This window comes from Ruegeria sp. CF5 (assembly GCF_056537325.1).
In genome coordinates this window covers 57672-112265 of record NZ_JBQFRI010000005.1, presented here as the reverse complement: position 1 = coordinate 112265, position 54594 = coordinate 57672, and the positions used below count along the sequence as shown (strand labels likewise).

Sequence of the window (54594 nt, the reverse complement as noted above, 5' to 3'; positions counted from 1 at the left end):
GTTCTCACGTATGGTCAGGCTTGCGCGGGCCTCGACGCTGAGCGCCGCATAGCTGGAAAGATACGGGGAAATGTCACCGCCCACCATCGAACTGGGCGAATATTCCTGTACCAGTTCCTCTTGGGAAAATCCGCGATAGAGCACGCCTCAGCTCTCCTGATTGTACATTAGTTCGGTTCGCATGTCGTATAAGTCGTGAAAGAATTTCAGCTCCAACGCCTTTTTCAGGAACGCCACACCGCTGGACCCGCCGGTACCGGGCTGCATTCCGATGACGCGTTCCACCGCGGTGGCATGATCGAAACGCCACCGCTGAAACAGCGATTCCACATCCATCAGTTTCTCGGCCAGCGCATACAAATCCCAGTACTTGTCGGTGTTGCGGAATACTTCGACCCAGATCTTCACGATGCGCGGGTCGCCAGAATAGGGCTGCGCATAATCGCGATCCAAAAGGTCCGCCGGAACATCGAACCCTTGGCGGGACAGCATGTGCAACACTTCGTCATACAGGGACGGTTTTGTCAGCGCCGCGTTCAGCATCTCCATGACCTCTGCGTCATGTTCGTGCACTTTCAGCGTCGAGATGTCCTTGTTGCCCAGAATGAACTCGATCTGCCGGTAGCCGTAGCTTTGAAACCCCGACGAGTTTCCCAATGCCGAGCGGAACGTCAGGTAATCGGCGGGGGTCATCGTCAGCAGCGTTTCCCACGCTGTAATCAGCTGCCGCTGGATTGCCTTGATCCGGTCGAGGTTCTTCATCGCCGGGCCAAAATCGTCCTGCTGCAGAAAATGACGCACCTCGACCAATTGGTGGTGCATCAGTTTCAGCCACAGCTCACTGACCTGATGGATGATGATGAACAGCATCTCATCCGGCTGGGCCGGGTCTTGAAATGTCTTTTGCAGGTTCAGAAGTGTTTTGAGCTGCAGGAAATCGCCATAGCTCTTGCGGTGCGTATCCGCGAAATCTGTGACCAACGTGTCCTCGATTCCGCGCTTGAGAAGTTTTTCTTTCTTGTCCTGATCCGCCATTTTCGTTCTCCGGTTCGCGGGTCTGTGCCAGCGATTCTTTGCCTCGGGGCTTAAAGTTTCGCGGTGGCTTCGATTTCGACTAGCGCCTCATCCTCGACCAGACCCGCAACGACAACCATGGTCATCGCAGGAAAGTGCCGGCCCATTACTTTGCGGTAAACCTCGCCCACCTCGCGTTGCCGGGCCAGATATTCACGCTTGTCGGTCACGTACCAGGTCAGGCGCGTGATGTTCTCTACCGAGCCACCGGCAGCCCGGACAACCTCAACGATATTTGACAGCGCCTGTTCCATCTGACCGATGAAATCATGGGTTTCGAACTTCTGTTCTGCAGTCCATCCGATCTGACCGCCCACATACAGTGTGCCGTCCTCGCTGAGGATACCGTTGGCATAGCCTTTGGCGGGCACCCAGCCTTCGGGGTGGATCACCTTGTTGCTCATTGCGGGTCTCCGATCATCTTAGATATTTTTTTGTGCACGTCTTTGGGCCAGGCCTCGGACGCGAATTTCCTGATATGCACCAGTGTTGCCCGTGCGCTCAGCCGCTTTTCGCCATCACAGGTTGCAACGATGACGAACTCGAAACTACTGCGCCCGATCCGGGTGGGTGTCAGTGTAAAGTCCAACCAATCCCCGTGGCGGCTGATCGCGTGAAAGGCGGTGTTGATCTGAACCGTCGGTGCGCCGGCTTCGGATTTGTGAAAATCTTCGAACGGATAGTGCAGGGCGTCAAAGAAAAACGCTTCGACACAATCGTTGATCATCTCGAAGTAGCGCGGGTAGAAAACGATGCCTGCGGGATCGCAGTGCTTGAACAGAACTTTCTGACGCCAGTGATAGGCCATCTCAAACCCCCAGATACCGGTCGGTTACATCAGCCGTCAGTGCGGACATCGCGCCGTGCCAGACGGTCTCGCCACGTTGCAATACCACGGCTTCATCTGCGACTTCGGCCAATTCCCGCAGTGATTTGTCCACGACCAGAATGGCCAGACCGGTTTCCCGTTTCAGCGTTGCAATGGCTGCCCAAATCTCCTGCCGTACGATCGGGGCCAGTCCTTCGGTGGCTTCGTCAAGGATCAACAGGCGTGGGTTGGTCATCAGGGCACGCCCGATCGCCAGCATCTGCTGTTCCCCACCGGACAGTGATGCCGCAGATTGCGTGCGACGTTCTTCAAGCCGCGGGAACAGTTGCGCGATGCGTTTCAGGTCCCAATGACCCGGGCGTGCGGCAGCTGTCAGATTTTCCTCGACGCTGAGGTTTGGGAAACACCGGCGGCCTTCCGGCACAAGCCCCAGCCCCAGACGGGCTGCTTTGTGGCTGGGCAGGCGGCGCAGGTCCTGACCGTCGAACATCAGTTCACCGCCTGCCGTGGGCAACATTCGCAGGATTGTTTTGATCGTCGTCGTCTTTCCCATCCCATTGCGCCCCATCAGGGCGACAACTGCGCCTTCGTCCACGCGCAGGCTGACCTTGAACAGGGCCTGTGACGCGCCATAGAAGGCCGAGATATTGGTCAGGTTCAGCAGGCTCATGCGTCTTCCCCCAGATAGGCGCGGCGAACTTCGGGGTGGTTTCTGATTTCGTCCACCGTTCCCGTCGCTATAACCTTGCCATAGACCAGAACGCTGATCCGGTCGGCCAACGCAAAGACCGCATCCATGTCATGCTCAACCAGCAGGATCGGGGCCTCATGCCGCAACTCATCCAGAAAGGTAGTCAACCGCTTCGACCCGCTGGCGCCCAGTCCGGCCATCGGTTCATCCATCACGAATGCGCGTGGGTTCAGCGTCAGCGCCACGGCGACCTCCAGCTGACGGCGCTGCCCGTGTGACAGGTCCGAGGTGCGGATGGCCGCATGTTCCAGCAACCCCACCCGCTCGAGCGCTGCCTCGGCCACATGCCGCAGGGTCTGATCACCCAGAACCGACCGGAAAAAACGAAACGGGCGGCCACTGGCCCCCAGCGCGCCCAGCATGGCGTTCTGAAGCACCGTGTCCTCCATCGCCAGCGCCGATATCTGAAAGGTGCGGCCCAGCCCCATCTGCGCGCGTTTCACCGTACCAAGTCCAGTTACGTCCTGCCCGATGAAGTGAACCGTGCCACTATCCGGCTGCAATCCACCTGCGATCTGCTGGATCAGCGTCGACTTACCCGCGCCATTCGGCCCGATCAGGGCATGGATTTCCCCCGGATGCAGATCCAGACTGACGTCGTTTGATGCCTTAAGCGCGCCAAAGCTTTTCGAGATATTCCGAACTGCAAGGACAGGATCAGCCATGCTTGACCTCCTGACCAGCAAGCGTGCCGATGATGCCACCGCGTGCAAACAGGACTACGGCCAGCAGCAGAAGGCCCAGATAGATGTGCCAGAACTCGGACAGATCGCCCAGAACATGCTCAAGCGCAATGAACAAGGCTGCGCCGGCAACAGGACCGAACAGCCGTGCCGTACCCCCCAGAATGATAAAGATCATGATCTCACCCGAGGTTTGCCAACTGAACATCGTTGGGCTGACAAAGCGGTTCAGATCGGCGAACAGTGCACCCGCAAGGCCGGTCATCATGCCCGAAATGACAAAGGCCGTCAGGCGCAGGCGATATGGGGTGATGCCAATGGTTTCGACCCGTTCGGGGGTCTGCCGCGCTGCGTTCAGGGCCAGACCGAAAGGCGATCTGGCCAACCGGGATGAGAACAGCAGCGCGAGCATCAGGATCACATAGGCGATCAGGAAAAACTGGATCGGGTCCAAAGTGTTAAGCCCGGGAAAGCTGTTGCGCACATAGATCGACAGCCCGTCCTCACCCCCATATGCGGGCCAGCTGATGGCGAAGTAATAAAGCATCTGTCCAAAGGCGAGGGTGATCATGATGAAATAAACGCCCGAGGTGCGCAGCGACAGCGCACCGATCACAAGTGCGGCCAGTGCCGACGCAATGATGGCCGTCAGCCAGATCACCGGCATGGATTTTGTGCCTTCGATCAGAAACGGCGATTCCATCAGGGGCGCATAGCTTTGCGCGTGACTGGCCAGAATGCCCATCGCATAACCGCCGATGCCAAAAAACGCAGCATGACCAAGGCTGACAAGCCCGCCAAGACCAAGCGCAATGTTCAGGCCGACACCGGCCAGCGCCAGAATTGCCACGCGTGTAGCCAGCGTGATCATGAACGGTTCATCCGTGAAATAGGCCCACAACGGAAACAGCAACAGCCCGAGGCCCAGAGCGGTGTTGAATACTCTCTCGCGGCTCATGCGCGTGCTCCGTATAGGCCAGTGGGTTTCACGATCAGTACCGCAGCCATGAGGATATAGATCAGCATGGAGGCCAGCGCCGAACCGACCGCCGTGGCCGAGGCAGGATCCATGAACAGTTTGAAGGTTTCCGGCAGCAGAACGCCGCCCAGCGTGTCCGTCAGCCCGACAAGTATCGATCCGACCAGCGCGCCCTTGATCGATCCGATGCCGCCGATCACGATCACGACAAAGGCAAGGATCAGCACCGGTTCCCCCATCCCGACCTGCACCGACTGAATGGCGCCGACCAGGGCACCGGCCAGCCCGGCAAGTGCTGCGCCCAGAGCGAATACGATCGTGTAAAGCCGGTTGATGTCGATCCCAAGGGCCGCGATCATTTCCCGGTCACTTTCGCCCGCCCGTATCTGCACGCCCAGTCGGGTTCGGGAAATCAGCAGGAACAGCCCCAACGCGATCAACAATCCGACGGCAATGATGGTCAGACGATAGATCGGATATTCGATGCCGCCGGGCAGGGTGACGGGACCGGAAAGCGCAGGCGGAATGTTCAAATACAGCGGGAACGACCCGAACACCCATCGCGTGCCTTCGGAAAAGATCAGGATCAGCGCAAATGTCGCCAGCACCTGATCCAGATGATCGCGCTTATAAAGGCGCCGGATCACCAGAACCTCAACCAGTGCCCCGGCCGCTGCGGCTGCGGCAAGGCTGGCCGCCAGTGCCAGAACGAAACTGCCGGTTGCGGCCGCGGTTGCGGCGGCGGCAAACGCGCCAATCATGAACAATGAGCCATGCGCGAGGTTGATCAACCCCATGACGCCGAACACAAGCGTCAATCCGGCAGCCGTCAGAAACAGCATGACCCCGAATTGCAGACCGTTCAGGATCTGTTCGATCAATAGAATGAAGGACATTTCTCTACCCTGAAGGATGGCGCAGGATCAGCCCCTGCGCCACCGGGTTCTTACATGCTGCACTCGCCCGCATAGGCGTCGGCGTGATCTTCCAATGCGACACCAAGGATCTTGTTGGTGAACACATCGCCTTCCTGCACCACTTCACGGACATAAATGTCCTGAATGGGGTGATGGTTCGGACCGAACTTGAAATCGCCACGGACCGAGTCGAACTCGGCCGCTTCCAGCGCTGCGCGGAATGCGTCCTGATCTTTGACGTCGGCCTTGGCCATTGCGGACAGGATCAAGTTCGCGGTGTCAAAGCCCTGGCTTGCATAAAGCGACGGCAGGCGACCATATTCGGCCTGAAACGCCTCGACAAAGGCCTTGTTTGCGGCATTGTCGATATCCTTGTTCCACTGGCTGGTGTTCTTCACGCCCATCGCAGCGGCACCGACGGCCTGCAGAATACCCTGATCAAAGGAAAACGCGGGTCCGACCACTGGCAGGTCAACGCCGCTATCAGCATATTGCTTGAGGAAGGAAATCCCCATACCGCCGGGCAGGAAAAAGAACACGCTATCCGCATCCGATGCACGGATCTGCGCGATCTCGCTGGCATAATCCTTCTGGCCCAGCTTGGTGTAAATCTCTCCGGCCAGATCGCCCTGATACATCCGCTTGAACCCGGCAAGCGCATCCTGTCCGGCTGGGTAGTTGGGGGCCAGGATGAAACTGTTCTTCAGTTCGGCGGAATTGGCATAGGCGCCCGCCGCCTCATGCAGGTTGTCATTCTGCCATGCCACGTTGAAATAGTTCGGATGGCATCCCTTTCCTGCCAGCGCCGACGGGCCAGCGTTGGGCGACAGATAGAATTTGCCCTGCGCCGTGGCCGAAGGCACCACGGCCATCGCCAGATTGGACCAGATGATGCCGGTCAGGATATCCACCTTGTCGGACTGGATCATCTGATCGGCCAGTTGCACGGCGATGTCCGGTTTGCGCTGATCGTCTTCGATGACCACTTCGATATCCGGGTTGCCCGCCTGTTTCACGGCCAGCATGAACCCGTCGCGCACGTCGATGCCCAGACCGGCGCCGCCGCCGGAAAGGGTGGTGATCATTCCGACCTTGACCGGTTCGGCCAGTGCCATACCGGCGGTCATCAGGGCGGTCGTTGCCGCCAGCAGCAAGGATTTGGTTTTCATCATTGTCTTCCCCTGTTGAAGGTCAAATGCGAAGGTTTTGCGCAGCACTCTTCTGAGTGCCGTCCGGGATATCCCGCCGATCCCTTCAAATCGGACAGGTTGATTTCAAAGCACGCGAAGGTGCCTGCATCCGGCAAGCTAAAGGGTTTCTCGCAGGGTGCAACCGTTTGGATCATCTCGCATTCTCGCGCAGCTGGAACCGCTGGATCTTGCCCGTAGCCGTCTTGGGCAACGTATCCGTAAAGACGACACTTCGCGGATACTTGTACGGTGCGATGGTTGCCTTGACGTGATCCTGCAGGGTTTTGATCGTATCTGCATCCGGGTTATGGCCCTCGGTCAAAACCACGTGGGCCTCAACGATATTGCTGCGCGCCTCATCCGGCTTGGCCACCACAGCGCATTCCGCAACTGCGGGATGCGACAGCAGCGCCGCTTCGACTTCGGGGCCCGAGATGTTGTAGCCCGAGCTTTGGATCATGTCGTCGTTACGGGCGGCAAAGTGCAGGTATCCGTCGGGATCCATAGTGAAGCTGTCGCCGGTGATGTTCCAGCCGTTCAGAACATAATCCCTCTGGCGTTCGTCGTTCAGGTACCTGCATCCTGTAGGGCCGCGAACTGCCAGGCGGCCAACTGATCCTCTTGGTACTTCCTCTCCATCGTCACCGATGACTTTCGCCTGATACCCTGTGACGGGCCTGCCGGTGCAGGCCGGGCGGTGGTCGGAAAAGCGGTTGGTGACAAAGATATGCAGCAGTTCTGTCGCGCCTATCCCGTCCAGCATCGGTTTGCCGGTCTTGGCCATCCAGTCGTCATAGATCGGGGCGGGCAGGGTCTCACCTGCTGAAACGGCGGCGCGCAAACTGGACAGATCGGCACCTTCCTCCATCGCGGCCAGCATGGTGCGATACGCGGTGGGCGCAGTAAAACACACCGTGGCCTTATAACTCTGAATGATTTCGATCAGGTTCGGCGGTGAAGCGTTTTCAAGCAAGGCGGCGGCTGCGCCGAACCGCAATGGAAAAATGGCCAGCCCGCCAAGACCAAAGGTGAAGGCCAGCGGGGGCGAGCCCACGAATACGTCCTCGGGGGTCACCTTCAGCACCTCTTTGGCATATCCGTCCGCGATGATCAGAAGGTCGCGGTGAAAATGCATGGTCGCCTTTGGCGATCCAGTGGTGCCCGAGGTGAAACCCAGCAGCGCCACGTCGTCCTGACTGGTTTCCACTGCGTCGAACTGCACGGGTTTTTCCAACGCGAGCCGGTCAAGTTCGGCATCGTGGTTGGCCGTGCCGTCGAACCCGACCACGGTTTTCAGGTATCCGGAGGCTTTGGCGCAGGCGACCAGTTCATCCTTGAGGCGCGTATCACACAGCGCATGACTGATTTCTGCCTTGTCCACGATGGCAGTTAATTCGCCCGCGCGCAGCATCGGCATCGTGTTGACCACCACCGCGCCGGCCTTGGTCGCGGCCAGCCAGCAGGCCACCATCGCCGGGTTGTTGGCCGAACGAATCAGGACGCGATTACCGGGTTTGACGCCAAGGTTTTCGACCAGAACATGCGCGATCCGGTTGCTCCAATCCGCCAGCTCCTTGTATGTGCGTCGCCGCCCGTTGCCGATCAGCGCGGTGTGATCGCCAAAGCCCTTCTCGACCATCCTGTCGGTCAGTTCGACCGCCGCGTTCAGTTTGTCGGGATAGTCGAACCCATCCAGCAATAGGTCGGGCCATTGATCCGCAGGTGGCAGGTTGTCTCGTGCGAATGTGTCGGTATGGGCCGAAGGTCCGAGCATGTCATCCTCCCTGATGTGCTCCAAGCGTCTGCCGTGCAATCACAACGCGCTGAACGTCCGAGGCGCCTTCGTAAATGCGCAGCGCACGAATTTCCCGATACAGTTTCTCGACGGTTTCACCGGACTTCACGCCTTCGCCGCCGAACAGCTGTACCGCCTTGTCGATGATCTGCTGGGCGTGGTCCGTGGCAAACAGCTTTGCCATCGCCGCTTCGCGCGTCACGCGAGGTGCACCTGAATCTTTGGCCCAAGCCGCGCGATAAACCAGCAGCGCAGCCGCATCCACGTCCAGCGCCATGTCCGCGATATGTCCCTGCACCATTTGCAGATCGAACAGCGGCGCTCCACCGATCTGGCGAGTGGTCACCCGGCTCAGCGCCTCATCCAATGCCCGGCGCGCAAATCCCAGCGCAGCGGCGGCCACTGTGGAACGGAACACATCCAGCACCGACATGGCGATTTTGAAACCTGCGCCCGGCGCACCGATCATCGCGGTTGCGGGTATCCTGCAATCGGTAAACCGCAATGTTGCAAGCGGGTGCGGTGCGATCGTGTCCAGCCGTTCGACAACCTCGAAACCAGGCAAACCAGCAGGAACGACAAATGCGGAAAGACCTTTTGCCCCCGGTGCCTCGCCGGTACGGCCGAACAGCGTATAGACATCTGCAATTCCGCCATTCGAAATCCAGGTCTTTTCACCGTTGAGTACAAAATCGTTGCCGTCCCGTGTCGCTGTCATCGACGAATTCGCCACGTCGGACCCCGATTGAGGTTCGGTCAGTGCAAAGGCCGAAATCGCCTGCCCCGAACGGGTCAGCGGCAGCCATTCGGATTTCTGCGCGTCTGACCCGAAGAGCGAGATCGCCCCGGTGCCCAAACCCTGCATGGCAAAGGCAAAATCCGCCAGCCCGTCATATCGCGCAAGCGTTTCGCGGATCAGACACAGGCTGCGCACATCCAGCGGGCCGCCATCAGGCGTCACCGCCGTATGCGTCAGCCAGCCATCGCGCCCAAGCGACGCGACCAGATCGCGGCACGCCTGATCCGTATCCGAATGATCGATCCCGCCCAGTTCAGCATCGGCCCACTGATCCAGCATGTCCGCCAGTTCGCGATGTCTGTCGTCAAAGAAGGGCCAACTCAGAAAGGACCGGTCGGGCATGGCTCAATCCCCCTCGAAAACCGGCTTCTCGCGAGCCACAAAGGCGTTAAACGCACGCTCGAAATCGCCGGTTTGCATGCAGATCGCCTGTGCCTGCGCTTCGGCCTCGATGGCCTGCTCGATCGACATGGACCATTCCTGCGCCAGCATGGTCTTGGTCATCATGTGTCCGAAGTTCGGACCTTCGACCAGCCGCGCTGCCAATGCGCGGGCCTCACCCTCCAGATCGCTCGCGGGCACAAGGCGGTTGAAGAATCCCCAGCGCTCACCTTCTTCGGCGCTCATCGAACGACCAGTATATAGCAGCTCAGCCGCGCGGCCCTGTCCGATGATCCGGGGTAGGATGGCGCAGGCCCCCATATCGCAACCGGCAAGGCCGACCCGCGTGAACAGAAAGGCCGTTTTGGCCTCAGGCGTTGCGATCCTCAGATCGCTGGCCATTGCGATGATCGCGCCCGCGCCGACACAGATGCCATCCACCGCCGCAATGATGGGTTTGCCGCAATTCACCATCGCCTTGACCAGATCTCCGGTCATGCGGGTAAAGGCCAGCAACTCTTTCATATTCATCCGCGTCAGCGGCCCGATGATGTCGTGAACATCGCCGCCGGAACTGAAATTGCCCCCGTTCGAAGTGAAAATCACCGCCTTCACATCGTCCGAATACACCAGATCGCGGAACCAGTCGCGCAACTCAGCGTAGCTGTCGAATGTCAGCGGGTTCTTCCGTTCGGGTCGGTTCAGCGAGATTGTCGCGATACCGTCCTCGATATGGCACAGAAAATGAGTGGTATCGCTGCGCATATCGGTCATGTGTCCTGCTCCGCTGCCATCAATAGGTCCTCCAGCCGCGCGCCCATCGCGCTGGCCTCGTCCGCGCTCAGCGCGCCCAGCATGTCATCGATCCAGCCCTCATGCGCTGCCGCCTGTGTAGCGAACTCGGCCTCTCCCTTGCGGGTCAGTCGCACCAGTGACGCCCGCCGGTCCCCCTCGACCGCGACACGCATGACCAGCCCTTCCTCGACCAGTCGATCTACGATCCCAGTCACGTTGCCGTTCGATACCCGCAACACGCCTGACAACTGGCTCATCTTAAGGCCGTCTTTGTGCCGCGACAGGGCAGCCATCACATCGAACCGTGGCAGGGTCGAGCTGAACTCGTCCCGCAATCTGGCACGCAACTGTGCCTCGATCCCGCGCGAGGTTTTCAGCAGTCGCAGCCACAGGCGCAGACGCTCCTTACTGGGGGATTCAGTGGGAATGGGGTCGGGCCGGGTCATATCTCGCCTCCGGACAGGGTAAGTGTGTGGCCATTGACACTGCGTGCCGCGTCCGAACACAGCCACAGCGCTGAGGCCGCCACTTCGTCAGTTTCAATGAACCGGTTTTGCGGGTTACCCTGTTTCAAGGCCCCTTCGGCTTGCTCGCGGGTCGCCCTGGTTTTGGCCATGATCGTTTCAACGGACCGTTCCAACAGCGGCGTCGCAACAAACCCCGGACAGATCGCGTTCACGGTAATGCCCGTCTGCGCCAGTTCCACCGCCAGCGACCGCACCAGCCCGACAACGCCATGTTTAGCTGCGCAATAGCCGGACACATAGGGATAGCCCTTCAGACCGGCGGTCGAGGCAATGGCGATCATCCGACCCTTGCCCGCATCACGCATGTCACCCAGAACGGCCTGAAAGCAATGAAACACACCGCTCAGATTGACCGCCAGCGCATCCGAGAAATCCCCGGGCGACATCGCTGCAAAAGGCTTGCTGGGCGCGGCTCCGGCATTTGCGATTACCGCTGAAACAGGCCCGTTTTCCGACCGGGCGGCCTGAAACGCCGCCTCAACCTGCTCAGGCTCTGCAACATCGCAGATCTGAAACGGCAGGTTTAGCGCGACCAGCGCATCCCGGCTGCGCCCCATGATGGTGACGCGCGCCCCGGCACCCGAGAGCTGTCGGGCGCATTCCGCACCAACCCCGGACCCGCCGCCGGTCACAACCACATGAGCATCGGAAAGAACCATTCTGCACCTCGCTTGAAGGAAGCGTAGCAAAGTGAAAGTATTTCAACAATAGAAATTTTGAGTTTAAAATAAATGTTGGAATCCGTCACCAATTGAGAAGGCCACAAATCCGACTTTGCGCCTTGCGTGAACGAATTTACGGTAAGTCCTACGCGCAGGCCAATGTGGGGGAACGGAATGCTGGGGCTGGATATTCTGGTGAACGCCGCGAACATCTTCTACCTTTTGTCTTATTCCGCAAAAGATATTTTCTGGTTGAGGGTACTGTCGGTTATCGGCGCGGTTTTGCTGTTGCCTTACTATTACTTTCAAAACGCTCCCCTTTGGGCGCCGATCGGGTGGAACCTGTTTTTCATGGCCATCAACCTCTACTGGATCACACGGCTGTTGCTGGAACGCAGGCCCGTGCCGTTCAGTGACGAGGAGAGGCACCTCTACGAAATCGCCCTTCGCAACTTCACCGAGAGAGAGGCGTTCAACCTGCTGCATATGGGCACTCGGACATCTGTTCCCGCCCAAACCAAACTGCTTACACAGGGTACGCCGGTAAATGGCTTGTCGCTGATCATCGACGGCGAAGTCAGCGTCGAAATGAATGGTGAGGTCGTGGACAAGCTGGGTGAGGGCCGCTTTTTGGGTGGAACAGCGTTTCTGAGCAACGACAAGACATTCGCCGCGCCAGTGACGGTCACGGCCACCAAACCATCACGCATCCTTGTTTGGGAGTTTGCAGCGCTGGAACCCGAACTGCAAAAAAACACGGATCTGAGGATATCGATTGAAGCCAGCCTCGGCCTTGAGATTTCGCGTTTCCTGCAAACGGCGAGGGCGCAGATTCCTTGAAGGTGGGGGGAGGATCAGCTCCAGAGGTCCAACGAGAGCCGGAACCATTAAACTAAAGAAGGCTATCCCACTTCGGGGCGGCTTTTTTGTTGGCTCAACTTACCAATTGGGGTTTCTGACAAAAATACGGTAACCAGTCGCCGGGAAATTTTTCTGCCATTTTTCTGGCAAAAGTCGAGAGAAAAATAATGACTAAGACACCTAAAATCACACAGAGCTCTGAAATCATACGGGCGATGCGCCCCTTTCAACGAGAAGCGGCTGAATTGATTATCGCAGACGTTGTCGCAGGAAATCCACCACGTAGTGTGCAGTACGCGCTGACAAAGTACCGGGATCAACTCAGCAAAGGGTATTGGATCGACAATGGGAAAGGCTGGGAGGGAGATATCAGGGATACCTCTATCTATTGTTTGATAAAAAACGGGTTTGCCAAATCCAAAGCGGTACAATTCTCTCAAAAAAGTGGCATGTTGACAGAGTGGATCAACGATGAGGACCTACTAATTAACGCGGCGAAGCTCGAATATGAGCATGGCGGTAATCTGCGTCAAACTCAGTTGCGCGAAAGAATGCTCGAAAACTGCGAAATACTTGGGGAAGGCGATCAGGCAGTCTATCTCTATACCGATGGGCTTTTAGATAAACTGGGATTTAGTTGCACCAAAATCGGACGCCATTTGAGTAGTGAATTGGGCTCGGTCGTAGATAGGGTGTTGTCTCAATATGGAACTGGTAACGCGGGTTTCCCGGTTTTGCGGTATATTCTCAAGACTAGTGATTCCGTCGGTCTCGAGACCACCCTGCACAGGTGTTTTCATGAGCTTCGGTTAACGGAGGCAATTGGAACAGAGTGGTTTCAAGCCGATGTCGAAGATGTCACTAATGAAGCAAGGAAACTAATGTTGGCATAGAGTTTCCGGCGGTTTACAGCTAACTAATAAATGGGCTCGGCAGAGTGGCCCTGAAAGTTGACCTCACACATTTCCCCCTTGCCAAACCCCTCACACCCCTGTAGATCGCGCGAGTTCTCAACAAGAACATCAAGGCGGGGTGATTCCCGCCTTTTGGGTTCGAAGAGGGTTGGCGATGCGCGCTTGTCCTCCTCTCAACCCCAACGCCTGAATAAAAGGCTGTTAATATGCAAAGCCAAAATATCCGTATTCGGCTGAAGGCATTTGACTATCGCGTTCTGGATGCCAGCACGCAAGAGATCGTCAACACTGCCAAGCGGACCGGCGCGAACGTGCGCGGCCCGATCCCGCTGCCGAACAAGATTGAGAAGTTCACGGTTCTCCGTGGCCCTCACGTTGACAAGAAATCCCGCGACCAGTTCGAGATCCGCACCCACAAGCGTCTCTTGGACATCGTTGATCCGACCCCCCAGACCGTTGACGCGCTGATGAAGCTCGACCTCGCTGCTGGTGTGGACGTCGAGATCAAGCTGCAGTCGTAAGATCGGAGGGTATAGATTATGCGCTCTGGTATTATCGCAAAAAAAGTTGGCATGACCCGCCTGTTCATGGAAGACGGCAAGCAGATCCCTGTGACCGTTCTTCACCTGGACAACCTGCAGGTTGTTGCACAGCGTACTGCTGACAAAGACGGCTACACCGCCGTTCAGCTGGGCGCCGGTGCTGCCAAGGCAAAACGCACCTCGAAAGCCATGCGCGGTCACTATGCCGCTGCCAAGGTTGAGCCCAAGCGTAAGCTGGCCGAGTTCCGCGTCTCCGAAGATGGCCTGATCGAAGTAGGTGCTGAAATTTCGGCAGAACACTTCCTGGAAGGTCAGAAAGTTGACGTTTCGGGCACCTCGATCGGTAAAGGCTTTGCAGGTGCTATGAAGCGTTGGAACTTTGGTGGTCTGCGCGCTTCGCACGGTGTTTCGATCAGCCACCGTTCGCACGGTTCGACCGGTCAGTGTCAGGATCCGGGCAAAGTTTTCAAAGGCAAGAAGATGGCCGGTCACATGGGTGCTGCCCGTGTAACCACCCAGAACCTGGAAGTCGTCAAAACCGACGCCGAACGTGGTCTGGTCTTCATCAAAGGCGCCGTTCCCGGACCGAAATCGGGCTGGGTCACCGTCAAGGACGCCGTCAAGAAGAAAGCACCGGAAGGCCTGCCTTTCCCGGCTGCTGTGAAATCGGCTGCAACCGAAGCACCTGCGGAAGAAGCTCCCGCGGAAGGTGGTGAAGCATGAAACTTGATGTAATCAAACTGGACGGCGGCAAAGCCGGCGACATCGAGCTGAACGCCGATCTGTTCGGTCTCGAGCCTCGTGCGGACATCCTGCACCGTGTGGTCCGTTGGCAGCGCAACAACGCGCAGGCCGGCACCCACAAGGTAAAGACCCGCTCGGAAACCAGCTACTCGACTAAGAAGATCTATCGCCAGAAGGGCACCGGTGGCGCACGCCATGGTGACCGTAACGCGCCGATCTTCCGCAAGGGTGGTATCTACAAGGGCCCGACCCCTCGTTCGCACGGCCACGACCTGCCGAAGAAGTTCCGCAAGCTTGGCTTGCGCCACGCTCTGTCGGCCAAAGCCAAGGCGGGTGAACTGGTTGTGATCGAGAACGCCGAAGCCGAAGGCAAGACCGCCGCACTGGCCAAACAGGTTGCAAACCTGGGCTGGAAACGCGCTCTGGTCATCGACGGTGCGACCGTGAACGAAGGGTTCCTGAAGGCGTCGCGCAACATCGAAGGTCTGGATATCCTGCCGTCGATGGGTGCAAACGTTTATGACATCCTCAAGCGTGACACTCTGGTGCTCACCAAAGCGGCTGTCGAAGCACTGGAGGCTCGTCTGAAATGAGCGCGAAGGCAGAACACTACGACGTGATCCGCAAGCCGGTCATCACCGAAAAGTCGACCATGGCGTCCGAAAACGGCGCGGTAGTCTTTGAAGTGGCGATCGACAGCAACAAGCCGCAGATCAAAGAGGCCGTTGAGGCACTGTTTGGTGTGAAGGTCAAAGCGGTGAACACCACCGTGACCAAAGGCAAGGTCAAGCGGTTCCGCGGCCAGCTGGGCCGTCGGAAAGACGTCAAAAAAGCATATGTGACCCTGGAAGAGGGTAACACCATCGACGTGTCCACCGGTCTCTGATCGAACCCGTCCTTGGACGAAAACAAAACCCCCGCGAAAGCGGGGGTTTTTTTGTTGGTATCAGCTGCGTGCCGCCTCAAGAAACGAGTGCCACCCATCAGCACTGCTGAAGCCACGCATCATTTCGTGCAGCAGGGGGCCATAAATCGCCCACATACGTTTTCGTACGTCTTTTCCCTTGTCCGTGATCTGCAGGACTTTACCGCGCCGGTCGCTGTCAAATGAAACAAATTCAATCAACCCCTCTGCCGCCAGCCGTCTGCTCAAATGAGACAGGTTCGATTGTTCAAAAATTGTGTCTTGGGCAAGCTCAAAAGGACGCAGTCGACCTCCATGTCGTTCGAGGGACCATAGCAGATCATACCATTTCAGTGGCGGCAGGCCCGCGTCCTTCAGGGCCGCACTGATTTCCGTCTGGATAAGCCGGGTGGTCCGGTTCATTGCGACCCAGATGTCTGTCTCCAGCGGTGTTGGCAAATCATTCTTCACAACTTCGTGTTCACTTCAAATCTGATTGCGGTATTTCTTTGGTTCCAATAGATGAAAATTCATCTAAAATCCAGTACCTGTCGGATGAAAGGAATACCGCTATGACCTTTAAGTCTATGATTGCCGCCGCTGCCCTGACCGTCGCCATGACGCCAGCCTTTGCGCAGACCTACAAGACTGATCAGGGGCATACCGAAGTTCGGTTCGGCTGGAGCCATGCAGGCGTGTCGAACCAGCATGGCGAGTTCACCAAGGCCGAAGGGGTGCTGGATCTGAACGCGGATGATGTCGAAGCTTCGACTCTGACCGTGACGATTGACACCAACAGCCTGTCTTCGGGCTTTGGGCCGCTGGACGATCACCTGAAGTCAGCGGACTTTTTGGAGGTCGAAACCTACCCCGAGATCACTTTCGTCAGCACCGGGATTGAGCGAACCGGCGACACCACGGCGGACGTGACCGGCGACCTGACCATCCATGGCGTGACCAAGCCGGTGACGCTGAAAACCACGCTGACCCATCAGGGTGAGCATCCGCTGGGCAGCGCCATCGAATATTACGCGGGCGATTGGGTGGCCTTCACGGCAGAAGGTGAGATTGACCATACGGAGTTCGGAGTTGGGCCATTTTCGACCGGACCGATCACCCTCCTCATCACGACCGAGATGAAGGCCGACGGGTAAGCTGGGCTGTCGGAAAGACGTCAAGAAAGCATATGTGACCCTGGAAGAGGGCATCACCATCGACGTGTCCATCGGTCTCTGATCGAACCCGTCTTTGCAGAGTGATAAAGGCCCCCGCGCAAGCGGGGGTTTTTTGTTGGCGGAGATTGGCTTTGAGCAGCTTATTCTTGGAGCAGGCTTGCGCCAATTATTGCACTTTAATTTCTTAGTGGGACAATGTTTCCGCTAGGCCAAGTTGGAAGTAGCGAAGTGCGTGCCGAGCAATTGACCTCAATCCTGTGCTTCAACGAACTTTGCACGACACGCACCTGGTGTTTCATTGTCGACAAATCCAATCAAAATGGGTTGAGAGATATTCATACTTTCAAAGGCAATGCTCGCAGCATTCATGAATTCACTAGCGTCTTTGAGATTTTCATAAGTAGCTTCGCCAGATGCGTCGTCAGCTTTGGACTTTAGAACGGCATCACCTTTCAAGCCGGGTACCGTTGCGAAGACGCTGCCCTTGATCCTTTTGAATGTTCCATTTGCCAGATTAGCCATGTCGCTCAAGGAAGCGGTGAAATTAAATGCCTTAATTCGCGCATCAACTATGACTTGAGCGCCCACGCCTACCAAAACCTGTCCTGTTAGCAAATCGTCTGGTGCACAAGGCTCAACTTTCGCTCTAATGTTGTAGTATTGGAGTCGATACTTCCCTCCACGCAAGGAGACGGAACCAATAGGCACTGTGAACGAAAGATCGGAGGATTTGTCGTCTACGACTAGGTTCGAGTACGGAGTAGAGATAAGATCTCGCCTTCCTTGGTCATCAAGTTCAGAATACGCCTTGGATACGACCTCTCCGTTTTCGATGGTTGTATAGAAGAACACGGGGCCTCCAAGAATTGGCGTAAAATATGGTGGCTTTGGCTCGACTTCTCTACCTCTAAAGAGGTTTGATAAGTCGAACGCTTTCTTTTCTGCGGTGTCGGACATCAGTACGAATGTTGCGTCTGGGAAAGCTTGTCCTATGGGTTGGGTGTTTTCAGAAAACTTTTCTTTCTTCAGTTCATCAAAGGTTGCTTTATTGACCAAGTATTCAGATACGCCTGCTGTCGGAAAGGTTGCTGAAAAGACTAGCGTGAAGATGGCTGGGCGCAAATTGATCGGAAAAAAAGTCATGTCGTCCTCAAGTAAGAAAAAAATGTAAAAGAATGTTCTTCCGAAGGTAGAGCATCAGTCAACATTAATGTTCTATTGAGTGCTAGACGAGGGTCCGGATGCTGTACTGGCTGGTCGTTGGCTTACGTTGTGGCAGCGATTTTTGTTAACTATTTCTTGGGTTCTTGGAGCGCGGAGATTTCTTGACCGTGCCCTATAGACACCCACCCCCAACACTGCTAAATGCTCCCAATCTTGCGGCCTCGGATTCGTTCCGGGGCCTCTGATATTTGTAACCGGGGACCTTCGGGGCCCTATACCCTTGGCACCTACGGGGGCCTATCACATAGCGGGGAAACTCCTCGCACTTGCTAAACGGAAGACAGAAAGCATGGCACTTAAGTCGTACAAGCCGACGACGCCGGGCCAGCGCGGGCTGGTGCTGATCGACCGTTCGGAGCTTTGGAAAGGACGTCCGGTCAAGTCTCTCACAGAGGGTTTGACCAAATCGGGCGGCCGGAACAACACCGGACGGATCACTTCACGCCGCCGCGGCGGTGGCGCAAAGCGTCTCTACCGGATCGTTGACTTCAAACGGAACAAATTTGATGTCGCGGCAACCGTCGAGCGGATCGAATACGACCCGAACCGGACCGCATTCATCGCACTGGTAAAATACGAAGACGGCGAGCAGGCATATATCCTGGCTCCGCAGCGTCTGGCTGTTGGTGATAAAGTCGTGGCATCCGCCAAGGCCGACATCAAGCCGGGCAACGCAATGCCGTTCTCGGGCATGCCGATCGGCACCATCGTCCACAACATCGAGATGAAGCCCGGCAAGGGCGGTCAGATCGCACGTGCGGCCGGTACATACGCTCAGTTCGTTGGTCGCGATGGCGGCTACGCTCAGATCCGTCTGAGCTCGGGCGAGCTGCGCATGGTCCGTCAGGAATGCATGGCCACCGTTGGTGCCGTGTCCAACCCCGACAACTCGAACCAGAACCTCGGTAAAGCCGGTCGTATGCGCCACAAGGGCGTTCGTCCGTCGGTTCGTGGTGTTGCAATGAACCCGATCGATCACCCGCACGGTGGTGGTGAAGGTCGTACCTCGGGTGGCCGTACACCGGTTACGCCTTGGGGTAAGGACACCAAGGGTAAGCGTACCCGCAACAAAAACAAAGCGTCCCAGAAGCTGATCATCCGCTCGCGGCACGCCAAGAAGAAGGGACGTTAATCCATGTCTCGCTCTGTTTGGAAGGGTCCTTTCGTCGATGCTTACGTGCTGAAAAAAGCCGAAGCAGCGCGCGAGTCGGGCCGCAACGAAGTCATCAAGATCTGGTCACGTCGTTCCACCATTCTGCCCCAGTTCGTGGGTCTGACCTTTGGTGTGTACAACGGCCACAAGCACATTCCCGTCAACGTCTCGGAAGACATGATCGGTCAGAAGTTCGGTGAATACTCGCCGACTCGTACCTATTACGGTCACGCCGCAGACAAAAAAGCGAAGCGGAAGTAAGTCATGGGCAAGGAAAAGAACCCCCGCCGCGTGGCTGAAAACGAAGCAATGGCGAAAACCCGCATGCTTCGCACCAGCCCGCAGAAACTGAACCTGGTTGCGCAGATGATCCGCGGCAAGAAAGTTGAGAAGGCCCTGACCGACCTGACTTTCTCGAACAAGCGTGTCGCGCAGGACGTTAAAAAGTGCCTGCAGTCCGCAATCGCGAATGCCGAAAACAACCACAACCTGGACGTCGACGAACTGATCGTCGCCGAAGCATGGGTTGGCAAGAACCTGGTCATGAAGCGCGGACGTCCGCGTGCCCGTGGCCGTTTCGGCAAGATCATGAAGCCGTTCTCGGAGATCACCATCAAGGTGCGTCAAGTTGAGGAGCAAGCCTAATGGGTCATAAAGTAAATCCGATCGGCATGCGCCTGCAGGTCAACCGCACCTGGGACAGCCGCTGGTACGCCGACACCAAGGACTACGGTGATCTTCTGCTGGAAGACCTCAAGATCCGTGAGTTCATCAACAAAGAGTGCAAGCAGGCCGGTGTTGCCCGTGTGATCATCGAACGTCCGCACAAGAAGTGCCGCGTCACGATCCACACTGCACGTCCCGGTGTCATCATCGGCAAGAAAGGTGCGGACATCGAAGTTCTGCGCAAAAAGCTTGCTCGTATGACCGACAGCGAACTGCACCTGAACATCGTCGAAGTGCGCAAGCCCGAGCTTGACGCGCAGCTGGTTGCCGAGTCCATCGCTCAGCAGCTGGAGCGCCGCGTCTCGTTCCGCCGCGCGATGAAGCGGTCGGTTCAGAACGCCATGCGCATGGGTTCGCTGGGTATCCGGGTGAACGTCGCTGGCCGTTTGGGCGGTGCCGAAATCGCACGGACCGAGTGGTACCGCGAAGGCCGCGTGCCTCTGCACACCCTGCGTGCCGACATCGATTACGCACATGCCGAAGCGATGACTCCTTACGGGATCATCGGGATCAAGGTCTGGATCTTCAAAGGTGAGATCATGGAGCACGATCCGCAGGCACGTGACCGTAAAGCACAGGAACTCCAGGACGGCCCTGCACCTCGTGGTGCTGGTGGCGGTCGTCGCTAAGGAGGGAAAGATATGCTTCAACCAAAGCGTACTAAATTCCGCAAGATGCACAAAGGCCGGATCAAGGGCGAAGCCAAAGGCGGCTCTGATCTGAACTTTGGCACCTACGGTCTGAAAGCACTGCAGCCCGAGCGCGTCACCGCGCGTCAGATCGAAGCTGCACGTCGTGCCATGACCCGTCACATGAAACGTCAGGGCCGCGTCTGGATCCGGATCTTCCCGGATACTCCCGTGACCTCGAAGCCGACCGAAGTCCGTATGGGTAAAGGTAAAGGCTCCGTTGACTTCTGGGCAGCAAAAGTAAAGCCCGGTCGTGTGATGTTCGAGATCGACGGTGTCAATGACGACATCGCCCGCGAGGCCCTGCGCCTGGCCGCGATGAAGCTGCCGATCAAGACCCGCGTCGTGGTCCGCGAAGACTGGTAAGCGATTGGGGGAAACCCCATCGTGACAAGATTGACCCCCGTCGGGAAACCGGCGGGGGTTCTTCATTCTGGGGTGCTGTCCCCGCCGCGGTAAACCGCGTCTTTCCCGGAGTACTGTTCGGCCAAATGAATGAAGGGCCCAATCGTCATCTGGCTCAAAATCTTCTGTCGCATTGGCTGCGAAGCTGATCTAAGACGCTGTCATGCCACAGATTGAATCACTCTTCGCCACCCGCCTCTATCGCGCCGCCCTGTCCGAGTTCGATCCAAGGATCGACCAGCAGGAATTAGAAAGCTCTTGTCTTGTCATCGCCGAAGATGACGAAGCCGGGCAGGAGTGGTGTGAAGAGAACGGCTATCCCGGCTATACCAGTTATGCCTCGCTGACTGATCTGCCCTGGCGGTTCCCGATCTTTGCCGATCTGGTCAAGGTGTTGGACCAGCATGTCGCTGCGTTTGCAACGGATCTAGAGTTCGATCTGGACGACCGGGAACTGAAGCTCGAGGATCTGTGGATCAACATCCTGCCCGAAGGCGGGATGCATGCCAGCCACATCCACCCGCACAGCGTAATCTCTGGCACGACCTACGTGGCGATGCCCAAAGGCGCCAGCGCGCTCAAGCTCGAGGATCCGCGCTCAGCCCGGATGATGGCCTCTCCGGTGCGCCGGAAAGAGGCGCGGCGTGAACTGCAGCCATTCATCTACATGAAACCCGAAGTGGGTGACGTGTTGCTGTGGGAAAGCTGGTTGCGCCACGAGGTGCCGATGAACATGGCTGAAGAAGAACGCATCAGCGTCAGTTTCAATTACAGTTGGGGATGATTGCAGAACCTGGCCGTCCCTGTAGCAGCGCAGCGGCAGGGACGGGTTGGCGCTCAGGCAGGTTCACCGGGTATTCTACGGCGCCCGTATTTTTTGGACGCCGAACCCGGCTGAATGACGGTTTAGACAATGGTCACAGGTTCGTCAGGCCAGAGCGGCGATTTTGGTGCTCTGGCGGATCGTACAATTCATGGGCTAATATCCTTGAAAAGCGGGTATCGGCAGGACAGTCAAACTTTCCCTTGCCACCCACAACCGTACACCTTATAGAGCGGCATCTTGCGGTCCCCCGGCTGAGTCGGGGGATTCGTATGTCTATCATTCATCCACCAGGTCCAGGGTGACCCGAGCTACGGGGCCTTCTGGTGTTTTGAGCAAAGGAAAAAGGCGATGAACGCCCAAGAATTGCGTGACAAGACCCCGGACCAGCTCCGCGAGGAACTGGCCAACCTGAAGAAAGAAAGCTTTAACCTGCGCTTTCAACAGGCAACCGGTCAGCTGGAAAGCACCGCCGGCATCAAAGCGGCCCGCCGCAACGCTGCCCGCGTCAAAACCATTCTGAACGAAAAGGCCGCTGCTGCGGCATCGGAGGAGTAATCCTATGCCCAAGCGTATCCTGTCCGGTACCGTAATCAGCGATGCCAACGAACAGACCGTAACCGTTTCCGTCGAGCGTCGCTTTACGCATCCGGTTCTGAAGAAAACCATCCGTAAGTCCAAGAAATACCGGGCTCACGATGAAAAGAACGCCTTCAAGGTCGGCGACACCGTACGCATCATCGAATGCGCGCCGAAATCGAAGACGAAACGTTGGGAAGTTCTGGAAGCGTAAGCTTCCGGGATTTTTCCATTTGTCGAAACCCTGGGGGATCTAACCAGACCAGCCCCCACAGGTCGGGAGAAACCACATGATCCAGATGCAGACCAATCTGGATGTCGCTGACAACTCCGGCGCACGCCGAGTTCAGTGCATCAAGGTCCTGGGTGGTTCCAAGCGTAAATACGCCTCCGTCGGCGACATCATTGTCGTCTCGGTGAAGGAAGCCATCCCGCGCGGCCGCGTGAAAAAAGGTGACGTCCGCAAGGCCGTCGTCGTGCGCACCGCCAAAGAAGTCCGCCGCGCGGACGGCACCGCGATCCGCTTTGATCGCAACGCCGCCGTCATCCTGAACAACAACAACGAGCCGGTCGGTACCCGCATCTTTGGCCCGGTTGTTCGCGAACTGCGCAGCAAGAACTTCATGAAAATCATCTCGCTTGCTCCGGAGGTGCTGTAATCATGGCTGCTAAACTCCGCAAAGGCGACAAGGTCGTCGTGCTGGCCGGCAAGGACAAGGGCAAAGAGGGAACGATCACCTCGGTTGACCCGAAAGCCGGTAAAGCTGTTGTCGATGGCATCAACATCGCCATCCGCCACACCCGCCAGACCCAGAACAGCCAGGGTGGCCGCCTGCCTCAGGCAAACCCGATCGAGCTGTCGAACCTGGCACTGCTGGACAAGAACGGCAAGGCAACCCGCGTCGGCTTCCGCATGGAAGGTGACAAGAAGGTTCGCTTCGCCAAGACCACGGGGGACGTGATCGATGCTTGATGCTGCTACCTACACCCCGCGTCTGAAAGCTCAGTACGCTGAAACCATCCGCGCCGCTCTGAAAGAAGAGTTCGGCTACAAGAACGACATGCAGCTGCCCAAGCTGGACAAGATCGTTCTGAACATCGGCTGTGGCGCCGAGGCGGTCAAAGACTCCAAGAAAGCCAAAGCGGCTGTCGAGGATCTGTCTGCAATCGCCGGTCAGAAAGCCATTGCAACCATGGCGAAGAAATCGATCGCGGGTTTTCGCGTCCGTGAAGAAATGCCGCTGGGTGCCAAGGTGACCCTGCGCGGCGACCGGATGTACGAATTCCTGGATCGTCTGATCACCATCGCGCTGCCGCGCGTGCGTGACTTCCGCGGTGTAAAGCCGTCTTTCGATGGTCGTGGCAACTTTGCCATGGGCATGAAAGAGCACATCGTGTTCCCGGAAATCGACTTCGACAAGGTCGACGAGGTCTGGGGCATGGACATCGTAATTGCCACCACAGCGAATACCGACGCTGAAGCAAAAGCATTGTTGAAAGCATTCAACATGCCTTTCACAAGCTAAGCGCGGAAGGGAAAAGACATGGCTAAAAAAGCAATGATCGAGCGCGAGAAGAAGCGCGAGCGCCTGGTGGCAAAATACGCCGCAAAGCGTGCCGAGCTGAAAGAAATCGCGAATGACGAAAGCCGCCCGATGGAAGAGCGCTTCAAGGCGCGTCTGAAACTGGCGAAACTGCCGCGTAACAGCTCGGCTACCCGTCTGCACAACCGCTGTCAGCTGACCGGTCGTCCCCACGCTTACTACCGTAAGCTGAAGGTCAGCCGTATCGCGCTGCGCGAGCTGGGTTCTGCTGGTCAGATCCCCGGCATGGTGAAATCGAGCTGGTAAGGGAGAGACAGATATGAACGATCCTATCGGCGATATGCTCACCCGTATCCGCAACGCGCAAATGCGCGGCAAGTCCACCGTTTCCACCCCGGCTTCCAAGCTGCGCGGCTGGGTTCTGGACGTGCTGGCGGACGAGGGCTACATCCGTGGCTATGAAAAGACGACCGGTGAAAACGGTCATCCGGCCATCGAAATCAGCCTGAAATACTACGAAGGCACCCCTGTCATTCGCGAACTGAAGCGGGTCTCGAAACCCGGTCGTCGCGTATACATGGGCGTCAATGACATCCCGCAGGTCCGTCAGGGTCTGGGCGTGTCGATTGTCAGCACTCCGAAAGGTGTGATGTCGGACGCAAACGCTCGCTCCAACAATGTTGGCGGCGAAGTGCTCTGCACCGTCTTCTAAGGAGGTCTGCAATGTCTCGTATTGGTAAAAAACCGGTCGAGCTGCCCAGCGGCGTTTCCGCCTCTGTGTCGGGTCAGACCATCGAAGTCAAAGGTCCGAAAGGCACCCGCAGCTTCACCGCCACCGACGACGTGACGCTGTCGGTTGAAGACAACGTGGTCAAGATCGACCCCCGTGGCATGTCCAAGCGTGCCCGCCAGCAGTGGGGCATGAGCCGCACCATGGTTGCCAATCTGGTGACCGGTGTGACCGAAGGCTTCAAAAAAGAGCTGGAGATCCAGGGTGTTGGTTACCGGGCTCAGATGCAGGGCAACACCCTGAAGCTGAACCTGGGCTACAGCCATGACGTTGATTTCGTTGCTCCGGAAGGTGTCACCATCACCGCACCGAAGCAGACCGTGATCATTGTGGAAGGTAACGACCAGCAGCAGGTGGGCGAAGTCGCGGCGAAAATCCGCGAATGGCGCCGTCCCGAGCCCTACAAGGGCAAAGGCATCCGCTACAAGGACGAGTTCATCTTCCGCAAGGAAGGCAAGAAGAAGTAAGGACGCAAACAATGGCAAACAGCAAAAGAACCCTGTTTCTGAAGCGCCGCCTGCGCGTTCGGAACAAACTTCGCAAGGTCAACGCGGGTCGTCCGCGTCTGTCCGTACACCGTTCGAACAAGAACATCTCTGTTCAGCTGATCGACGATGTGCGTGGCGTGACCCTGGCCTCGGCCTCGACCCTGGAAAAAGATCTGGGTGTTGTTGGCAAGAACAACGTCGAAGCGGCCACCAAGGTGGGCGCGGCCATCGCCGAGCGTGCCAAGAAGGCAGGCGTCGAAGAGGCCTATTTCGATCGTGGCGGCTTCCTGTTTCACGGCAAGGTGAAGGCTCTGGCCGACGCTGCGCGTGAAGGTGGTCTGAAGATCTAAGACTTGCGGGCAGCTTTGCGGCTGCCCCGATGATCCGGGAGCCTCGGCAACAGTTGGGGCTCACTTGGATTGAAATAAACGGCGCTGATGCGCCACATGAGAAAAGGGATGCCAAATGGCAGAACGTGAAAACCGTCGGGGCCGTGGCCGCGACCGTGAAGAAGCACCGGAATTTGCAGATCGTCTGGTTGCAATCAACCGTGTGTCGAAAACCGTAAAAGGTGGTAAGCGCTTTGGCTTCGCCGCTCTGGTGGTTGTCGGCGATCAGAAAGGCCGCGTGGGCTTTGGCAAGGGTAAAGCGAAAGAAGTACCCGAGGCCATCCGCAAGGCAACTGAGCAAGCCAAGCGTCAGATGATCCGCGTGCAGCTGCGCGAAGGCCGGACCCTGCACCACGACATCGAGGGCCGTCACGGCGCCGGTAAAGTGGTCATGCGCACCGCACCTGAAGGTACCGGTATCATCGCCGGTGGTCCGATGCGTGCCGTGTTCGAAATGCTGGGCGTCAAGGATGTTGTGTCCAAGTCGCTGGGCTCGCAGAACCCGTACAACATGATCCGCGCCACCATCAACGGCCTGCAGAAAGAGCAGAGCCCGCGTTCGGTCGCACAGCGTCGTGGCAAAAAGGTTGCCGACATCCTGCCCAAGCGGGACGAAGCACCGGCCGCTGCTGAAGCAGAAGCATAAGGAGAGCGACCCATGGCAAAAACCATCGTCGTCAAGCAGATCGGCTCGCCGATCCGCCGCCCCGCCGAACAGCGCGCAACCCTGATCGGCCTGGGCCTGAACAAGATGAACAAGACCCGCGAGCTGGAGGACACTCCTTCGGTCCGCGGCATGGTCAACAAGATCCCGCATCTTGTCGAGATCATCGAAGAGCGCGGCTAAGCCCGGCATCTTCGAAGGATTGGGAACGCCTCCGACTTTGGTCGGGGGCGTTTTTTTGTTGCTATGTGTTCAAACCGGGGTAACTTTGAGGTCGTTTATTGAGTGGATGTTTATGATGAGACTTATTTTGACTGCGCTCTGCGCGACCTTGATTGGAACGATCGCTTCTGCCGAATGTCCGGCCAAAGCGCCAAAACTCTCCAAAAGTTACCTTTCGGATGGTGATCAAAAGGTGAATGCGGCGTGGTTGCAAAAGAACCTGTCGGGGCGCAAGGTCGTTTATTCCGGGAAAGAAGTTGAGACCTATTCTGCAAACGGCTCATATTCTTACAAGGCAAACGGGCAGACATGGAAAGCCAATGCCTACAAATTTTATGACAATGGAATGCGCTGTATCGACTTCGAAAAGCCTCGTTTTGATCTGTATGTCGTGAACCAAGGCAAACTGATTCTGGTGAACGAGCAAAAGCAACGCTACATCGGCCAAATCCGCAAGTAAGAGCGCCGCAGGCATGCGGCGAAGGATTTGGCGAGAGCTAAATTTCGAAAACGCCTCCGGGATTTCGGGGGCGTTTGTTGTTTCGCCGGACCCGGGACGGTTCTGGCGCCACTGCAGAGGCTGTCCACACAAAGCCCTGCAATCAGGACTATATGCGACCAGTTCCATGTCGTTAAGAGAGGCGCAAATTCCCGACACCTGTAAAGGATAGAAGAACAGAGTTGGCAGGTGTGGCATGTATCACTTCAATCGCTGGTTCCCATTCGCTCCTCCGGTCGTCCACTGATCCAGATCAGGAACAATGACGAATGAAGGACATACCAATGACCGAGACATCTGCAAAAACCCGGCCCGAACCGGCCCCGATGAGCCGTGAATGGCACTGGCACCCTGAACTGCCCGTGGGATTTGCCCCTTACTGGAACTGGCCACCAAAGCCCGGAACGATGCTGAAGTGGCTATGGCAGAACTATCTGCAGGTCTCTGACCGCTCGCTTTATCTGGCCTTTGCGTTTCTGGTGGCTTTCTGGTTGCAGCCGGTTGGCCCCGACCAGACCCAGTTCGCACCGGGATGGATGGCGGCCGTCCTGATCAGAAACTGGATTGTCCTGTTTCTTGTCGCCGGGGGATTGCATCTATGGTTCTACGGGATCGATGGTCAGGGTAAATTGCTGAAGTACGATCCCCGCCCCTACATGAAGCGCAAGAACGCGCTTTATAAGTTCGGTTATCAGACCTGGGACAACATGTTCTATTCGCTGGTATCCGGAGTACCCATCTATTCCGCCTACGAAATCGGCCTTCGCTGGATGTACGCGAACGGGACACTTGCCACGCTTGAGTATTCGGCCCACCCGATCTGGTTTGTCGTCCTTTTCCCGCTGCTTGCCGTCTGGCAGAGTTTTCATTTCTACGTCATTCACATCGTCCTGCATCAGCCCCGGATATACAAATACGTCCACGCTGTACATCACCGGAACGTCAATACCGGCCCATGGTCGGGAACATCCATGCATCCTGTCGAGCATGTGTTCTACTTCAGCGCCATGCTGATCCTGCTGGTGTTGCCCAGTCATCCGGTTCACATGTTGTTTCTGGGCTACTGGCTGATGCTCGGTGCGGCGTCCTCACACTCGGGGTACGAGGCGATCTGGGTCAGGGATCGGCAACGCCTTTTGATCGGCGCATTTTTTCACCAGCTGCATCACAGATACTACGAATGCAACTATGGAAACTCGGAAATGCCGTGGGACAAGTGGTTCGGCACCTACCACGACGGATCCGAAGAGGCGACGCGAACGACGCGAGATCGCAAGCGCCGAATGCACAATCCGTGATACCGACGGAGTAAGCCGCTCATAGGCAAAGGGTTTGGCACTCCAGCGCTTACCCGGACAGAAACCGAGGACGCCGGGATGCCGGGGTATTTCCCAGGCCTCCCAGGCGGGCGGTAGCGTCAGTGGATTATGTGGGTGCCATTAGTCAGTGTCTGTTTGCGCACTTGCTCTGCGCCATAAGCCTGCTCACGTCCTCCCCTGAAATCGCGTCACTGGCATAGTTGAATGTGCCAAAGGACTTTACCTCCTGCGCGGCTTTCATCACCGCGCCAAGTGCTGCCCGCGCGAATGAGCCACCAACACTGACACGGCGCACCCCGGCTTCTGCAAGCTGGGCGACAGAATAGCTGGGCCCCTGAAGCCCCATCACCACATTGACGGGCTTGTCGACAGACTGGCAGACGGTTCTGATCGCCTCGATATCCGGAAGCCCCGGGGCATAGAGGACGTCCGCACCGGCATCTGAAAACGCCTGCAGGCGGGCGATAGTGTCATCCAGATCGCTTCTTCCCCAAAGATAGCTTTCCGCCCGCGCCGTCAAAAGAAAACCGAGATCGGTAGCAACCTCGGCAGCGGCACCAATGCGTTCAACAGCCTGACCGAATTCATAAATAGGCTTATCCGGATCTCCGGTTGCATCTTCGATGGACCCGCCGGCCAAACCCACGTCACAGGCAAGGCGGATGGTTTCTGCGCAACTTTCGGGTGACGTTCCAAAGCCATCTTCTAGATCAGCGGAAACCGGCAGGTCCGTTGCCGCAACGATTTCAGCTGCGTTATCGAGAATCTCTGCCCGGTTCAGGCTTGCGAATGAATCCCTTTTTCCCCGTGAGAACGCATAGCCGGCACTTGTTGTTGCAAGGGCGTCGAAACCAAGGCTGGTTAACAGGCGCGCCGAACCTGCGTCCCACGGGTTTGGTATCACAAAGGTCACGTCACGGTCGTGAAGCGCCTTCAGCCGTTCATACTTGGTCTTTCTTTCAGACATGGTGCCCTCCCTGATGGTCTTGTTGTGGTCTACCACACCGGGAACAAATAGCGAACAAATATCTTAATGATGGAAGGTTGACGATCCCCATGGTCTTGCGGAATCCGATCACGTTCTTCGGTCGGGTGTGCACAGGACCGCAAGCCCAGCCATTCGATTCCCGCATAGCGGCTAGACCAAAACATGCATTGTTGGCGCTAAACACTGTGCCTATCTCGGCCCTGTCCCAAACAGGAACAGAACTCGATTACCGGGGAATGCGCCCCGGCCGCAGAAAGGAACAAAGACATGGCACACGCAATCACTGCATCGCACACCGGCTTCGGCACCCGCTTCTGGGCATTTGTTGACCAGATCAGACAGGCTCGCGCCAAGGCTGCGGAATACAACCGCACCTATACCGAGCTGCAAAGCCTGACCAATCGTGAACTGGACGATATCGGCGTCCGCCGTTGCGACATCTCGGATATCGCGCACAAGCACGTCTATTGTGTATAAGCGCCGCTTCGGCAAACTCTGCCGACGCAAATTAAAAAAAAAGCGCCCCGCTTAGCCGGGGCGCTTTTTTTGTTTTAGGCGGCCTTGGAGCGCGGACGGCCCCTGTTTGGCCTGCGCCGCCGGTTCTGCGGCTTTTTCCGTTCCTTGGGTTCTTCTGTAACCCATGGGCGCCCGCCAAGCACGGGAATGTCACGCCCCATTGTCTTCTGGATGGCGCGGAACTCTGACATTTCCGCAGGTGCGCAGAATGCAACTGCACGTCCGTCGCGGCCTGCTCGGGCGGTCCGACCGATACGGTGCACATAGTTGTCGGGCACGTTGGGCAGATCAAAGTTATAGACGTGTCGCACGTCCGGAATGTCGATGCCGCGCGCGGCCACATCGGTTGCCACCAGAACCCGCAGAGTACCTGCGCGGAACTCGCGCAAAGCCCGGTCGCGCTGGCCTTGCGATTTGTTGCCATGCACCGACCCTGCGGCATATCCCGCTTTGTCCAGTGTTCTCGACAGCCGCTCGGCCCCGTGCTTGGTCCGGGCAAATACCAGCGCCAGTTCCTCGCGATGGGTATCCAACAATTCGATCAGCAGTGATGTCTTTTCCGCTTGGGCCACGAAGTGAACGCCCTGATCGATCTTGTCCGCCGGACGACCCGGAGGCGCGGTTTCAACGCGCACGGGATTATTCAGGTAAGCTGCGGCGATCTCGGCCATCTGCTTCGGCATAGTGGCGGAGAACAGCATCGTCTGCCGGTCCGCGGGCAGCAGTTGCGCAATCTTGCGCAGGGCATGAATGAAGCCCAGATCCAGCATCTGGTCGGCTTCGTCCAGAACCAGAAACCCGGTCTGGTCGAGCCGGACAGCTTTGCGCTCCAACAGGTCAATCAGACGTCCGGGCGTCGCCACCAACAGGTGGCTGCCCCGTTTCAGCCGGTCGATCTGCGGCCCCATGGACACGCCGCCGACGATCAGATCGACCCGGATCGACGTGCCTTCACAATAAGAGCGCAGGTTTTCGGTGATCTGCTTGGCCAGTTCCCGCGTGGGTGCCAGCACAAGGCTGCGCGCGGTTTTGGGCGCAGGGCGGCCTTCCTGACGGATCATCGACATCAGAATGGGCAGGCCAAAGGCCAGCGTCTTGCCCGTTCCCGTTTGCGCAAGGCCCATCACGTCACGCCCGTTCATGGCGTGGGGGATGGCCTGTTTCTGGATCGGCGTGGGTTCGGAAATTCCCAGCGTTTCGAGGTTTGTGATCAGGCGGGGCGTCAGCCCCAGCATATTAAAGTCCAAAGACCGTATTCCTTTTGAATGTGACGGCCTTGCCAGCCGCACGGATGTCGTGGCGCGCCCCGAATGGTGACGCGCTTTGGTTCCGCAACAAAACAACAGGGACAACGAAGGCCCTTGCCGCTTTATCACGCCGACCCCCGCGTGATCTGGGTATCAGTAGTGTTCAGATTGATTTGTTGCGCCGTACAGCCCACCCGGGGCGTCGCGCGATCCGCTCACGCCGCGGATATTGCACTGGCCGCATATGATCGTTGAAGTGCCGGTTGTCAATAGTTCTTTGGCTCAGCCCTCTGCGGCCAGCGGCGCGAATATCTGCGCAGGCCTGTCCAGACCCTTGAGCGAATACTGACCTAGCGGAACGTGATCCGCATCGACCATCCCGGCAAACTCTCCGGAATACAAAGCGGGCTGTCCGGTTTCCCCGCACAACGCCTCGATCCGCGCAGCAATATTGACGGCTTGGCCCAGAACGGTGAAATCCAGTCGCGCCTCGGACCCGATATTGCCGTATAGAACACTGCCACAATGCAGCCCGACCCCGTATTGCAGATCGGTCGCCGGGGCCGCCTTTAATGCGCTTCTGGCCGCGGTCAATGCCCGGTGGCAGGCGGAGCGCATATCTGGTTCCGCAGGAAAGATGGCCAGAACCCCGTCGCCCAGAAACTTAAGAATCTCACCGCCATTGTCTGATACGGCCTTGTCGATGACCTCGAAATACCGGTTCGCCAGTTCCACCGTCTCGGCAACCGGCAGGCGCGCGTTCAGACCGGTCCAGTCACGGATATCGCTGATCAGGATCGCCGCTTCAATCCTGTCGATATCGCCCCTCGTGATCTGCCCGCCAACCACGCGCCGACCAGTGCGTGGCCCCAGATAGGCTTCGGCTACGGCCATCGACAGGTTCCTCAGTCGGTGCACCTCGACGATGGCAGTGATCGCGGCGCCGATCGTGTCGAACCCCGCAATATCCTCGTCATTGAACCCTTCCGCCCGGTCTGAGACAAAGATCAGTACGCCCCCGCCTTCGCCGATGAACCGCAGCGGCATCCCGTAATAGTCTGTCGCGCCACGTTCACGCAGTTCGTGAAAGGCGACGTGATCGTCCGAATTCAGTTCAACAAGCGATTGCCTCAGCGGCCTGCTGGTCTGGGCAATTCGGGCAATTGGGCTTCCGATGTATTCCTGACGTTGATCCAGACCATGCGTCGCCGCCACGCTGTCGATCTGTTCGCTGTCCCGCTCCCACGCCACACTTAGAGCGGTCACCAGCGGATGAACCGTTCGAATGGCCAGCCGAATACGCCATACCGGTGCGCCAGCCTCCAGCATAGCCGATCCCAGCGCCTCAACGATGTGATCAAGATCGGGCAGCATCCGGCCTTCGGACAGCAACCAGTCGATGACTTTGTTCAGCTTCCAGTCCATGGAAGCAAAGGTAACACGGATTCCAAAGGCATTGTCTGCAATAGTTTGGCTGCTTGGATGCAGTACCGGCGTCCGTGACCTGTTCGCGTGTCTACCGTCAGCGCAAAAGCACATCCCGGCGCTGTCCGGAAATCCCCTTCAAATCCAAAAGCTCTTCCACCGCGCGATAGTCATCAGAAAGAAATTGACGCAGGTTATGGCGCGCGCAATCGCTCAGATGCTTTTTTTCCAAATCAACGGAAGGCCGGTTTTGATGTTCCCGCTTCACGTCTTCAATATTCAATTCTCGGGCGACTTCGCTGTCCAGAAACTCGGTCGTCAGCACCGAAAAAATCTGATCGGAACGAACGTTCGGTAGCATTTTGGACAGATAGAACGAGATATCCATTCTCAGATGGCCAATAGAGCGGAGATCTTCGACGACCAGTTCATTCAGCGATCCATCGACATAAAGTGCTTCAGCCAGCGCATTCAATGTGCCGTACCTGGCAAGCACCTGATACTCCTGCGATGCCCTGTCCTTTTTGACTTCATCTTCGACAACCAGCTTGTAACGCCAGTTAAAGGCAGAAATGGCGCGGGATATCGGGTTGCGCACCACGATTAGGTACTTTGATCTTGCCAGGACCGGTGGTTCAGCAACGTGCACGCGAATAACCGAAGAAAACTGCTGGTTTACAACCGGGCTGCGCTGAATCGCATCCCACAACGACTGACCGCCGCATTTACCGATATGGATATAGACCAGCTCGTCTTCCTGATCCCTGAACCTTTTGATGCTTGTATTTGGACCCAGCGATTCAAAGATGGGGGATCTGCCGGGGTTTTCGCTTTTTTGCTCTACCATTCTGCCTGCCAGTCCTTTTGTCTAATGGGGGTTCAGGCCGCCAATTCGATCATTCCAAACGCATCCGCACGGTCATCGGGGGTTGGGCAAACCCAGATATGGCTGCGTGTCAGCGCAGAACAACATCGCGCTTCGCACCGGTAATACCTTTCATGTCAAACAACCTTTGTACTGCCTCGTAGTCATCGTCGAGAAACCGGCGCAGATTTTTCCGGGCAAGGCCACTCAGATACAGCTTTTCCTTGTTCACAGAGTTACGATTCTGATGCTCTTTCCTGACGCGATCAACGCCAAGGTCTCGAGCGATTTCGGCGTCCAGAAACTCGGTCGCCAAAACCAGAGAGATTTGGGTCGCACTTACTTTTGGCAGAAGTTCAGACAGGTAAAATGATATGTTCTCGCGGAGGTGATGGATCGCGCGGAACGCGTCAGCGGCGTCGTTGTCCAAGGCTCCATCTGTATAGAGCTCCTCGGCCAAAGCATTCAGCGTCTTGTATTTGGCAAGAACCGCGTACTCGGTTGATGTTCGGCTGCTCTTGACCTCATCCTCAACCACCAGCTTGTAACGCCAGTTAAATGCCGAGATCGCGCGATCTATCGGATTGCGTACGACGACAAGGTACTTTGTCCTGGAACGCACTGGTGGTTTCACAACGTGCATTCTCAGAACCGAAGAATACGCTTCGTTCAAAACCGGGCTGCGAACCATTGCATCCCACAAGGATTCACCACCGCATTTGCCAATATGGATGTAAATCAGCACATCTTCGCGATCCGGAATTCCCTGGCGATCTATCGTGGGCCGCAAAGTTTCAAAGTGGGCCGAGGTGCGGACCGCTCCGGTTTGGTTCTCTTCCATTTTGATACCAGTCTGTTTATGGGCGAGATCGCCATGGGTGTATCGTGATGTGCATTTCGGTGCCTAGAGTGTGGCGGCACTCATTACAAGAACCGCCTGTGTTGTGTGCTCCAATGTGAAGCTCCAATAGGCCGACGTGCAATCGTGAAGTCGTTTTCGGCCCGAGGCTTACCTTCGGTGCAGTCAGATATCTGCGACAGCCTGATAAACAAGACCCTCTTGAACCGTTCGGCATCCGGGTTTATACGCCTCCGGTGGCCCTGTGGGTCCACGAGAATCAACAGCAAGAAACGCCGTGTCTGGCCCATCACGCTTCGGGGTCATGTCCGGCAATGGAGAAGCGATATGAAACTGAACGAACTGCGCGACAATCCCGGCGCCAACCCGAAACGCACCCGCGTTGGTCGTGGCCCCGGTTCCGGCAAAGGTAAAATGGGTGGCCGTGGTATCAAAGGCCAGAAATCCCGTTCGGGTGTGGCCATCAATGGCTACGAAGGCGGCCAGATGCCGCTGTACCAGCGCCTGCCCAAGCGTGGCTTCAACAAGCCGAACCGCAAGGAATTCGCCGTTATCAACCTGGGCCTGATCCAGAAATTCGTCGACGCGGGCAAGCTGGACGCATCCGCTGCGATCACCGAGGATGCGCTGGTCGCCTCCGGTCTGGTGCGCCGCAAGCTGGACGGTGTCCGCATCCTGGCCAAAGGCGAAATCAGCGCCAAGGTGAACCTGGAAGTGACCGGTGCCTCGAAAGCCGCTGTTGAAGCGGTCGAGAAAGCGGGCGGTTCACTTACGGTCACAAAAGCCGCTGCGGCAGAGTAAGCGCTTGTGAGCGGGCGAAGACCCGCTTACATAGACCTCAGAGTTTTCCAAGACGCCGCCCGAGCCGGAAAACGGTTCCGGGCGGTGTTTTCATAAGAGAGACCGATTTATGGTATCAGCAGCAGAACAAATGGCAGCCAACACTAGCTGGGCTGCTTTGGGCAAGGCCACCGATCTGCGCAACCGCATCCTGTTCACGCTGGGTTTGCTGATCGTCTATCGTCTGGGCACCTTCATTCCGGTGCCGGGGATTGATGGTCAGGCACTGCGCGAGTTCATGGAACAGGCGGGGCAGGGCATCGGCGGCATGGTTTCGATGTTCACCGGCGGGGCGCTGGGACGGATGGGTATCTTTGCCCTCGGCATCATGCCCTACATCTCGGCCTCGATCATTGTGCAGCTGCTGACCTCGATGGTTCCCGCGCTCGAACAACTCAAGAAAGAGGGCGAGCAGGGACGCAAGAAGATCAACCAGTACACCCGTTTCGGCACCGTGGCGCTGGCCACCGTTCAGGCCTATGGTCTGGCCGTTTCGCTGGAATCGGGCGATCTGGCCACCGATCCCGGTCTCTATTTCCGTATGTCGACCATGATCACGCTGGTTGGCGGCACCATGTTCCTGATGTGGCTGGGTGAACAGATCACTGCACGCGGCATCGGTAACGGCATCTCGCTGATCATCTTCGTCGGCATCATCGCCGAGGTTCCGGCGGCACTGGCGCAATTCTTCGCCAGCGGACGCTCGGGCGCCATCAGCCCCGCCGTGATCGTTGGTGTGATCGTCATGGTCATCGCTGTCATCACCTTCGTGGTGTTCATGGAACGCGCCCTGCGCAAGATCCATATCCAATACCCGCGCCGCAACGTAGGTATGAAAGTCTATGAGGGCGGCTCCAGCCACTTGCCGGTCAAAGTAAACCCGGCAGGCGTGATCCCGGCGATCTTTGCCAGCTCGTTGCTGCTGCTGCCGGTCACGATCTCGACTTTCTCGTCAGGGGCTGCAAATGGTCCGATCATGTCGTGGCTGCTGGCCAACTTTGGCCCCGGTCAGCCGCTCTATCTGTTGTTCTTCGCGTCGATGATCGTGTTCTTCGCCTACTTCTACACGTTCAACGTGTCGTTCAAACCGGACGATGTGGCGGATAACCTGAAAAAGCAGAACGGCTTTGTTCCGGGCATCCGCCCCGGCAAGAAAACCTCTGAATATCTGGAATACGTGGTCAACCGCGTGCTGGTACTGGGCTCGGCCTATCTGACGGCAGTCTGTCTGCTGCCGGAAATCCTGCGCGGTCAGTTCGCCATCCCATTCTATTTTGGCGGCACCTCGGTTCTGATCATCGTCTCTGTGACCATGGATACTATCCAGCAGGTCCAGAGCCATCTGCTGGCGCATCAATACGAAGGGCTTATCGAAAAGTCCCAGCTGCGCGGCAAGGGTAAGAAACGCAGCAGGAAGGGACCCGCTCGTCGATGAACATCATTCTTCTGGGCCCCCCGGGGGCAGGTAAGGGCACGCAGGCGCGCCATCTGGTTGACACCCGCGGTATGATCCAGCTGAGCACCGGCGACATGCTGCGCGAGGCGCGTACCAGTGGCACGGAGATGGGCAACAAGGTCGCGGCGATAATGGACGCGGGCAAGCTAGTCACCGACGAGATCGTGATTGGCCTGATCGAAGAGAAGCTGACCACCGAGAAAGGTGCCGGTTTTATCTTTGATGGATTCCCGCGCACACTTGCGCAGGCCGACGCCCTGGCGGCGCTGCTGACCAAACTGGGCCAGTCGCTGCACACTGTGATCGAGATGCGCGTCGATGACGAAGCGCTTGTTGACCGGATCACCGCGCGCTCGACCTGCTCCGGTTGCGGGGAGGTCTATAACGACCACACCAAGCCGATTCCGGCCGATGGCGTCTGCACCAATTGCGGCCAGAAAAAAGAGTTCACCCGCCGCGCAGATGACAACGAAGACAGTCTGCGCACCCGCCTGATGGAATACTACAAAAAGACCTCTCCGCTGATCGGCTATTACTATGCCAAGGGCGATCTGCGTCCGGTCAACGGGCTGGCCGATATCAGGGAAGTGACTGCCTCGATCGAGGCTATCCTGGGGTGAGTCCGGTAAGGGCTTGACGCCACCGCCAAAAGCCCATATCGACCCCCATCCCCTTGGGGAATCAACACCGCCTGCGGGATTCGTCCCGTTTGCATCGACTACCTCGTACAAATGCTGGATTCTCTGGCGTCACTGCCAAGATCAAGCGTTGTGAAAAAAGGTTCCGGAGTTACGGAACCGCAACGAAAAAGGAAAGTGACACGTGGCACGTATTGCCGGCGTAAACATCCCGACTGCCAAGCGGGTACCTATCGCCCTCACATATATCACCGGAATCGGCAACACCTCGGCTAACGCGATCTGCGAAGCCGTAGGCATCGACGTAACCCGTCGTGTGAACGAACTGAGCGATTCCGAAGTTCTGGCCATCCGCGAACACATCGACGCAAACTACACCGTCGAAGGCGACCTTCGCCGTGAAGTGCAGATGAACGTCAAGCGCCTGATGGATCTGGGCTGCTATCGCGGTCTGCGTCACCGCCGCAACCTGCCGGTTCGCGGTCAGCGTACCCACACCAACGCTCGTACCCGCAAAGGCCCCGCAAAGGCCATTGCCGGTAAGAAGAAATAAGGGAGGGTCTGACCGATGGCACGTGACAAGACACGCATCAAGCGCAAAGAGCGTAAGAACATCGCATCGGGCGTCGCCCATGTGAATTCGACCTTCAACAACACCAAGATCCTGATCTCGGACGTACAGGGCAACGCCATCTCGTGGTCGTCTGCCGGTACCATGGGCTTCAAGGGATCGCGCAAGTCGACACCCTATGCTGCCCAGATGGCTGCAGAAGATGCCGGCAAGAAGGCGCAGGACCACGGTGTCAAGACGCTGGAAGTCGAAGTTCAGGGCCCCGGTTCGGGTCGTGAATCGGCACTGCGCGCGCTGGCTGCAGTGGGCTTCAACATCACGTCGATCCGCGACGTGACGCCGATCGCCCACAATGGCTGCCGCCCGCCGAAGCGCCGCCGCGTCTAAGCGAACGCAATTTTAAGCTGGGGCCGTGTCACGATACGCGGCCCCGGTTCGCCGTTTTGAAACCTCGGGCGTCTGAGCCTTTTCTGGACATGGGGCGCAGACAGGAATGGAGGGATTACATGATCCATAAGAATTGGGCAGAATTGATCAAACCGACCCAGCTTGACGGCAAGCCGGGCAATGATCCTGCGCGCAAGGCCACCCTGGTTGCCGAACCGCTGGAGCGTGGTTTTGGCCTGACTCTGGGCAACGCGCTGCGTCGCGTTCTGATGAGCTCGCTGCAGGGCGCCGCCATCACCAGCGTTCAGATCGACAACGTATTGCACGAATTCTCGTCGGTTGCGGGCGTTCGTGAAGACGTCACCGACATCATCCTGAACCTCAAGCAGGTCGCCCTGCGCATGGAAGTCGAAGGCCCCAAGCGCCTGTCGATCAATGCCAAAGGCCCCGCAGTTGTCACCGCCGGTGACATCAGCGAAAGCGCCGGCATCGAGGTTCTGAACCGCGATCACGTCATCTGCCACCTGGACGATGGCGCCGACCTGTTCATGGAACTGACCGTCAATACCGGCAAAGGCTACGTTTCGGCTGAAAAGAACAAGCCCGAAGACGCACCCATTGGCCTGATCCCGATCGATGCGATCTATTCGCCGGTCAAAAAGGTTGCCTATGACGTTCAGCCGACCCGTGAAGGTCAGGTTCTGGACTATGACAAGCTGACCCTGAAGATCGAAACCGATGGCTCGATCACGCCGGAAGATGCGCTGGCCTTTGCTGCACGTATCCTGCAGGACCAGCTGTCGATCTTCGTCAACTTCGACGAGCCGGAATCGGCTGGCCGCCAGGACGAAGACGATGGTCTGGAGTTCAACCCGCTGCTGCTGAAGAAAGTGGACGAGCTGGAACTGTCGGTCCGTTCGGCAAACTGCCTGAAGAACGACAACATCGTTTACATCGGCGATCTGATCCAGAAGACCGAAGCCGAGATGCTGCGCACTCCGAACTTCGGCCGCAAGTCGCTGAACGAGATCAAAGAAGTTCTGTCCGGTATGGGTCTGCACCTCGGCATGGATGTCGAGGACTGGCCGCCCGACAACATCGAAGATCTGGCCAAGAAATTCGAAGACGCGTTCTAAGCGCGTCTTCCCCAATGCCCGGGCTGCCGGGGACCATATGGGCACTTCCGCCCCAAGGAGAGCCGGTGACACGCATCGCCGGCCAGACAAAGCAAAACGCGAAAGAAGGAACTAGAAAATGCGTCACGCACGTGGTTACCGCCGCCTGAACCGTACTCATGAGCACCGCAAGGCGCTGTTTGCGAACATGGCTGGCTCGCTCATCGAGCATGAGCAAATCAAAACAACTCTGCCGAAGGCAAAAGAACTGCGCCCGATCATCGAAAAGCTGGTCACTCTGGGCAAGCGCGGCGACCTGCATGCCCGTCGTCAGGCCGCAGCACAGCTGAAAGAAGACAAAGACGTCGCCAAGCTGTTCGAAGTTCTGGGCCCCCGCTACGCCGAGCGTCAGGGCGGTTATGTCCGCATCCTGAAGGCAGGCTTCCGCTATGGTGACATGGCTCCGATGGCGATCATCGAATTCGTTGATCGTGACGTCGACGCCAAGGGCGCAGCCGACAAGGCACGCGTCGCAGCTGAAGAAGCGGCTGCTGACGAAGAATAAGAAAGCCCGGCTTTCTGATTTGACCCCTGCGTCCCGGACGCGGGGGTTTTTTTGTTGCGTAACAAAAAACAGGCGGGGACTGTCCTAGTTGCCTTCCGCTTTGTGAATGTTGTCCTCTGACGCGCCTGCGGACAGGTCAGCATCGGAAAAGGCAGGTGTTTCCGGCAATTCCAGATGCAGGGACGACGTGTGGTCGATCTCCGTTTGCCCCCTTGTCAACGTATAGTCTAGAACGTGCCCTCCGGTCCTGAGGTCGTTGGAAATAAAGTGCAGGTGATAACCGGGAACTCCAATCCCCACGGCGTAATCGGGACAACGAAATCCAAGAATGGTGCCGTCCACGTCGTCCAATTCAAACTCGGCCTGTGTTTTCACGACTTCAAGCAAGGGTTTGTAGGGTCGTTCCTGCCGAAGCACGTTTCGATACCTGATATACTTGATCCGGCCGGTAAAGCGGATTGCGTAAAACAGGTTCCGCTCTGCCGCCCTTTCGTCCATTTGGCTTTCAAATTCTGGTTTGTCGGTCTCAACGTTCATTTCAAATGAATCCGTCGGCTGGAAATTGATGACGGCCGCATAAGGCGTAAGGTCGCTATCCTTTGCCCTGTTGGCTTTACCTTCACCGTCCAGCCGATAGGCCACGCCGTCCAATACAATCATTTCGCCATCCAAAGCGTTGAACGTGCCCAATCCAAAATCACCATGTTCGAGCAGCTCTTTGACCGACACCGTACCGTCGTAGACCCCTTGCATAATCGCGCTGAGCAGCGAGGCCTGATAATACTCATGAGCGTTTTCTCCCGCGCCGGATCGCCTTGCCTGATGGTGGCTGGCGACCGCGGTTGCAAAGGTCAGTTCCCGATCCTGATGCATGAGGTGTTCTCTCTCACGTTTAATGGTGTTGTGAATAATGTCTTGCACCGTACCCGATTGAAACTGAGTGCGGTACCGCGTGTGTGGCTTGATCCCTTGCATTCCGGGCTACAGCCCCGCATATCCGTCTGGCGATGTCGTCGGAGGGGTGTTTATGCTGCGAATCCTGATTTCCCTTTTGTTGCTTGCAGGGGTGGCCAATGCCGAATCCCGAGTGCCAACGTCGCAGGCTGAAATCAGTCTTGGTTTTGCGCCTGTAGTCAAGCAGGCGTCTCCGGCGGTGGTCAACATCTATGCCAAGATTGTGCGTCAGGGCCGCGTAAACCCGTTGTTTTCCGATCCATTCTTTCAGGATTTCTTTGGCAAAGGCTTTGGAACGCCGCGCCCGCGGGTTCAGAATTCGCTGGGCTCGGGGGTTATCCTTTCCGGGGATGGCTATGTGGTGTCGAATTACCATGTGGTTGGCATGGCGTCAGAGATTCAGGTCGTCACCACCGACAGGCGTGAATTCACCGCCGAGGTGGTTCTTGGGGATGAGGAAAGCGATATCGCCATTTTGCGCCTGCATGAGGCCAGCGGGCTGCCCTATCTGAAGCTTCGCAATTCGGACCGCGTGGAAGTGGGCGAACTGGCATTAGCTATCGGCAACCCATTCGGTGTCGGCCAAACCGTTTCGTCGGGCATCGTGTCGGGGCTGGCCCGATCCGGGACTGCGACCGGCAATGCGCGCGGTTACTTTATCCAGACAGATGCGCCGATCAATCCGGGCAATTCGGGCGGCGCGCTGATCGACGTGAATGGCGACCTGATCGGGATCAACACCTCGATCCTTAGTCGTTCGGGTGGATCAAACGGTATCGGGTTCGCTATTCCAGCCAATCTGGTTGGCGCCTTTCTGCGTCAGGCGCAGGACGGGAATGCCAGTTTTGTCAGCCCCTGGGCGGGAATGGCCGGGCAACATATGAGTGCTGACATTGCAGATTCACTCGGGCTTTCGTTGCCCGAAGGCGTTGTGATTTCCGATCTGCACCAACTCAGCCCGCTGGCTGAGGCCGGGTTCCGGGTGGGAGATGTCGTTACGCATGTAGACGGAGAAGAGGTCAATTCCCCGGCAGAGATGAAGTTCCGCATGTCCATTTCCGGCATAGGTGGTACGTCGGTTCTGTCCCGGTTGCGTGGCACTGACCGGGACGAAGTCGAGGTTGCACTGATTGTCGCGCCGAATACGCCACCAGCCGAGGAAACGGTTCTGGATGAAGGTACGGTGTTGCCGGGACTGACCGTGGCGCGGGCCAATCCTGCATTGATTTCAAAGATGGGTCTGCTGCTGTCACAGGCGGGTGTGGTTGTGGTCGATCCGGGCCCGTACGGCGCGCGCGCAGGCCTGCGACCCGGCGATGTTCTGAGCGAGGTCAACGGAAAGGACATGCAGCGACCGCGCGACGTGGTTCGGGCGCTGACCGATCCGGGCCGCCGGGTACAGCTCGAACTGTTGCGTCGAGGCCGGCCTTTGTCATTGCGATTCAGAATCTGAGGCATGGCTGACCTGCCCGTAAGGCTTTGCGCAGCAATCCTGTGAGGGGGCAACCAAAGTCGCAGTTTTCCTGATTGGTTCGGCGGAGCTTTCTGCCGACCAGATATACTGTCGCCAATACTGCCAGCACGGACTGACTACCCGGCATCTCTATGCGGCATACTCGCAGGAAGTGGGCACGAAGGATCACACTGAAATCGGGATTTGGCGTTGGCGTTAACCTCGCTGGAAAGTTTCTGGCTGGCCACGAATAAGGCTTGACTCTCCTGCAAAATAACCGACTAAAAGGATCAGATAAGTAATCCCGACATTTTTAGTCGGTTGTGAATAAGAGGGACACCCCATGCTTAAGCCCATACTGAAACTCACTTCGGCGCTTGTCGTTACAACGCTCGCCGGTGGGGCAGCTCTTGCAGATCAGGCCTACGGCCCTTTTCCCGTCACCCTGAAAGGTTATGAGGGCGACAAAACCAACTCTGTGTCCTATTCCGGTCAGATCGCACGCCACGTGCTGCATGACAGCCTAAAAAAAGCGGCTGGCAAGGGCGACGGTGGCAACAACGCAGCCGAGGTTGAAGCGCTGATGCTGGCCTACTTCAACGGATCCGAAGAAGACCTGGCCATTATCGCTCCGGCGTCAAAGGATGGCTTCCCGGTCAAGCAATCGACCGTGAACGAGATTTCCAAAGGCAAGAACATCTCGGGCAAGTTCTACAAGGGCGCAATGACTGCATGGCCCGGAAACCAGTCCGGCGTCGATGCTGCACTGCAGATGATCAAGATGGCGGCGTCCTCGAACCAAGGCTATGACCCGGTGAACGGCATGGACTGGGGTCAGCTGATCTCGAAATTCACGCTGGGCGCGATGGCGTATAACCAGGCGGTCGACAATTATCTCGACGAGAAGCTGGAAGCCGACAACAAGCCCAACAATGAGCCCTACAAAGAGGGTGCGCATTACACAGGCAAAGAACATGTGTGGGACGAGGCATTTGGCTATTTCGGCGCTGCTGCGCATTCGGCCAGCCTGTCACCCGAGCAGAACTATGGTGTGTCCAAGCAGAAAGACATGGCCGCTGCCGACGCAAACGGTGATGGCGTCATCGACCTGAAGACCGAAATGGTCTTTGGTCCGGCCTACTATGCCGCAGGTGCTGACAAAGGTGGCAACAAGAACACCCAGTACATGACCACCATCTTCAACGCGTTCCGTGATGGTCGTGCACTGATCGCGTCGGCCAATGGAGAGGCGCTGACCGATGAGCAGCGCGCCGAGCTGAAGAACTATGCCGATATCATCGAAACCAACTGGGAAAAGACACTGGCGGAAGCCACGTTTAAATATGCCGGTTCGGTTTACAAGGACATCGACAAGATCAAATCGGGCGAGGACAGCGACAAGGCGCTGCGCAACTATGCCAAGCACTGGGGTGAGCTCAAGGGCTTCTCGATGGCGCTCCAGTCGGGCAAGAACAACCTCGGTGCGACTGCTATCGATCTGAACTGGCTGATCGGTTTTGGCCCCGCGATGCCCGACGGCAAGATGGTGTCAGACATCGATGCCGACGGCAACTTTGTTCGCGACCGCGAGATGACGCTGGATGACTATCAGGTTAACATGCTGAAAGTTCAGAAATTGTTGATCGACACGTTCGGCATCGAATCTCGCGCCAATGACGCAACAGCCGATCTGGCGGCGTTGGCTGAAAAGCTGGGCGAGAACGCTTCGGCGGAAAACGACTAAGGGTCTGTTGATCCTCCCGGCGGCGCGGCTAAAACGCCGCCGGGACACTGGCCGAAAGGCATCATTTGGAAATTCTCGATCACATAGGCTCTGTTTTTGCGGATTTTTCCAACCCAAAGAAGCGTGTCTTCTTTGGGTATCTGTTTTTGACTGTCCTGATCGCGCTGCTCTGGTTGGTGGCGGTGCGCGGATCATCGGTCAAACTGGCGCTGCGGCAGGTCTTTGACCGCAGGATTCTGTTTTCGGCCTCGGCCATTGCGGACTACAAGATTTTTGTGATCAACCGCGTGTTCACACTGTTCATTTCACCGCTTCTGCTATCGCAATTGGCGATCGCAACTGCCCTGTACTATGCGCTGCATGACGTTGACTTCCTGCGGCGAGGCGTGTTTTCGGATGCCCCGACGGGTGTGATTGTCGCGCTGTTCACTGCGACGATCTTTATCGTCGATGATTTCACCAAATATCTGGTGCATCGCTGGATGCACCGCTGGCCGCTGCTCTGGGCCATTCACAAGACCCACCATTCCGCTGAAACCCTGACACCTATCACGGTCTATCGTACTCACCCGCTGGAAGGTATCCTGTTCGGCCTGCGTAGCGCCGTGGCGCAGGGCACAACAATGGCCGTTTTTCTGTTCTTCTTCGGCAATGCAGTGGATCTGTATACGGTACTGGGCGTCAACGTCATGTCCTTTGTCTTCCATGTGACGGGATCGAACCTGCGGCACTCACATGTCGCGATCCGGTACTGGCCGTGGTTGGAGCATGTCCTGATCTCTCCGGCGCAGCATCAGGTGCATCATTCCATCGCGCGCGAACATCACGACAAGAACTTTGGTGTGGCTTTGGCGATTTGGGACTGGCTGTTCGGTTCGCTGCATTTGTCGGAGCAGGACAGCCAGCTTAAGTTTGGTTTGCAACCGCACGAAGCACACGCATCGAACATTCTGGATATCTACCTGCGTCCGTTTGCCGATATGGCGCGGATTGTGCGGCGCAGAACGAGCAAGTGGCGCGAAAGTATCGAGTGGCGGTCCCTGCGCAATCGCTGACGGTCGTGGGTGCAGTTAACCCGGCACGGTGCGCTGACCTTTTGAGGCAGGTTCTTCGTAGTTCCTTCTAATCAAATGAGAATCGTCAGGTAATAGGGTAACGCCTTGAAAGCAGGCCTGTTGTGCGCGCTTTTGGGAACGTGCCCGACAAGTGATAGAATTGCGGGTACAAAGATTTGTTCCAAGCCGGATTGGGAACAGCAAGGGAGACCTGAGATGAAGGGCGACAAAAAGGTAATCGAATATCTGAACAAGGCGCTTCGGCATGAGTTGACGGCGGTCAGCCAATACTGGTTGCACTATCGCCTTCAGGACGATTGGGGACTTGGCAGCATGGCCAAGAAAAGCCGCGAGGAATCCATTGAAGAGATGGAGCATGCGGACAAGCTGATCGAGCGGATCATTTTTCTTGAAGGACATCCAAACCTGCAAAAGCTGGACCCGCTGAAGATCGGAGAGAACCCGCGTGAATCGCTGGAATGCGATCTGGCCGCAGAGCAAAGCGCCCGGGCCCTGTACAAAGAGGCACGGGACGTCTGCAAGGACGCGGGTGATTATGTTTCGATGGGATTGTTCGAGGAATTGATGTCAGACGAAGAGGGTCACATAGACTTTCTTGAGACGCAGCTTGACCTTTATGATCGGGTCGGTCCTGAACTCTTTGCTCAGCTTAACGCAACCAAAATGGAAGACGCAGACTGAACCGATTTTCAGGTGCTGAGTTGATCGTCATCCGCCAAGACGGCCAGAGTCGGGGTAAAGTGGATTGCGCCGATGTTGGAAACTGATGGTTTGAGGTCCGCCGGTTGGGAAATCCTTCGGACGAGAAAACTCTGATCACATTTGGACCGTTACTTCAGCCAGAAATTCTTTGTTCGATAAGAACATGTCCTACGTCGCCAGGGCGCAGATGAACGGGCATTATCTGCCACTCACGATCCTGTCTGATGCCCGGCAGTTTTAAGTTGCCGAAAGGTAGGATTACTTTGGAGAAGGCTGTCGTAAGTTCCCAAACCGACGATGCGGCCGGAATCCAACACAACTATATGGTCGCAATATCTGACAGTGCTTGGCTGCAAAACTCAGGGCATCCGCTTTGCCAGAATCCTGATGTCAGTGCCTGCGGCCTGAGCGTCTGTCGCAGCCGCTCGGCTGATCAAGGCAGGGGTTGCGCAGATCACTCTTTCGCTGGTGACACTGCCCGCTGGTAGAGATGCCATGTGGTGTGACCAAGGATCGGCAAGGTGAAAATCAGCCCCAGAAACGCCGGAACCATCGACAACAGAACGGTGCCAGATATGATTGCCGCCCAGCCGAGCATGACCACCGGGTTTTCCGTGACGACGCGAATGGACGTTAACATGGCAGACACGAAATTGGTTTCCCGGTCGAGCAGCATGGGCATGGCAACCACGGTTACCGAGAACAGAACAGCCGACAGGAACGCGCCGGCACAGGTGCCAACAGCAAGGAAGGTCCAGCCCTGCGGCGTGAAGAATACGGTGTTCAAGAAACCCTCGAAATCCGAGAAAGACGCATTTTGAAGTGTGATCGCCAGCCAAAGCCGAACCTGATAAATCCACACCCAGAAAATGAACAGGGTAACAAAGGCCATCCAGCCCATCTCGCGTTTGCGCTGATTGGCCATGACGGTGAGGATTTCCGACCAACCGAAACTCTCTCCGTTCTGTAACCGACGGGACATTTCATAAAGCCCGGCAGCTGCGAAAGGCGCGACCAGCGGAAACCCTACAATGGCGGGAATGATCATCCAGATCTTGCCGAGCCAGACCAGGCTCCAAACAAGCAGAATACCGAAAACCGCATAGAACAGGCCGAAGAACCCACTCATGACGGGGCGAGCCAGAAAGTCGGAAAATCCAGCCTTCAGTGACGCGGAAATGTCCCCTGCAGTCACCCTGTTGATCTTGGGCAGTCCCTGCTGCTGCGGCGTCAGATTGTCCGGTGGTTTGGAATCTGCGGTTTTGAATGTCATGACACACTCCTCCCAAAGCATGGCACTGTGCTGGTCCGCTTGCCATCAGGCGCAGCGGCGAAGCAGACATTTCTTTAACGTATTCAAGTTTGCATCAGATGACGCATCGCGGCAAGGAGGGAGTATGGTAGCCAATTCCGCATTCACCCACTTTGACACCCAGAAAGTGCTTCGGATGGCGTAACCATCCGAAGCCTTTAGAGAAGATGAAACTGAGATAGCGGAAACCGTCGCAATGGCCCTCGAACCATCAGACATTTCAACTTTGCAGACCGAGTGGCTTTGACCTCAGGGAGGTACTACAACCAGCCCATCTTATAGTGGTGGTGATCAAAGGTCAGATGTTGCCCGCAACCAGCCAGTCCCGAGCGGTGGTGGCGATAAAGTGCCCGCCAATAAGGCTGAATAGCAACACCTTCATCCTGTATCAGTTTCTGGATTTTTGCCATCACTTCGCGGCGCTGATCCGCATCGGCAATGGCAAGTGCCTCGTCTAGCAATGCATCGAACTCCTCGTTTTCCCAGCCGAACTCGTTCCAGGCCTCACCAGAGCGATAGGCTACGTTCAGGATTTGTACCGCAAGGGCGCGATGGTTCCAGTTCGTTGCCGAGAACGGGTATTTGGTCCAGTCGTTCCAGAAGGTAGATCCGGGCAGTACCGTGCGTTTGACCTTGATCCCGGCGTCACGCAATTGGGCAGCGACCGCGTCGCAGGTGTTTTTGCGCCAGTCATCGTCGATCGAGATCAACTCGTGCTCGAAATCGGCCATTCCGGCCTCTTCCATCAGCTGCTTGGCTTTGGCCGGATCGAATTCCGGTGGCTGCAATTCGGCATAGGCTGGATGTACCGGCGCGACGTGGTGGTTCTCGGCCGGGGCGCCCAGATTGTTGTATCCCAGTTCAAGGCAGATAGCATTGTCCACCGCCAGGGCCAGCGCGCGGCGCACACGGACATCCTCATAGGGACGCTTACCGTTGACCTCGGCCAACTGGTTGGGACGAACCACCAGGGTCGAGGCGGTCACAACCTCGGATTTTTCCAGTCCAAGATCGTCGAGGATGGCGATATACTCGCCCACGGATTCATGCAGCATGTCAACTTCTTCGGCGTCGATGGCCGCAATCCAGGCCGATGGGTCCGTGCCAAAATCCAGATATTCTATGCGGTCCAGGTAAGGGCCACCATAAACTTCGGTTCCCCACCAGACATGATCCGGCACTTGCTCTAGGACACATTTTTCACCAACCGCATATTCAACGATTTTGTATGGCCCTGTGCCGATATTGTTTAGCAGGTCGTTGGTGTCGAAACCGGCGTGAATAATCTGCGCCGGATAGTCCGCCATAGCCGGGATCAGTGAGATGTCGGGACGCGGCAGATTCAGTTTGACGGTCAGATCATCGACCACCTGAACACTGCCCGCAATGGCCTTGTCGGTTTCCTTGTCTACCAGCGTCGCCATGCGACCGGCCATCGAATTGCCTTCTACGGTCTTGTCGCACCAGCCTTCGATATTGCGAGCCACATCGGTGGCGGTGAAGGGATCGCCATTGTGCCATTTCACACCGGGGCGGACTTTGAGCGTGTATTCCGTGGCGGTGTCGTTCACTTCCCAGCTATCCAGCAACATGCCCCGGAACGATCCGTCATTGTTGTATTCAACAAGATATTCGAAAGTTCCCCGGGTGATATTGCCGATTTGGGACCAGTCGTAAACGCGAGGTTCTTTCAGCCCTTTAACATCCATCTGTATCCGCAAAGTACCACCCTGTTGCGGCGTCGCTTCCTGCGCCTGAGCTGGATTGGGTTCGCCCAGCAGGCCATAGGCAGCACCGGCGCTAAGACCAAGCGCGGTGGAACGCGCCAGAAAATCGCGCCGCGTGATCTTGCCGTCGCGCAATTCGCGCGCATGCATTTCAGCGGCGGGGTGCAATTGGTGCTTTGGTTGGTTTGATAACATTGGAATCTCCGTGTGTTGGTCTGAGCGGGCGTGTTTCAGTAGGTTGCAAGAGATGGTCCGCCAGCCTGTGCCGCAGGCGGGAATTCATGCTCCATTCGCTCAATTAGGTTTTGTTTTCTGGCGCTGAATTCCGGGTCGAAGAACAGATTGACGTGCTCGCCCGGGTCCTTGCGCAGGTCGAACATCTCTCCCCATTCCGGGTTCCCGGGATAGATCGTAATGCGCCAGTCTTCGGTCAGAAGGGTCTGGTTGTAGGTGTCCATACGAGTTCGGGGATGGTATTCGGCAAACAGAGCCTCGCGGCTGGACGCATCCGGTTTCGAAAGCAGCGGCACGAACGAGTGCCCGTCCGTTGGCTGCGACCGAAGATCCAGATGATCCTGCAGTGTCGCGCGCAAATCCAGATGGCTGGTGATGGTATCCCGTTCACCCGGAGTTATCCCCGGACCTGCCATGATCAGCGGAACATGCAGCAGCGATCTGTATGGGCTCGGGCCCTTGCGGATCAATCCGTGATCGCCCAGCAGTTCTCCGTGGTCCGAGGTAAAGACGATCAGCGTGTCATCTGTCAGGCCGCACGTTTCAAGCTGGGCGATCAACCGTCCGACGCAATCGTCAATCATCGATACCATTCCATAGGTGTGGGCGATGGCCTGACGTAATGAGGTGTCCGAAAACCGCGTCGTCGTCTGCATGAACCCCTGTTCGCGCGGGGGGCCGGGGTTGCGCAGGAAATCCACATAGCTTTTGCCGGATTCCTCACGATCGCCATCCAGTATGTACGAAGGCATGGCGGACAGTTCGTCCGGCTTCAGTGCTGGCGTCGGTACGTCACTCGGGTCGTACATATCGCACCATGGAGCAGGCGGTGAGAATGGGTGATGCGGATCTGGATAAGAGACAAACAGGAAAAAAGGTTGTTCCTTGTCCTGCGTCTGAACGAAATCACACGCCCTGTCGGTGATCCAGGTATTGTAGTGAAGCTCGGGTGGGATCGCGGATTTCCAGACCTCATCCATGTCTTCGGCCTGTGCTTCCAATGCGTTTTCAGGCAGATACAACGCCGCCGCCTCCGGCGCGGTCTTGTTCAGCCATTGTGCGTAGTGCCCACCTTCTGTGGCACTTACGGATTCACCGATCAGAATATCCACGGTGTCGAAACCATAGAAGGGGCCGTTCCAGTTTTCGCTTTCCGGTAAATCCCAAAAGGCATTTGAATCCGGCATTGCGTGTTCAGGACCGGCCAGGATCGGTTGAAAATGGAACTTCCCGACCCCATGCGTGCAATAACCTGCCTCTTTCAGGTCATGGGTGATCAGCGGCAGGTCACCGGGCAAGGCAACTCCGTTGCGGGTCAGGCCGTGATTGCGAGCGTAGAGGCCGGAAAACAATGTCGAGCGGCTGGGCGAACAGATCTGATGAGGGGTGAAATGTTGCTGAAACACGGCGCCACGTGCCGCGAGCGTGTCGATATTCGGAGTTTTGACGACCGGATTTCCAGTACAGCCCAGACTGTCGGCCCTTTGCTGATCGGTCATGATCAGGATGATATTTTTCGGCATCGTTACAGCCCACATTAAGGATGTGCAAAAGCGTAGCGATGAAATTACATTCAGAAAAATAGTACTTTTTGCCTATGATATTTGTATAACGAATACCATGTTTACTCAGAAGCAGTTAGCCGTGTTCCGGGCCGTCATGCAGACCGGATCAGTTTCAGCAGCCGGGCGGCGCATGAACCTTTCTCAACCCAGTGTCAGCCGAATCCTTGGCGATTTGGAAAGGCAGTTTGGGGTGCCCCTGTTTCAACGCAAAAGCAAAGGCGTCTCACCAACGCCAGAGGCCGAAGCGTTTCTTGAAGAAGTCGAACGGAACTATTTGGTTCTGGCGAACCTGGAAGAGGCTGCCGCACAAATCGCACGAAAGGAGCGTGGGACGTTATCGATCGCAACCATTACGGCAGCGTCATTGGAAATCGTTCCCCGCGCCCTCGCTCGACTTCAGGTCGCTGAGAAAAACATCAAGGTGGTCTGGCAGGTGAAATCCTCAAAGTGGGTGCTGGATTTCGCACGCTCCGGAACACTCAGAACCGGCTTTGCGAATGTTCTGCACGTGCCATCCGGGATGAAAGTTCTTCACGAAGGCGCACTGCCCCATATGTGCTTTGTGCCCGCTGGCCACCCGCTTAACTCAATACAGGATCCTTTGTCGTTGCGCGATCTGCGCCCCTATCCAATTATTGGATTGCTGGGGCAAGTCCAGGATGAGCTGATGCTGCGCAACATCGGCAAAAACGTGCATTCACCTATGACAGCCGAGACGTCGCTGGCTGCACTCACCCTCAGCCAGCATTGTGACGGCCTACCCATTGTCGATGCCTTTACGGCCCACTACTGGCAGAAGAACAATGATGGGCAGGCCAGAGTTGTTGAGGATTTGCCGCACTACAGGTTTGCGGTGTTTGAACCTTTGGGGATCAATGCATCCATGATAGACCGCGAATTTCAAACCTGTCTTCTGGAAGAGGTCGAAAGGATTCGAGAGTGGTCAGATTTCGTGTCTGGACCATCCCGAGATTGATGAAATAGCCTCTCCCGATCACCCGGAGAATTGCTGCGCGGAATACTACTTTCTGGCATCGGCTGCCTCGCGGGCACCGAGCTTATTCTGAATGAACGCATTGACACCGGCACATTGGTTCTCGCCCGATAGTCCAGCCGAAACTTAGCATCAGAGAATTGAGCGGTCGCCCGGCAACCTTTGCCTTTGAAGCTGTGCGTCAGCTCTGTTGGAACTGGATGGAACCTGACCGTCTTACGTTCTGTCAAATTCAAGGATTGCCCTTTGAACCCTCCCTTAAGCAGATATCTTCTGCTTCGGAGTGGAGGTAGAAGCAGCCAAACTCCAACTTGTTTCGGGCAACACCCAGCCAACAAACATAGAGGGTCTTTTTGGTTCATCCGGCGGATCAAAGTCAGCGCAGTGGAAAAACGTTGCAGTTCAGGCCTATTCTTTGGATGCTAAATGCATCGCAAACGTTCTCGCAAATGCTAACAGCCGACAGCTCGGCGTGCAAAGCAGTCAATCTAGGTAAGACCGGGATAACATGGCGCTTGAGGATCCCTTCACAGACCTCAAAATAAGAACTCAGCGGACTGGGTTTTACAAAGGATATAGTCTTCCGATTGCGCTGGTGAGCAAGTTCTCGGTTTCCCTGCTGGTCCTTTGGGCGCTGGTGTGGCCACTTTCTGCGAACGATACCCTGCGTTCTTGGAAGTCAGGAATGCTGTCCGAGTTCAATACCTTCTACAATCTTTCCGTTGGATTGTTTGTATTCTTCCTATTTCTAATCGCGATCATTCCTTCAACCGGACGAATGCGGCTGGGTGTCGAAGATGAGAAACCAGAATTCTCGAACTTCTCTTGGTTTTCAATGATGTTTGGAGCGGGGCTTGGCGTGGGTCTCATGGTCTATGCAACCGCTGAACCACTTGGCCTATGGGAAACCAATCCATTGACCGTTTCCGGGGAAGTCGCACCCAAGAGCGAAGAGGCGATTGAAGGAGCTTATCGCTATACGTTTTTGCACACTGGTTTTCACGCTTGGGCTATATACGTAGTCACCGGTTTGAGCCTTGCCTATTACGCATTTACCAGGGGCATGCCGTTGACAATACGCACTGCTCTGACCCCGTTGCTTGGCGAATACTCAAACGGTTTTGCAGGTCATGTAATCGATATACTCGGCGTCGTGGCAACGATACTCGGCGTGGCGGTGACGATCGGATATGGCGTTTCTCAATTGGTGGATGGAGCGTTTCTGATTACCGGTGCGAATTGGCTTGTGGAGAATGCGACAACAACAATGAAGCCGTCGACCAACGGCCTTATCATGGCGTTGGTAGTTGTCATGATGATGTCGACACTGTCTGCCGTCTCTGGCGTGGGGCGCGGTGTCAAATATCTGTCAAATATTAATCTTCTATTTTCGCTGGTTTTGCTGGCGGTATTTGTTGTTTACGGCTCATTCGCATTTGCGGCGACGACCTATGCTACGGCATTGGTCGACTATATCAAAAACTTCATCCAACTGAGTTTCCAGACGTTTCGCCCGATTTCCGAAGTCGAGTTTGCATCCGTATTACCAGCTGAGGCGGTTCCGTTTGTCGGAGAGCTCTTCCCAGGTGCAACTGATCCTTGGGGAACAAAAGCAACCTTTCTTGAAGGTTTGAGCAATGATACCGCCAGTCTTTCCGGTGCAACCAAGACTGCAGCCTATGACGCAGGCACAAGAGGTAGGTTGTTCGGATGGCAGGCGGGGTGGACTACATTTTATTGGGCATGGTGGATCGCGTTTTCGCCTTTTGTCGGCCTATTCCTTGCGCGTATCTCCAGAGGGCGAACCGTGCGCGAATTTATACTTGGAGCGGTCATTGCGCCGTCCCTCGTTTGTTTCGCCTGGATGGCCATTCTTGGCGGGGCTGCCATCGATTTGGAACTGAACGGGGATGCCAATGGGTCAATCCTTGCCGCATCAACGACGGCCACACTGTTCGTCACCTTGGGGGAAATGATATCGGGTGACTTACTCGCGATAGTGAGTGTCATGTGTGTTCTGCTAACCATGACATTCCTAGTTACATCCGCCGACTCTGGCATCCTTGTGATGAACACGATCATGTCCGGTGGGTCTGAAGACACTGGCTTGCTTCATCGCGTCATCTGGGGCGTTCTACTGACGCTTGTCATTGGAACTTTGCTTATCGCGGGCGGCGGCGGGTTAGAGGCTTTGACCAATTCCATGATAATCGGCGCGCTGCCGTTCAGCGTCGTCTTGCTGCTCATGTGCATCTCTCTGGCCAAAGCTATGATAAACGACCTGCGCCGTTTGAACCACGAGACGTGAGCGGGTTCGCGATTATTCGAAGAACGCCTTCTGACTCTGGTCGGCGATGCACGCGGCTTGGGTCTTGTTGGCTGTGTTGAATGCGTTGCGGACGCCGATGCCGACAATCTATTGGACTTGGGCAAGTCCGTGGGTGCGATGGTTGATCACCATTGTCAGGAAAACGGGCCGATCTTGCGGCCGATCATCAACATTTGTGCGTTTTTTCCACCGCTATTCATCACGGAGGGCGAGTTGAACAACATGTTCGACATCCCTGAAAAAAGGATCCGGCTGGCAACCGACGACCTGACGCGCCGCGGTGTATTTTAAACTTAGGTACAACCACGAAGCGGCTTCGCAATGTTACGTGTTGCGAAGCCTGCTCGGCGCTCAGCACCGCTTACCCGGCGCGCATTGCCTCCGGGGGCAATTTGATCGGGAACTTTGACCGAACCTCTGAATCGGCTTTGCTGCCAAAGTAGTTCGGGTAGTGATTGGACAGAATGTCATCCACAACGGATCGGCTCCGTTCGAACATGTCCTGACGACCGGCTTTCTCCCAGGTATCTGTCAGCTCTCGGTCCATCAGTGTCGGATAGACATACTCGGTTTCCATGTACTGGAGGGTTTGAGCGTTGCCGAGGAAATGTCCGGGGTCGATTGCACATTCATGGATGACGTCGACCGAAAGCGTTTCGTCGCTCACCTCGATCCCGCGAAGCGTTCGCGATATCATTCCCGCAGCCTCGTTGTCGATGACCATTGACTCAAAGCTACAGCCCATCAAGCTGCCGAGCATTCCACCAAATTCGCAGAGCCGGTTGGCCCCAGCATGGGCCGCCAAAGCGAAGGTAAGCGCCTTTTCCAGCCCGTATTGCGCATCGGGAATTTTGGAATCGGTCATGCCGCATCCGACGCTGGTCGGCAGGTTGTAGAAATTGCCCATCTGGATAGCTGCGGCTGAAATCAACGCCTGTTCGCCACTGCCGCCTGTAAACGATCCAGTCCGCAAATCGGTAATAAATGGCCAGGCCG

At 56.7% G+C, this 54594-nt stretch carries 66 protein-coding genes and 1 pseudogene (2 of these 67 running past the window's edge); 41 read left to right on the top strand and 26 right to left on the bottom strand.

Translation table 11 applies throughout. The features are described from left to right. From ACR0NW_RS13535 to ACR0NW_RS13470, 14 genes are all read right to left on the bottom strand, one after another. A protein-coding gene (locus ACR0NW_RS13535; protein WP_480450692.1) for an alpha/beta hydrolase crosses the window boundary here: on the bottom strand, window positions 1-144 show its beginning. The gene continues 681 nt to the left of window position 1, outside the view; the window shows 144 of its 825 coding nt (coding positions 1-144); its start codon is at window positions 142-144; its stop codon lies off the left edge, out of view. A 3-nt stretch (window positions 145-147) separates the two neighbouring features. Then, entirely contained in the window at window positions 148-1035 is an 888-nt protein-coding gene (locus ACR0NW_RS13530; RefSeq protein ID WP_170653866.1) for a tryptophan 2,3-dioxygenase, read from the bottom strand. A gap of 50 nt (window positions 1036-1085) precedes the next feature. Then, window positions 1086-1478, bottom strand: a complete 393-nt coding sequence (locus ACR0NW_RS13525) for a RidA family protein (protein ID WP_480450691.1) — start codon at window positions 1476-1478, stop codon at window positions 1086-1088. Further along, the gene (locus ACR0NW_RS13520; RefSeq protein ID WP_480450689.1) at window positions 1475-1882 is read right to left on the bottom strand and encodes an acyl-CoA thioesterase; all 408 of its coding nucleotides are present in this window, start codon (window positions 1880-1882) and stop codon (window positions 1475-1477) included. The genes ACR0NW_RS13525 and ACR0NW_RS13520 overlap by 4 nt, the downstream gene beginning before the upstream one ends. A gap of 1 nt (window position 1883) precedes the next feature. Then, window positions 1884-2573 carry a branched-chain amino acid ABC transporter ATP-binding protein gene (locus tag ACR0NW_RS13515; protein WP_170653872.1) on the bottom strand — a complete coding sequence of 230 codons (690 nt, stop codon included), beginning with the start codon at window positions 2571-2573 and terminating at the stop codon, window positions 1884-1886. Next, the gene (locus ACR0NW_RS13510) at window positions 2570-3319 is read right to left on the bottom strand and encodes an ABC transporter ATP-binding protein (protein ID WP_480450687.1); all 750 of its coding nucleotides are present in this window, start codon (window positions 3317-3319) and stop codon (window positions 2570-2572) included. Before ACR0NW_RS13510 ends, ACR0NW_RS13515 begins: the two co-directional genes overlap by 4 nt. Next, window positions 3312-4295, bottom strand: a complete 984-nt coding sequence (locus tag ACR0NW_RS13505; RefSeq protein ID WP_480450685.1) for a branched-chain amino acid ABC transporter permease — start codon at window positions 4293-4295, stop codon at window positions 3312-3314. Before ACR0NW_RS13505 ends, ACR0NW_RS13510 begins: the two co-directional genes overlap by 8 nt. Then, entirely contained in the window at window positions 4292-5212 is a 921-nt protein-coding gene (locus tag ACR0NW_RS13500; RefSeq protein ID WP_170653878.1) for a branched-chain amino acid ABC transporter permease, read from the bottom strand. The genes ACR0NW_RS13505 and ACR0NW_RS13500 overlap by 4 nt, the downstream gene beginning before the upstream one ends. Window positions 5213-5262: 50 nt before the next feature. Beyond that, window positions 5263-6402: an ABC transporter substrate-binding protein gene (locus ACR0NW_RS13495; protein ID WP_480450683.1), complete on the bottom strand. Its 1140-nt coding sequence runs from the start codon at window positions 6400-6402 to the stop codon at window positions 5263-5265. Window positions 6403-6574: 172 nt separating this feature from the next. Beyond that, window positions 6575-8197, bottom strand: a complete 1623-nt coding sequence (locus ACR0NW_RS13490; RefSeq protein WP_480450681.1) for an AMP-binding protein — start codon at window positions 8195-8197, stop codon at window positions 6575-6577. Between the two features lies 1 nt (window position 8198). After that, window positions 8199-9359 (bottom strand): acyl-CoA dehydrogenase family protein, encoded by a 1161-nt coding sequence (locus ACR0NW_RS13485; protein WP_480450679.1) that lies wholly within the window; start codon window positions 9357-9359, stop codon window positions 8199-8201. Between the two features lie 3 nt (window positions 9360-9362). Continuing rightward, a complete protein-coding gene (locus tag ACR0NW_RS13480) occupies window positions 9363-10163 on the bottom strand; it encodes an enoyl-CoA hydratase family protein (RefSeq protein WP_480450977.1) in 801 nt (266 codons plus the stop codon). A 5-nt stretch (window positions 10164-10168) separates the two neighbouring features. Beyond that, the gene (locus ACR0NW_RS13475) at window positions 10169-10639 is read right to left on the bottom strand and encodes a MarR family winged helix-turn-helix transcriptional regulator (protein WP_480450678.1); all 471 of its coding nucleotides are present in this window, start codon (window positions 10637-10639) and stop codon (window positions 10169-10171) included. Next, window positions 10636-11379: an SDR family NAD(P)-dependent oxidoreductase gene (locus ACR0NW_RS13470; RefSeq protein ID WP_480450676.1), complete on the bottom strand. Its 744-nt coding sequence runs from the start codon at window positions 11377-11379 to the stop codon at window positions 10636-10638. Before ACR0NW_RS13470 ends, ACR0NW_RS13475 begins: the two co-directional genes overlap by 4 nt. Before the next feature lie 177 nt (window positions 11380-11556). Between ACR0NW_RS13470 and ACR0NW_RS13465 the strand changes: the two genes are divergently transcribed. The 6 genes from ACR0NW_RS13465 to ACR0NW_RS13440 all read left to right on the top strand — a co-directional run bounded on the left by ACR0NW_RS13465 (window position 11557) and on the right by ACR0NW_RS13440 (window position 15329). Continuing rightward, window positions 11557-12222: a cyclic nucleotide-binding domain-containing protein gene (locus ACR0NW_RS13465; RefSeq protein ID WP_480450674.1), complete on the top strand. Its 666-nt coding sequence runs from the start codon at window positions 11557-11559 to the stop codon at window positions 12220-12222. Between the two features lie 188 nt (window positions 12223-12410). Beyond that, window positions 12411-13136: a GIY-YIG nuclease family protein gene (locus ACR0NW_RS13460; protein ID WP_480450672.1), complete on the top strand. Its 726-nt coding sequence runs from the start codon at window positions 12411-12413 to the stop codon at window positions 13134-13136. Between the two features lie 227 nt (window positions 13137-13363). Beyond that, window positions 13364-13678, top strand: a complete 315-nt coding sequence (gene rpsJ / locus ACR0NW_RS13455; RefSeq protein ID WP_008756422.1) for a 30S ribosomal protein S10 — start codon at window positions 13364-13366, stop codon at window positions 13676-13678. A gap of 18 nt (window positions 13679-13696) precedes the next feature. Next, window positions 13697-14422: a 50S ribosomal protein L3 gene (gene rplC, locus ACR0NW_RS13450; RefSeq protein ID WP_480450670.1), complete on the top strand. Its 726-nt coding sequence runs from the start codon at window positions 13697-13699 to the stop codon at window positions 14420-14422. After that, the gene (gene rplD, locus ACR0NW_RS13445; RefSeq protein WP_155148664.1) at window positions 14419-15036 is read left to right on the top strand and encodes a 50S ribosomal protein L4; all 618 of its coding nucleotides are present in this window, start codon (window positions 14419-14421) and stop codon (window positions 15034-15036) included. The genes rplC and rplD overlap by 4 nt, the downstream gene beginning before the upstream one ends. Beyond that, window positions 15033-15329 carry a 50S ribosomal protein L23 gene (locus ACR0NW_RS13440; protein ID WP_010437040.1) on the top strand — a complete coding sequence of 99 codons (297 nt, stop codon included), beginning with the start codon at window positions 15033-15035 and terminating at the stop codon, window positions 15327-15329. Before rplD ends, ACR0NW_RS13440 begins: the two co-directional genes overlap by 4 nt. A 60-nt stretch (window positions 15330-15389) precedes the next feature. On the opposite strand, the gene ACR0NW_RS13435 is transcribed toward ACR0NW_RS13440, so the two are convergent. Further along, window positions 15390-15806 carry a MarR family winged helix-turn-helix transcriptional regulator gene (locus ACR0NW_RS13435; RefSeq protein WP_480450668.1) on the bottom strand — a complete coding sequence of 139 codons (417 nt, stop codon included), beginning with the start codon at window positions 15804-15806 and terminating at the stop codon, window positions 15390-15392. A gap of 113 nt (window positions 15807-15919) precedes the next feature. On the opposite strand from ACR0NW_RS13435, the gene ACR0NW_RS13430 reads away from it, so the two are divergent. After that, window positions 15920-16501, top strand: a complete 582-nt coding sequence (locus ACR0NW_RS13430; RefSeq protein ID WP_480450667.1) for a YceI family protein — start codon at window positions 15920-15922, stop codon at window positions 16499-16501. Then, window positions 16497-16583 (top strand): annotated as a pseudogene (locus tag ACR0NW_RS13425) (50S ribosomal protein L23); the annotation flags it as partial. The gene ACR0NW_RS13430 and the pseudogene ACR0NW_RS13425, both read left to right, overlap by 5 nt. Window positions 16584-16771: 188 nt before the next feature. Here the strand turns inward: ACR0NW_RS13425 and ACR0NW_RS13420 are convergent. Continuing rightward, on the bottom strand, window positions 16772-17665 hold the full coding sequence (locus ACR0NW_RS13420) for a hypothetical protein (RefSeq protein ID WP_480450665.1): 894 nt from the start codon (window positions 17663-17665) through the stop codon (window positions 16772-16774). 370 nt (window positions 17666-18035) lie between these two features. On the opposite strand from ACR0NW_RS13420, the gene rplB reads away from it, so the two are divergent. From rplB to ACR0NW_RS13325, 19 genes are all read left to right on the top strand, one after another. Further along, window positions 18036-18878: a 50S ribosomal protein L2 gene (gene rplB / locus ACR0NW_RS13415; RefSeq protein ID WP_008757664.1), complete on the top strand. Its 843-nt coding sequence runs from the start codon at window positions 18036-18038 to the stop codon at window positions 18876-18878. 3 nt (window positions 18879-18881) lie between these two features. Beyond that, the gene (rpsS, locus tag ACR0NW_RS13410; protein WP_010437056.1) at window positions 18882-19160 is read left to right on the top strand and encodes a 30S ribosomal protein S19; all 279 of its coding nucleotides are present in this window, start codon (window positions 18882-18884) and stop codon (window positions 19158-19160) included. A 3-nt stretch (window positions 19161-19163) separates the two neighbouring features. Then, window positions 19164-19544 carry a 50S ribosomal protein L22 gene (gene rplV / locus ACR0NW_RS13405; protein WP_039538267.1) on the top strand — a complete coding sequence of 127 codons (381 nt, stop codon included), beginning with the start codon at window positions 19164-19166 and terminating at the stop codon, window positions 19542-19544. Next, on the top strand, window positions 19544-20254 hold the full coding sequence (gene rpsC, locus ACR0NW_RS13400; RefSeq protein ID WP_170519126.1) for a 30S ribosomal protein S3: 711 nt from the start codon (window positions 19544-19546) through the stop codon (window positions 20252-20254). Before rplV ends, rpsC begins: the two co-directional genes overlap by 1 nt. Window positions 20255-20266: 12 nt before the next feature. Next, a complete protein-coding gene (gene rplP, locus ACR0NW_RS13395) occupies window positions 20267-20680 on the top strand; it encodes a 50S ribosomal protein L16 (RefSeq protein ID WP_170498041.1) in 414 nt (137 codons plus the stop codon). Window positions 20681-20882: 202 nt separating this feature from the next. After that, window positions 20883-21503, top strand: coding sequence for a 2OG-Fe(II) oxygenase family protein (locus tag ACR0NW_RS13390; protein ID WP_480450664.1), 621 nt, complete (start codon window positions 20883-20885; stop codon window positions 21501-21503). Between the two features lie 390 nt (window positions 21504-21893). After that, window positions 21894-22100 (top strand): 50S ribosomal protein L29, encoded by a 207-nt coding sequence (gene rpmC / locus ACR0NW_RS13385; protein WP_037311745.1) that lies wholly within the window; start codon window positions 21894-21896, stop codon window positions 22098-22100. A 4-nt stretch (window positions 22101-22104) separates the two neighbouring features. Continuing rightward, a complete protein-coding gene (gene rpsQ, locus ACR0NW_RS13380) occupies window positions 22105-22335 on the top strand; it encodes a 30S ribosomal protein S17 (protein WP_480450663.1) in 231 nt (76 codons plus the stop codon). 76 nt (window positions 22336-22411) lie between these two features. Continuing rightward, window positions 22412-22780, top strand: coding sequence for a 50S ribosomal protein L14 (gene rplN / locus ACR0NW_RS13375; protein WP_155148681.1), 369 nt, complete (start codon window positions 22412-22414; stop codon window positions 22778-22780). Window positions 22781-22782: 2 nt separating this feature from the next. Continuing rightward, on the top strand, window positions 22783-23094 hold the full coding sequence (gene rplX, locus ACR0NW_RS13370) for a 50S ribosomal protein L24 (protein ID WP_170440482.1): 312 nt from the start codon (window positions 22783-22785) through the stop codon (window positions 23092-23094). Beyond that, the gene (rplE, locus tag ACR0NW_RS13365; protein ID WP_170653896.1) at window positions 23087-23647 is read left to right on the top strand and encodes a 50S ribosomal protein L5; all 561 of its coding nucleotides are present in this window, start codon (window positions 23087-23089) and stop codon (window positions 23645-23647) included. The genes rplX and rplE overlap by 8 nt, the downstream gene beginning before the upstream one ends. A gap of 18 nt (window positions 23648-23665) precedes the next feature. Next, window positions 23666-23971, top strand: a complete 306-nt coding sequence (gene rpsN, locus ACR0NW_RS13360; protein WP_068340744.1) for a 30S ribosomal protein S14 — start codon at window positions 23666-23668, stop codon at window positions 23969-23971. A 13-nt stretch (window positions 23972-23984) separates the two neighbouring features. Then, complete coding sequence (gene rpsH / locus ACR0NW_RS13355; protein ID WP_068340741.1) at window positions 23985-24377, top strand: 30S ribosomal protein S8; 393 nt, start codon at window positions 23985-23987, stop codon at window positions 24375-24377. An 11-nt stretch (window positions 24378-24388) separates the two neighbouring features. After that, complete coding sequence (gene rplF, locus ACR0NW_RS13350; protein WP_170653898.1) at window positions 24389-24922, top strand: 50S ribosomal protein L6; 534 nt, start codon at window positions 24389-24391, stop codon at window positions 24920-24922. Between the two features lie 11 nt (window positions 24923-24933). After that, on the top strand, window positions 24934-25293 hold the full coding sequence (rplR, locus tag ACR0NW_RS13345; RefSeq protein ID WP_058283506.1) for a 50S ribosomal protein L18: 360 nt from the start codon (window positions 24934-24936) through the stop codon (window positions 25291-25293). Between the two features lie 115 nt (window positions 25294-25408). After that, window positions 25409-25978 (top strand): 30S ribosomal protein S5, encoded by a 570-nt coding sequence (rpsE, locus tag ACR0NW_RS13340; RefSeq protein ID WP_170419378.1) that lies wholly within the window; start codon window positions 25409-25411, stop codon window positions 25976-25978. Between the two features lie 12 nt (window positions 25979-25990). Beyond that, window positions 25991-26179 (top strand): 50S ribosomal protein L30, encoded by a 189-nt coding sequence (rpmD, locus tag ACR0NW_RS13335; protein WP_170402795.1) that lies wholly within the window; start codon window positions 25991-25993, stop codon window positions 26177-26179. After that, window positions 26151-26678: a hypothetical protein gene (locus ACR0NW_RS13330; RefSeq protein WP_480450660.1), complete on the top strand. Its 528-nt coding sequence runs from the start codon at window positions 26151-26153 to the stop codon at window positions 26676-26678. The genes rpmD and ACR0NW_RS13330 overlap by 29 nt, the downstream gene beginning before the upstream one ends. A 323-nt stretch (window positions 26679-27001) precedes the next feature. Beyond that, window positions 27002-28015: a sterol desaturase family protein gene (locus ACR0NW_RS13325; RefSeq protein WP_480450659.1), complete on the top strand. Its 1014-nt coding sequence runs from the start codon at window positions 27002-27004 to the stop codon at window positions 28013-28015. Between the two features lie 145 nt (window positions 28016-28160). Here the strand turns inward: ACR0NW_RS13325 and ACR0NW_RS13320 are convergent, their stop codons facing one another. Continuing rightward, on the bottom strand, window positions 28161-29003 hold the full coding sequence (locus ACR0NW_RS13320; protein ID WP_480450657.1) for an isocitrate lyase/PEP mutase family protein: 843 nt from the start codon (window positions 29001-29003) through the stop codon (window positions 28161-28163). A gap of 288 nt (window positions 29004-29291) precedes the next feature. On the opposite strand from ACR0NW_RS13320, the gene ACR0NW_RS13315 reads away from it, so the two are divergent. Further along, on the top strand, window positions 29292-29501 hold the full coding sequence (locus ACR0NW_RS13315) for a DUF1127 domain-containing protein (protein ID WP_170653906.1): 210 nt from the start codon (window positions 29292-29294) through the stop codon (window positions 29499-29501). 74 nt (window positions 29502-29575) lie between these two features. On the opposite strand, the gene ACR0NW_RS13310 is transcribed toward ACR0NW_RS13315, so the two are convergent. The 4 genes from ACR0NW_RS13310 to ACR0NW_RS13295 form a co-directional block, all read right to left on the bottom strand. Beyond that, window positions 29576-30787, bottom strand: a complete 1212-nt coding sequence (locus ACR0NW_RS13310; RefSeq protein ID WP_480450655.1) for a DEAD/DEAH box helicase — start codon at window positions 30785-30787, stop codon at window positions 29576-29578. Between the two features lie 282 nt (window positions 30788-31069). Beyond that, window positions 31070-32212 carry an adenylate/guanylate cyclase domain-containing protein gene (locus tag ACR0NW_RS13305; protein WP_480450653.1) on the bottom strand — a complete coding sequence of 381 codons (1143 nt, stop codon included), beginning with the start codon at window positions 32210-32212 and terminating at the stop codon, window positions 31070-31072. Between the two features lie 97 nt (window positions 32213-32309). Then, window positions 32310-33059, bottom strand: a complete 750-nt coding sequence (locus tag ACR0NW_RS13300) for a hypothetical protein (protein WP_480450652.1) — start codon at window positions 33057-33059, stop codon at window positions 32310-32312. A 109-nt stretch (window positions 33060-33168) separates the two neighbouring features. Further along, window positions 33169-33918 (bottom strand): hypothetical protein, encoded by a 750-nt coding sequence (locus ACR0NW_RS13295; protein WP_480450651.1) that lies wholly within the window; start codon window positions 33916-33918, stop codon window positions 33169-33171. A gap of 345 nt (window positions 33919-34263) precedes the next feature. On the opposite strand from ACR0NW_RS13295, the gene rplO reads away from it, so the two are divergent. The 7 genes from rplO to rplQ all read left to right on the top strand — a co-directional run bounded on the left by rplO (window position 34264) and on the right by rplQ (window position 39508). Beyond that, entirely contained in the window at window positions 34264-34737 is a 474-nt protein-coding gene (gene rplO / locus ACR0NW_RS13290; protein ID WP_170653914.1) for a 50S ribosomal protein L15, read from the top strand. Window positions 34738-34846: 109 nt separating this feature from the next. After that, window positions 34847-36211, top strand: a complete 1365-nt coding sequence (gene secY, locus ACR0NW_RS13285; protein WP_170653916.1) for a preprotein translocase subunit SecY — start codon at window positions 34847-34849, stop codon at window positions 36209-36211. Continuing rightward, complete coding sequence (locus ACR0NW_RS13280) at window positions 36208-36852, top strand: adenylate kinase (protein WP_170653918.1); 645 nt, start codon at window positions 36208-36210, stop codon at window positions 36850-36852. The genes secY and ACR0NW_RS13280 overlap by 4 nt, the downstream gene beginning before the upstream one ends. A gap of 202 nt (window positions 36853-37054) precedes the next feature. Further along, window positions 37055-37423: a 30S ribosomal protein S13 gene (gene rpsM / locus ACR0NW_RS13275; protein ID WP_170653920.1), complete on the top strand. Its 369-nt coding sequence runs from the start codon at window positions 37055-37057 to the stop codon at window positions 37421-37423. Window positions 37424-37438: 15 nt separating this feature from the next. Beyond that, window positions 37439-37828 (top strand): 30S ribosomal protein S11, encoded by a 390-nt coding sequence (gene rpsK, locus ACR0NW_RS13270; protein WP_010437126.1) that lies wholly within the window; start codon window positions 37439-37441, stop codon window positions 37826-37828. A gap of 119 nt (window positions 37829-37947) precedes the next feature. Further along, window positions 37948-38964 carry a DNA-directed RNA polymerase subunit alpha gene (locus tag ACR0NW_RS13265; RefSeq protein ID WP_170653922.1) on the top strand — a complete coding sequence of 339 codons (1017 nt, stop codon included), beginning with the start codon at window positions 37948-37950 and terminating at the stop codon, window positions 38962-38964. 118 nt (window positions 38965-39082) lie between these two features. Beyond that, window positions 39083-39508, top strand: coding sequence for a 50S ribosomal protein L17 (rplQ, locus tag ACR0NW_RS13260; RefSeq protein WP_170653923.1), 426 nt, complete (start codon window positions 39083-39085; stop codon window positions 39506-39508). Between the two features lie 84 nt (window positions 39509-39592). Here rplQ and budA read toward each other — a convergent pair whose 3' ends face one another. Then, window positions 39593-40381: an acetolactate decarboxylase gene (budA, locus tag ACR0NW_RS13255; protein WP_480450649.1), complete on the bottom strand. Its 789-nt coding sequence runs from the start codon at window positions 40379-40381 to the stop codon at window positions 39593-39595. A 154-nt stretch (window positions 40382-40535) separates the two neighbouring features. Here budA and ACR0NW_RS13250 point away from each other — a divergent pair, with 154 nt between their 5' ends. From ACR0NW_RS13250 to bfr, 4 genes are all read left to right on the top strand, one after another. Continuing rightward, the gene (locus tag ACR0NW_RS13250) at window positions 40536-41915 is read left to right on the top strand and encodes a trypsin-like peptidase domain-containing protein (protein ID WP_480450648.1); all 1380 of its coding nucleotides are present in this window, start codon (window positions 40536-40538) and stop codon (window positions 41913-41915) included. A gap of 343 nt (window positions 41916-42258) precedes the next feature. Further along, window positions 42259-43659: a DUF4856 domain-containing protein gene (locus ACR0NW_RS13245; RefSeq protein WP_480450647.1), complete on the top strand. Its 1401-nt coding sequence runs from the start codon at window positions 42259-42261 to the stop codon at window positions 43657-43659. A 146-nt stretch (window positions 43660-43805) separates the two neighbouring features. Continuing rightward, complete coding sequence (locus ACR0NW_RS13240; RefSeq protein ID WP_480450646.1) at window positions 43806-44714, top strand: sterol desaturase family protein; 909 nt, start codon at window positions 43806-43808, stop codon at window positions 44712-44714. A gap of 216 nt (window positions 44715-44930) precedes the next feature. Further along, window positions 44931-45416, top strand: a complete 486-nt coding sequence (bfr, locus tag ACR0NW_RS13235) for a bacterioferritin (RefSeq protein WP_170653928.1) — start codon at window positions 44931-44933, stop codon at window positions 45414-45416. A 475-nt stretch (window positions 45417-45891) separates the two neighbouring features. On the opposite strand, the gene ACR0NW_RS13230 is transcribed toward bfr, so the two are convergent. The 3 genes from ACR0NW_RS13230 to ACR0NW_RS13220 form a co-directional block, all read right to left on the bottom strand. After that, the gene (locus tag ACR0NW_RS13230) at window positions 45892-46710 is read right to left on the bottom strand and encodes a DUF2189 domain-containing protein (RefSeq protein WP_480450645.1); all 819 of its coding nucleotides are present in this window, start codon (window positions 46708-46710) and stop codon (window positions 45892-45894) included. Window positions 46711-47009: 299 nt separating this feature from the next. Next, window positions 47010-48671 carry an ABC transporter substrate-binding protein gene (locus ACR0NW_RS13225; protein ID WP_480450644.1) on the bottom strand — a complete coding sequence of 554 codons (1662 nt, stop codon included), beginning with the start codon at window positions 48669-48671 and terminating at the stop codon, window positions 47010-47012. A gap of 35 nt (window positions 48672-48706) precedes the next feature. After that, window positions 48707-50233 (bottom strand): sulfatase family protein, encoded by a 1527-nt coding sequence (locus tag ACR0NW_RS13220; protein ID WP_480450643.1) that lies wholly within the window; start codon window positions 50231-50233, stop codon window positions 48707-48709. 97 nt (window positions 50234-50330) lie between these two features. On the opposite strand from ACR0NW_RS13220, the gene ACR0NW_RS13215 reads away from it, so the two are divergent. Further along, window positions 50331-51251, top strand: a complete 921-nt coding sequence (locus ACR0NW_RS13215; RefSeq protein ID WP_480450642.1) for a LysR family transcriptional regulator — start codon at window positions 50331-50333, stop codon at window positions 51249-51251. A 526-nt stretch (window positions 51252-51777) separates the two neighbouring features. Beyond that, window positions 51778-53577 carry a BCCT family transporter gene (locus tag ACR0NW_RS13210; protein WP_480450640.1) on the top strand — a complete coding sequence of 600 codons (1800 nt, stop codon included), beginning with the start codon at window positions 51778-51780 and terminating at the stop codon, window positions 53575-53577. Between the two features lie 382 nt (window positions 53578-53959). On the opposite strand, the gene ACR0NW_RS13205 is transcribed toward ACR0NW_RS13210, so the two are convergent. Beyond that, window positions 53960-54594 carry the end of a trimethylamine methyltransferase family protein gene (locus ACR0NW_RS13205; protein ID WP_480450638.1) on the bottom strand. Its footprint extends 934 nt past the window's final position, so only the last 635 of its 1569 coding nucleotides appear in the window; the start codon falls outside the window, past its right edge; its stop codon occupies window positions 53960-53962.

Bases quoted from the DNA above. Each gene is read 5' to 3' on its own strand.
- ACR0NW_RS13530 (WP_170653866.1), bottom strand. From the start codon at position 1,035: ATGGCGGATCAGGACAAGAAAGAAAAACTTCTCAAGCGCGGAATCGAG.
- ACR0NW_RS13525 (WP_480450691.1), bottom strand. From the start codon at position 1,478: ATGAGCAACAAGGTGATCCACCCCGAAGGCTGGGTGCCCGCCAAAGGC.
- ACR0NW_RS13520 (WP_480450689.1), bottom strand. From the start codon at position 1,882: ATGGCCTATCACTGGCGTCAGAAAGTTCTGTTCAAGCACTGCGATCCC.
- ACR0NW_RS13515 (WP_170653872.1), bottom strand. From the start codon at position 2,573: ATGAGCCTGCTGAACCTGACCAATATCTCGGCCTTCTATGGCGCGTCA.
- ACR0NW_RS13510 (WP_480450687.1), bottom strand. From the start codon at position 3,319: ATGGCTGATCCTGTCCTTGCAGTTCGGAATATCTCGAAAAGCTTTGGC.
- ACR0NW_RS13505 (WP_480450685.1), bottom strand. From the start codon at position 4,295: ATGAGCCGCGAGAGAGTATTCAACACCGCTCTGGGCCTCGGGCTGTTG.
- ACR0NW_RS13500 (WP_170653878.1), bottom strand. From the start codon at position 5,212: ATGTCCTTCATTCTATTGATCGAACAGATCCTGAACGGTCTGCAATTC.
- ACR0NW_RS13495 (WP_480450683.1), bottom strand. From the start codon at position 6,402: ATGAAAACCAAATCCTTGCTGCTGGCGGCAACGACCGCCCTGATGACC.
- ACR0NW_RS13490 (WP_480450681.1), bottom strand. From the start codon at position 8,197: ATGCTCGGACCTTCGGCCCATACCGACACATTCGCACGAGACAACCTG.
- ACR0NW_RS13485 (WP_480450679.1), bottom strand. From the start codon at position 9,359: ATGCCCGACCGGTCCTTTCTGAGTTGGCCCTTCTTTGACGACAGACAT.
- ACR0NW_RS13480 (WP_480450977.1), bottom strand. From the start codon at position 10,163: ATGCGCAGCGATACCACTCATTTTCTGTGCCATATCGAGGACGGTATC.
- ACR0NW_RS13475 (WP_480450678.1), bottom strand. From the start codon at position 10,639: ATGACCCGGCCCGACCCCATTCCCACTGAATCCCCCAGTAAGGAGCGT.
- ACR0NW_RS13470 (WP_480450676.1), bottom strand. From the start codon at position 11,379: ATGGTTCTTTCCGATGCTCATGTGGTTGTGACCGGCGGCGGGTCCGGG.
- ACR0NW_RS13465 (WP_480450674.1), top strand. From the start codon at position 11,557: ATGCTGGGGCTGGATATTCTGGTGAACGCCGCGAACATCTTCTACCTT.
- ACR0NW_RS13460 (WP_480450672.1), top strand. From the start codon at position 12,411: ATGACTAAGACACCTAAAATCACACAGAGCTCTGAAATCATACGGGCG.
- rpsJ (WP_008756422.1), top strand. From the start codon at position 13,364: ATGCAAAGCCAAAATATCCGTATTCGGCTGAAGGCATTTGACTATCGC.
- rplC (WP_480450670.1), top strand. From the start codon at position 13,697: ATGCGCTCTGGTATTATCGCAAAAAAAGTTGGCATGACCCGCCTGTTC.
- rplD (WP_155148664.1), top strand. From the start codon at position 14,419: ATGAAACTTGATGTAATCAAACTGGACGGCGGCAAAGCCGGCGACATC.
- ACR0NW_RS13440 (WP_010437040.1), top strand. From the start codon at position 15,033: ATGAGCGCGAAGGCAGAACACTACGACGTGATCCGCAAGCCGGTCATC.
- ACR0NW_RS13430 (WP_480450667.1), top strand. From the start codon at position 15,920: ATGACCTTTAAGTCTATGATTGCCGCCGCTGCCCTGACCGTCGCCATG.
- ACR0NW_RS13420 (WP_480450665.1), bottom strand. From the start codon at position 17,665: ATGACTTTTTTTCCGATCAATTTGCGCCCAGCCATCTTCACGCTAGTC.
- rplB (WP_008757664.1), top strand. From the start codon at position 18,036: ATGGCACTTAAGTCGTACAAGCCGACGACGCCGGGCCAGCGCGGGCTG.
- rpsS (WP_010437056.1), top strand. From the start codon at position 18,882: ATGTCTCGCTCTGTTTGGAAGGGTCCTTTCGTCGATGCTTACGTGCTG.
- rplV (WP_039538267.1), top strand. From the start codon at position 19,164: ATGGGCAAGGAAAAGAACCCCCGCCGCGTGGCTGAAAACGAAGCAATG.
- rpsC (WP_170519126.1), top strand. From the start codon at position 19,544: ATGGGTCATAAAGTAAATCCGATCGGCATGCGCCTGCAGGTCAACCGC.
- rplP (WP_170498041.1), top strand. From the start codon at position 20,267: ATGCTTCAACCAAAGCGTACTAAATTCCGCAAGATGCACAAAGGCCGG.
- ACR0NW_RS13390 (WP_480450664.1), top strand. From the start codon at position 20,883: ATGCCACAGATTGAATCACTCTTCGCCACCCGCCTCTATCGCGCCGCC.
- rpmC (WP_037311745.1), top strand. From the start codon at position 21,894: ATGAACGCCCAAGAATTGCGTGACAAGACCCCGGACCAGCTCCGCGAG.
- rpsQ (WP_480450663.1), top strand. From the start codon at position 22,105: ATGCCCAAGCGTATCCTGTCCGGTACCGTAATCAGCGATGCCAACGAA.
- rplN (WP_155148681.1), top strand. From the start codon at position 22,412: ATGATCCAGATGCAGACCAATCTGGATGTCGCTGACAACTCCGGCGCA.
- rplX (WP_170440482.1), top strand. From the start codon at position 22,783: ATGGCTGCTAAACTCCGCAAAGGCGACAAGGTCGTCGTGCTGGCCGGC.
- rplE (WP_170653896.1), top strand. From the start codon at position 23,087: ATGCTTGATGCTGCTACCTACACCCCGCGTCTGAAAGCTCAGTACGCT.
- rpsN (WP_068340744.1), top strand. From the start codon at position 23,666: ATGGCTAAAAAAGCAATGATCGAGCGCGAGAAGAAGCGCGAGCGCCTG.
- rpsH (WP_068340741.1), top strand. From the start codon at position 23,985: ATGAACGATCCTATCGGCGATATGCTCACCCGTATCCGCAACGCGCAA.
- rplF (WP_170653898.1), top strand. From the start codon at position 24,389: ATGTCTCGTATTGGTAAAAAACCGGTCGAGCTGCCCAGCGGCGTTTCC.
- rplR (WP_058283506.1), top strand. From the start codon at position 24,934: ATGGCAAACAGCAAAAGAACCCTGTTTCTGAAGCGCCGCCTGCGCGTT.
- rpsE (WP_170419378.1), top strand. From the start codon at position 25,409: ATGGCAGAACGTGAAAACCGTCGGGGCCGTGGCCGCGACCGTGAAGAA.
- rpmD (WP_170402795.1), top strand. From the start codon at position 25,991: ATGGCAAAAACCATCGTCGTCAAGCAGATCGGCTCGCCGATCCGCCGC.
- ACR0NW_RS13325 (WP_480450659.1), top strand. From the start codon at position 27,002: ATGACCGAGACATCTGCAAAAACCCGGCCCGAACCGGCCCCGATGAGC.
- ACR0NW_RS13320 (WP_480450657.1), bottom strand. From the start codon at position 29,003: ATGTCTGAAAGAAAGACCAAGTATGAACGGCTGAAGGCGCTTCACGAC.
- ACR0NW_RS13315 (WP_170653906.1), top strand. From the start codon at position 29,292: ATGGCACACGCAATCACTGCATCGCACACCGGCTTCGGCACCCGCTTC.
- ACR0NW_RS13305 (WP_480450653.1), bottom strand. From the start codon at position 32,212: ATGGACTGGAAGCTGAACAAAGTCATCGACTGGTTGCTGTCCGAAGGC.
- ACR0NW_RS13300 (WP_480450652.1), bottom strand. From the start codon at position 33,059: ATGGTAGAGCAAAAAAGCGAAAACCCCGGCAGATCCCCCATCTTTGAA.
- ACR0NW_RS13295 (WP_480450651.1), bottom strand. From the start codon at position 33,918: ATGGAAGAGAACCAAACCGGAGCGGTCCGCACCTCGGCCCACTTTGAA.
- rplO (WP_170653914.1), top strand. From the start codon at position 34,264: ATGAAACTGAACGAACTGCGCGACAATCCCGGCGCCAACCCGAAACGC.
- secY (WP_170653916.1), top strand. From the start codon at position 34,847: ATGGTATCAGCAGCAGAACAAATGGCAGCCAACACTAGCTGGGCTGCT.
- ACR0NW_RS13280 (WP_170653918.1), top strand. From the start codon at position 36,208: ATGAACATCATTCTTCTGGGCCCCCCGGGGGCAGGTAAGGGCACGCAG.
- rpsK (WP_010437126.1), top strand. From the start codon at position 37,439: ATGGCACGTGACAAGACACGCATCAAGCGCAAAGAGCGTAAGAACATC.
- ACR0NW_RS13265 (WP_170653922.1), top strand. From the start codon at position 37,948: ATGATCCATAAGAATTGGGCAGAATTGATCAAACCGACCCAGCTTGAC.
- rplQ (WP_170653923.1), top strand. From the start codon at position 39,083: ATGCGTCACGCACGTGGTTACCGCCGCCTGAACCGTACTCATGAGCAC.
- budA (WP_480450649.1), bottom strand. From the start codon at position 40,381: ATGCATCAGGATCGGGAACTGACCTTTGCAACCGCGGTCGCCAGCCAC.
- ACR0NW_RS13250 (WP_480450648.1), top strand. From the start codon at position 40,536: ATGCTGCGAATCCTGATTTCCCTTTTGTTGCTTGCAGGGGTGGCCAAT.
- ACR0NW_RS13245 (WP_480450647.1), top strand. From the start codon at position 42,259: ATGCTTAAGCCCATACTGAAACTCACTTCGGCGCTTGTCGTTACAACG.
- bfr (WP_170653928.1), top strand. From the start codon at position 44,931: ATGAAGGGCGACAAAAAGGTAATCGAATATCTGAACAAGGCGCTTCGG.
- ACR0NW_RS13230 (WP_480450645.1), bottom strand. From the start codon at position 46,710: ATGACATTCAAAACCGCAGATTCCAAACCACCGGACAATCTGACGCCG.
- ACR0NW_RS13225 (WP_480450644.1), bottom strand. From the start codon at position 48,671: ATGTTATCAAACCAACCAAAGCACCAATTGCACCCCGCCGCTGAAATG.
- ACR0NW_RS13220 (WP_480450643.1), bottom strand. From the start codon at position 50,233: ATGCCGAAAAATATCATCCTGATCATGACCGATCAGCAAAGGGCCGAC.
- ACR0NW_RS13215 (WP_480450642.1), top strand. From the start codon at position 50,331: ATGTTTACTCAGAAGCAGTTAGCCGTGTTCCGGGCCGTCATGCAGACC.
- ACR0NW_RS13210 (WP_480450640.1), top strand. From the start codon at position 51,778: ATGGCGCTTGAGGATCCCTTCACAGACCTCAAAATAAGAACTCAGCGG.